This window comes from Streptomyces inhibens, assembly GCF_003389455.1.
In the GTDB taxonomy this organism is placed as follows: Bacteria; Actinomycetota; Actinomycetes; order Streptomycetales; family Streptomycetaceae; genus Streptomyces; species Streptomyces inhibens.
The window spans coordinates 57,672-109,376 of sequence record NZ_QUAC01000137.1 but is presented as its reverse complement, the minus strand read 5'-3'; the positions used below and the strand labels follow the sequence as shown (position 1 = coordinate 109,376).

General features: G+C 68.9%; 47 protein-coding genes and 1 pseudogene (1 of these 48 cut by a window edge). 24 read left to right on the top strand and 24 right to left on the bottom strand.

Going from position 1 to position 51,705, the window contains the following annotated elements; all coding sequences use genetic code 11:
• Nucleotides 1-68: 68 nt before the first annotated feature.
• The 3 genes from DY245_RS17875 to DY245_RS17865 all read right to left on the bottom strand — a co-directional run bounded on the left by DY245_RS17875 (nt 69) and on the right by DY245_RS17865 (nt 6,437).
• Nucleotides 69-1,790, bottom strand: a complete 1,722-nt coding sequence (locus tag DY245_RS17875) for a protein kinase family protein (protein WP_128508253.1) — start codon at nt 1,788-1,790, stop codon at nt 69-71.
• 107 nt (nt 1,791-1,897) lie between these two features.
• On the bottom strand, nt 1,898-4,135 hold the full coding sequence (gene murJ / locus DY245_RS17870) for a murein biosynthesis integral membrane protein MurJ (RefSeq protein ID WP_128508252.1): 2,238 nt from the start codon (nt 4,133-4,135) through the stop codon (nt 1,898-1,900).
• A gap of 46 nt (nt 4,136-4,181) precedes the next feature.
• Complete coding sequence (locus tag DY245_RS17865) at nt 4,182-6,437, bottom strand: DUF6049 family protein (protein ID WP_128508251.1); 2,256 nt, start codon at nt 6,435-6,437, stop codon at nt 4,182-4,184.
• A 249-nt stretch (nt 6,438-6,686) separates the two neighbouring features.
• Between DY245_RS17865 and DY245_RS17860 the strand changes: the two genes are divergently transcribed.
• Nucleotides 6,687-8,162, top strand: a complete 1,476-nt coding sequence (locus DY245_RS17860) for a CCA tRNA nucleotidyltransferase (RefSeq protein WP_128508250.1) — start codon at nt 6,687-6,689, stop codon at nt 8,160-8,162.
• Nucleotides 8,163-8,273: 111 nt separating this feature from the next.
• Here DY245_RS17860 and DY245_RS44460 read toward each other — a convergent pair whose 3' ends face one another.
• The 4 genes from DY245_RS44460 to DY245_RS17840 all read right to left on the bottom strand — a co-directional run bounded on the left by DY245_RS44460 (nt 8,274) and on the right by DY245_RS17840 (nt 12,107).
• Nucleotides 8,274-8,849 carry an LppU/SCO3897 family protein gene (locus tag DY245_RS44460; RefSeq protein ID WP_181923732.1) on the bottom strand — a complete coding sequence of 192 codons (576 nt, stop codon included), beginning with the start codon at nt 8,847-8,849 and terminating at the stop codon, nt 8,274-8,276.
• A gap of 110 nt (nt 8,850-8,959) precedes the next feature.
• Nucleotides 8,960-10,219, bottom strand: a complete 1,260-nt coding sequence (locus DY245_RS17850) for an MFS transporter (protein WP_128508249.1) — start codon at nt 10,217-10,219, stop codon at nt 8,960-8,962.
• A 78-nt stretch (nt 10,220-10,297) separates the two neighbouring features.
• Nucleotides 10,298-11,380 (bottom strand): inositol-3-phosphate synthase, encoded by a 1,083-nt coding sequence (locus tag DY245_RS17845; protein ID WP_128508248.1) that lies wholly within the window; start codon nt 11,378-11,380, stop codon nt 10,298-10,300.
• 46 nt (nt 11,381-11,426) lie between these two features.
• Nucleotides 11,427-12,107: a PadR family transcriptional regulator gene (locus tag DY245_RS17840; protein ID WP_128508247.1), complete on the bottom strand. Its 681-nt coding sequence runs from the start codon at nt 12,105-12,107 to the stop codon at nt 11,427-11,429.
• 361 nt (nt 12,108-12,468) lie between these two features.
• Between DY245_RS17840 and DY245_RS17835 the strand changes: the two genes are divergently transcribed.
• Both DY245_RS17835 and DY245_RS17830 read left to right on the top strand, forming a co-directional pair.
• The gene (locus DY245_RS17835) at nt 12,469-15,141 is read left to right on the top strand and encodes a transglycosylase domain-containing protein (protein ID WP_425329402.1); all 2,673 of its coding nucleotides are present in this window, start codon (nt 12,469-12,471) and stop codon (nt 15,139-15,141) included.
• A 128-nt stretch (nt 15,142-15,269) separates the two neighbouring features.
• On the top strand, nt 15,270-16,751 hold the full coding sequence (locus DY245_RS17830) for a glycosyltransferase family 87 protein (protein WP_128508246.1): 1,482 nt from the start codon (nt 15,270-15,272) through the stop codon (nt 16,749-16,751).
• Nucleotides 16,752-16,845: 94 nt separating this feature from the next.
• Here the strand turns inward: DY245_RS17830 and DY245_RS17825 are convergent, their stop codons facing one another.
• The 3 genes from DY245_RS17825 to DY245_RS17815 form a co-directional block, all read right to left on the bottom strand.
• Nucleotides 16,846-17,877, bottom strand: a complete 1,032-nt coding sequence (locus DY245_RS17825; protein ID WP_128508245.1) for an alanine racemase — start codon at nt 17,875-17,877, stop codon at nt 16,846-16,848.
• A 65-nt stretch (nt 17,878-17,942) separates the two neighbouring features.
• Nucleotides 17,943-19,061, bottom strand: a complete 1,119-nt coding sequence (locus DY245_RS17820; RefSeq protein WP_128508244.1) for a lipid II:glycine glycyltransferase FemX — start codon at nt 19,059-19,061, stop codon at nt 17,943-17,945.
• A gap of 122 nt (nt 19,062-19,183) precedes the next feature.
• A complete protein-coding gene (locus DY245_RS17815; RefSeq protein ID WP_128508243.1) occupies nt 19,184-19,501 on the bottom strand; it encodes a hypothetical protein in 318 nt (105 codons plus the stop codon).
• A gap of 228 nt (nt 19,502-19,729) precedes the next feature.
• Between DY245_RS17815 and rpsF the strand changes: the two genes are divergently transcribed.
• The 4 genes from rpsF to rplI all read left to right on the top strand — a co-directional run bounded on the left by rpsF (nt 19,730) and on the right by rplI (nt 21,511).
• Nucleotides 19,730-20,020 (top strand): 30S ribosomal protein S6, encoded by a 291-nt coding sequence (gene rpsF, locus DY245_RS17810; RefSeq protein WP_006604399.1) that lies wholly within the window; start codon nt 19,730-19,732, stop codon nt 20,018-20,020.
• Between the two features lie 82 nt (nt 20,021-20,102).
• A complete protein-coding gene (locus DY245_RS17805; RefSeq protein WP_128508242.1) occupies nt 20,103-20,699 on the top strand; it encodes a single-stranded DNA-binding protein in 597 nt (198 codons plus the stop codon).
• A gap of 110 nt (nt 20,700-20,809) precedes the next feature.
• Nucleotides 20,810-21,046, top strand: coding sequence for a 30S ribosomal protein S18 (gene rpsR, locus DY245_RS17800; protein ID WP_003978893.1), 237 nt, complete (start codon nt 20,810-20,812; stop codon nt 21,044-21,046).
• Between the two features lie 18 nt (nt 21,047-21,064).
• Nucleotides 21,065-21,511 carry a 50S ribosomal protein L9 gene (gene rplI, locus DY245_RS17795; protein WP_128508241.1) on the top strand — a complete coding sequence of 149 codons (447 nt, stop codon included), beginning with the start codon at nt 21,065-21,067 and terminating at the stop codon, nt 21,509-21,511.
• 80 nt (nt 21,512-21,591) lie between these two features.
• On the opposite strand, the gene DY245_RS17790 is transcribed toward rplI, so the two are convergent.
• Nucleotides 21,592-22,461 carry a trypsin-like serine peptidase gene (locus tag DY245_RS17790; protein WP_128508240.1) on the bottom strand — a complete coding sequence of 290 codons (870 nt, stop codon included), beginning with the start codon at nt 22,459-22,461 and terminating at the stop codon, nt 21,592-21,594.
• Nucleotides 22,462-22,502: 41 nt separating this feature from the next.
• Complete coding sequence (locus tag DY245_RS17785; RefSeq protein ID WP_128508239.1) at nt 22,503-23,840, bottom strand: MATE family efflux transporter; 1,338 nt, start codon at nt 23,838-23,840, stop codon at nt 22,503-22,505.
• A 476-nt stretch (nt 23,841-24,316) separates the two neighbouring features.
• Between DY245_RS17785 and dnaB the strand changes: the two genes are divergently transcribed.
• Nucleotides 24,317-25,774, top strand: coding sequence for a replicative DNA helicase (gene dnaB / locus DY245_RS17780; RefSeq protein WP_181923737.1), 1,458 nt, complete (start codon nt 24,317-24,319; stop codon nt 25,772-25,774).
• Between the two features lie 316 nt (nt 25,775-26,090).
• Here the strand turns inward: dnaB and DY245_RS17775 are convergent, their stop codons facing one another.
• Nucleotides 26,091-27,056, bottom strand: coding sequence for an NADP-dependent oxidoreductase (locus tag DY245_RS17775; protein WP_128508237.1), 966 nt, complete (start codon nt 27,054-27,056; stop codon nt 26,091-26,093).
• Nucleotides 27,057-27,211: 155 nt separating this feature from the next.
• Here DY245_RS17775 and DY245_RS17770 point away from each other — a divergent pair, with 155 nt between their 5' ends.
• The 5 genes from DY245_RS17770 to DY245_RS17750 all read left to right on the top strand — a co-directional run bounded on the left by DY245_RS17770 (nt 27,212) and on the right by DY245_RS17750 (nt 33,308).
• The gene (locus DY245_RS17770) at nt 27,212-28,186 is read left to right on the top strand and encodes a GlxA family transcriptional regulator (RefSeq protein WP_128508236.1); all 975 of its coding nucleotides are present in this window, start codon (nt 27,212-27,214) and stop codon (nt 28,184-28,186) included.
• A gap of 85 nt (nt 28,187-28,271) precedes the next feature.
• Nucleotides 28,272-29,579, top strand: a complete 1,308-nt coding sequence (locus tag DY245_RS17765) for a DNA polymerase III subunit beta family protein (RefSeq protein WP_128508235.1) — start codon at nt 28,272-28,274, stop codon at nt 29,577-29,579.
• A 16-nt stretch (nt 29,580-29,595) separates the two neighbouring features.
• Nucleotides 29,596-30,324, top strand: coding sequence for a hypothetical protein (locus DY245_RS17760; protein WP_181923736.1), 729 nt, complete (start codon nt 29,596-29,598; stop codon nt 30,322-30,324).
• 215 nt (nt 30,325-30,539) lie between these two features.
• Complete coding sequence (locus tag DY245_RS17755; protein ID WP_128508233.1) at nt 30,540-32,048, top strand: serine hydrolase domain-containing protein; 1,509 nt, start codon at nt 30,540-30,542, stop codon at nt 32,046-32,048.
• A gap of 123 nt (nt 32,049-32,171) precedes the next feature.
• Nucleotides 32,172-33,308 carry a pyridoxal-phosphate-dependent aminotransferase family protein gene (locus DY245_RS17750; RefSeq protein ID WP_244943103.1) on the top strand — a complete coding sequence of 379 codons (1,137 nt, stop codon included), beginning with the start codon at nt 32,172-32,174 and terminating at the stop codon, nt 33,306-33,308.
• A gap of 44 nt (nt 33,309-33,352) precedes the next feature.
• Here DY245_RS17750 and DY245_RS48655 read toward each other — a convergent pair whose 3' ends face one another.
• Nucleotides 33,353-33,796 carry an NmrA family NAD(P)-binding protein gene (locus DY245_RS48655; protein ID WP_483409815.1) on the bottom strand — a complete coding sequence of 148 codons (444 nt, stop codon included), beginning with the start codon at nt 33,794-33,796 and terminating at the stop codon, nt 33,353-33,355.
• Nucleotides 33,731-34,025 (bottom strand): annotated as a pseudogene (locus DY245_RS48650) (NmrA family NAD(P)-binding protein); the annotation flags it as partial. The gene DY245_RS48655 and the pseudogene DY245_RS48650, both read right to left, overlap by 66 nt.
• Before the next feature lie 168 nt (nt 34,026-34,193).
• Between DY245_RS48650 and DY245_RS17740 the strand changes: the two are divergent.
• Entirely contained in the window at nt 34,194-34,940 is a 747-nt protein-coding gene (locus tag DY245_RS17740; RefSeq protein WP_128508231.1) for a TetR/AcrR family transcriptional regulator, read from the top strand.
• Nucleotides 34,941-34,973: 33 nt separating this feature from the next.
• Here DY245_RS17740 and DY245_RS17735 read toward each other — a convergent pair whose 3' ends face one another.
• Together DY245_RS17735 and DY245_RS17730 are read right to left on the bottom strand one after the other, a co-directional pair.
• Nucleotides 34,974-35,426, bottom strand: a complete 453-nt coding sequence (locus DY245_RS17735) for a GNAT family N-acetyltransferase (protein WP_128508230.1) — start codon at nt 35,424-35,426, stop codon at nt 34,974-34,976.
• Nucleotides 35,427-35,535: 109 nt separating this feature from the next.
• Nucleotides 35,536-36,069, bottom strand: a complete 534-nt coding sequence (locus DY245_RS17730; protein WP_128508229.1) for a MarR family winged helix-turn-helix transcriptional regulator — start codon at nt 36,067-36,069, stop codon at nt 35,536-35,538.
• Nucleotides 36,070-36,201: 132 nt separating this feature from the next.
• Between DY245_RS17730 and DY245_RS17725 the strand changes: the two genes are divergently transcribed.
• Nucleotides 36,202-37,422: an MFS transporter gene (locus DY245_RS17725; protein WP_128508228.1), complete on the top strand. Its 1,221-nt coding sequence runs from the start codon at nt 36,202-36,204 to the stop codon at nt 37,420-37,422.
• A 115-nt stretch (nt 37,423-37,537) separates the two neighbouring features.
• Nucleotides 37,538-37,981 carry a GlcG/HbpS family heme-binding protein gene (locus DY245_RS17720; RefSeq protein ID WP_128508227.1) on the top strand — a complete coding sequence of 148 codons (444 nt, stop codon included), beginning with the start codon at nt 37,538-37,540 and terminating at the stop codon, nt 37,979-37,981.
• Between the two features lie 18 nt (nt 37,982-37,999).
• Here DY245_RS17720 and DY245_RS17715 read toward each other — a convergent pair whose 3' ends face one another.
• Complete coding sequence (locus DY245_RS17715) at nt 38,000-38,554, bottom strand: DUF2269 domain-containing protein (RefSeq protein WP_128508226.1); 555 nt, start codon at nt 38,552-38,554, stop codon at nt 38,000-38,002.
• A gap of 258 nt (nt 38,555-38,812) precedes the next feature.
• Here DY245_RS17715 and DY245_RS17710 point away from each other — a divergent pair, with 258 nt between their 5' ends.
• The 3 genes from DY245_RS17710 (at nt 38,813) to DY245_RS17700 (ending at nt 42,748) form a co-directional block, all read left to right on the top strand.
• Nucleotides 38,813-39,448 (top strand): HAD family hydrolase, encoded by a 636-nt coding sequence (locus tag DY245_RS17710; protein WP_128508225.1) that lies wholly within the window; start codon nt 38,813-38,815, stop codon nt 39,446-39,448.
• Between the two features lie 449 nt (nt 39,449-39,897).
• The gene (locus DY245_RS17705; RefSeq protein ID WP_128508224.1) at nt 39,898-41,766 is read left to right on the top strand and encodes a globin domain-containing protein; all 1,869 of its coding nucleotides are present in this window, start codon (nt 39,898-39,900) and stop codon (nt 41,764-41,766) included.
• A 49-nt stretch (nt 41,767-41,815) separates the two neighbouring features.
• A complete protein-coding gene (locus DY245_RS17700; protein WP_181923735.1) occupies nt 41,816-42,748 on the top strand; it encodes a pyridoxamine 5'-phosphate oxidase family protein in 933 nt (310 codons plus the stop codon).
• Nucleotides 42,749-42,792: 44 nt separating this feature from the next.
• Here DY245_RS17700 and DY245_RS17695 read toward each other — a convergent pair whose 3' ends face one another.
• The 5 genes from DY245_RS17695 to DY245_RS17675 all read right to left on the bottom strand — a co-directional run bounded on the left by DY245_RS17695 (nt 42,793) and on the right by DY245_RS17675 (nt 46,569).
• On the bottom strand, nt 42,793-43,272 hold the full coding sequence (locus DY245_RS17695; RefSeq protein ID WP_128508260.1) for an NUDIX domain-containing protein: 480 nt from the start codon (nt 43,270-43,272) through the stop codon (nt 42,793-42,795).
• A gap of 50 nt (nt 43,273-43,322) precedes the next feature.
• Complete coding sequence (locus DY245_RS17690) at nt 43,323-44,219, bottom strand: LysR family transcriptional regulator (protein ID WP_128508223.1); 897 nt, start codon at nt 44,217-44,219, stop codon at nt 43,323-43,325.
• A 224-nt stretch (nt 44,220-44,443) separates the two neighbouring features.
• Nucleotides 44,444-45,568 carry a cystathionine gamma-lyase gene (locus DY245_RS17685; RefSeq protein WP_128508222.1) on the bottom strand — a complete coding sequence of 375 codons (1,125 nt, stop codon included), beginning with the start codon at nt 45,566-45,568 and terminating at the stop codon, nt 44,444-44,446.
• Complete coding sequence (locus tag DY245_RS17680; RefSeq protein WP_425329404.1) at nt 45,565-46,131, bottom strand: low molecular weight protein-tyrosine-phosphatase; 567 nt, start codon at nt 46,129-46,131, stop codon at nt 45,565-45,567. The genes DY245_RS17685 and DY245_RS17680 overlap by 4 nt, the downstream gene beginning before the upstream one ends.
• Nucleotides 46,132-46,191: 60 nt before the next feature.
• Complete coding sequence (locus DY245_RS17675; RefSeq protein WP_128508220.1) at nt 46,192-46,569, bottom strand: phage holin family protein; 378 nt, start codon at nt 46,567-46,569, stop codon at nt 46,192-46,194.
• Nucleotides 46,570-46,617: 48 nt separating this feature from the next.
• On the opposite strand from DY245_RS17675, the gene DY245_RS17670 reads away from it, so the two are divergent.
• The 4 genes from DY245_RS17670 to DY245_RS17655 all read left to right on the top strand — a co-directional run bounded on the left by DY245_RS17670 (nt 46,618) and on the right by DY245_RS17655 (nt 49,087).
• Nucleotides 46,618-46,935, top strand: a complete 318-nt coding sequence (locus DY245_RS17670) for a cupin domain-containing protein (RefSeq protein ID WP_128508219.1) — start codon at nt 46,618-46,620, stop codon at nt 46,933-46,935.
• Between the two features lie 254 nt (nt 46,936-47,189).
• Nucleotides 47,190-47,414: a DUF5326 family protein gene (locus DY245_RS17665; RefSeq protein WP_128508218.1), complete on the top strand. Its 225-nt coding sequence runs from the start codon at nt 47,190-47,192 to the stop codon at nt 47,412-47,414.
• A gap of 370 nt (nt 47,415-47,784) precedes the next feature.
• Nucleotides 47,785-48,561 (top strand): IclR family transcriptional regulator, encoded by a 777-nt coding sequence (locus tag DY245_RS17660; protein WP_128508217.1) that lies wholly within the window; start codon nt 47,785-47,787, stop codon nt 48,559-48,561.
• 103 nt (nt 48,562-48,664) lie between these two features.
• Nucleotides 48,665-49,087 (top strand): SsgA family sporulation/cell division regulator, encoded by a 423-nt coding sequence (locus DY245_RS17655; protein ID WP_128508216.1) that lies wholly within the window; start codon nt 48,665-48,667, stop codon nt 49,085-49,087.
• A 222-nt stretch (nt 49,088-49,309) separates the two neighbouring features.
• Here the strand turns inward: DY245_RS17655 and DY245_RS17650 are convergent, their stop codons facing one another.
• Entirely contained in the window at nt 49,310-50,791 is a 1,482-nt protein-coding gene (locus tag DY245_RS17650; RefSeq protein ID WP_128508215.1) for a YibE/F family protein, read from the bottom strand.
• Nucleotides 50,792-50,989: 198 nt separating this feature from the next.
• On the opposite strand from DY245_RS17650, the gene thiC reads away from it, so the two are divergent.
• Nucleotides 50,990-51,705, top strand: the start of a protein-coding gene (gene thiC, locus DY245_RS17645; protein WP_128508214.1) for a phosphomethylpyrimidine synthase ThiC. Its footprint extends 1,063 nt past the window's final position; only the first 716 of its 1,779 coding nucleotides appear in the window; its start codon is at nt 50,990-50,992; the stop codon falls past the right edge of the window.

Genomic DNA, 51,705 nt, shown 5'->3' with positions numbered 1-51,705 from the left:
CTCCGGCCGGATATCCGGCCGGAGCCCCCTGTGCGGTCCTCGACGGTTGCCCGTCCTTCACCGCCTGCTCAGCTGGTGAAGGACACCTCTGTCACGCCCTGCTTGTAGCCGGGATTGCTGAACTCGTCACGCGGCGCATAGGGCATCGCGGTGATCCATGCGACGACGTAGCGCGCCTTTGTTGGCTGCTTCAGCTTGATCTTTGCGGTCGTTCCTGCGGTCTGGCCCGAGCCGAGCTTGCGCATGGAGCTCAGCGGCTCGGACGGCGAGAGCGAATTGGCCGCATAGAGCGTCACGGTGGTGTGTTTACCGACGTAGTGCAGCCCGATCGTCGCGCTGCTTATCTGCCGAGCCGAGCCGAGGTCGTAGACGAGGCCGACGCCCTTCTTGAAGGCGGGGTTCAGGTCGGGGCCTTCGTGATAGCTCTTGCTGCGCCAGTAGGTGCTGAGGTCCCCGTCGTGGGTGTCCCGCGCCTGGTCGGGGTGTTGTGGCTGGCCGTCCGGGTAGTACTCCGCGGCATCCACGATCTTGATCGGCTTACCGCCCGGCTTTCTGGCCGCGCCACCGCTCGTCTGTGAGTTCCCCGGGTCGTCCTGGTCCTTCTCGCGCTTCAGCAGCGTGTCCGCGAGCTGCCAGCTGCCCAGTCCCAGCGCCGCGATGAGCAGCGCGGAGACAGACCACTTCAGCGCCTTGCCGGTGCGGCTCTGCAGCGGGGGCGGAGGCGTGGCGACGGGCTGCGTCTGCCGGACGGACGGACCGTTGTGGGCCGACGACTGCCGGTAGCTGCCCTGCTGGTACCCCGTGCGCTGGTACGGCGGCGGGGTGGCAAAGGCCGTCTCCGGAGGCCGGATACGCGGCATGGCCGCGACGGCCTTGGCCAGCTCCTCAGGGGTGGTGCAGGGCTGCTCCTGGCGGGAAGCCGTGGCGCCGTCGTTGATCAGCGCGCGCATAGCGAGCTCGGACAGCCCGCGGTGGACACCGGCGCGCACCTGGTCGGGCGCGATCAGCCCGACGCCCTTCGGCAGGCCGGTGAGGCCATGGGCGTCGTTCTCGTACGGCCAGCGCTGGGTCAGCGCGGCGTACAGCAGCGCGCCGATCGCCTCCGTGTCCGTGCGCTGCGGGTGCTCGCAGCTGATGCCGCGCAGCGCCGCCATGACGGCCAGGCCCCGGATGCGGTACTGCCCGGACTCCGTGCGCAGCACCGAGCCAGGGGTGATCCGCAGATGGGCCAGACCCTCGCGGTGCGCGGCGGCCATGGCCTGGGAGACCTGGCTGACGAGCTGGTAGGCGTCATGCGGCTCGAGCGGGCCGTTGGCGAGCACGGTGGTGAGCTCGGTGGCGTCCGGCAGCCATTCATGAACGACGTAGACGAGGTCGTTCTCCTCGACGGCGTCCAGGACCTGGACGAAACGGGGGTCACCCAGCAACGCCGAGGAACGGGCCGCGGACAGTACCGGCCGGGCCCGCGGATGGTCGGCGGGCAGGATATGCACGCCGACGGCCCGGCGCAGCTTTTCGTCGACCGCGCGCCAGCTGCTGAATCCGTCCAGACGGGTGACGCACTCTTCGAGGCGGTAGCGTCTGGCGAGCTTGTGGCCGCTGTGCAGTTCCGGTGGCTGGGCCTCGGCCGCGTCGGCACGCATCTCGTCGGTGCGTGCAGCGTCCTTTTCCCCGCCGGATACCTTTTCGGCCTTAGCACCGTCGTCCGTGGCCTTACCCGCCTTGGCGGTCAGCGGTTCTTCACCGCTCGTGTCGGCCACGTCGACGGCAGCCGTGCTCCGTTCCGCCACCGTCGTTCCTGCCTCCCCATCCGTTGCAGGCTCAATGAGCCAAGACAATTGTGCCCACAGTCCGCCACTATGCACGACACACGGTGGCAGCCGATGGTTGTGCTCTCTCAGCGCCCAAGCTTTGACCGGACCATGCCGACCAGGGCGTTCAGTTCCTCGATGCGCATTTTGCGTGCAGCGATGTAGAAGACGGCCAGAAGTGCGGCAACGCCTGCGACAAGCGCGGCCAGCGAACCGAGGAACCCACTGCCGAGCGTCTGCATGATGCCGTACACCACGGCCCCGGAGACAAGCGTCGCCGGGATGCTGGCGCCGGCCAGCCGTGCGTAGGTCCGCACGACATGGGCGGTGTCGAGGTCGCCGTCCATGCGCTTGCCCAGGCGGCGCCAGGCCACGCCGACGCCGATGATGTACGCCAGGCCGTAGGAGGCGGCCATGCCGACCACGGCCCAGCGGGCGGGCAGGACCAGGAAGCAGAGGCCGGAGGCCACGGCGTTGACGGCGGCGACGATCACCGTGTTGTAGAAGGGCGTGCGGGTGTCTTCGTACGCGTAGAAGGCGCGCAGGACGACGTACTGCACCGAGAACGGGATCAGACCCACGCCGAAGCCCATCAGCATGTAGCCCATCGGGATGCCGGCGCCGGACGAGCCGTAGACCAGCGTGCACAGCGGGATGCCGAGGGAGAGAAAGCCGAACGAGACCGGGACGATGGCGACGGCGGAGGTGCGCAGGCCCTGCGAGATGTCGTCGCGGACGGCTCCGGTGTCACCGTCGTGCGCGGAGCGGGCCAGCCGCGGCAGCAGCGCCGCCATCACGGAGACGGTGATGATCGCCTGCGGCATGTTCCAGATCAGCTGGGCGCTGGCGTACGAGATGAAGCCGGTGCCCGGGTGGCCCTGCTGGTCGGCGGTGTTGCCGGCCCAGGTGGAGAGCTGGGTGACGACGAGGACGCCCGCCTGGTTGGCGAGCACGAACAGCACCGTCCACTTGGCGAGCTTGGCGGCCTTGCCCAGGCCGTGGCCACGCCAGTCGAAGCGCAGCCGGAGCTTGAAGTCGGCGTCGCGCAGGTAGGGGATCATCGCCAGCGCTTGGACGACGAGCCCGAGGAGGGTGCCGATCCCCAGGAGGCGGATGCCCTCGTCGGGGATGGTGGTGACGCCGATGTGCGAGGTCTTCGCCGTGCCGTAGACCCAGATGAACAGGCCGAAGGTGGCGATCATGACGATGTTGTTGAGGACCGGGGTCCACATCATCGCGCCGAAGCGGCCGCGGGCGTTGAGGATCTGTCCCATCACCACATGCAGACCCATGAAGAAGATCGTGGGGACGCAGTAGCGGGTGAACGCGACGGCGACTTCGTTGGCCGCCGGGTCGCGTGAGATGTCGAACGAGACCAGTTTCACCAGCAGCGGCGCCGCGAACACCGACAGCACCGTCAGTACGCCGAGGACCACGACGACCAGCGTCAGCAGCCGGTTGGCATAGGCCTCGCCGCCGTCGTCGTCCTCCTTCATCGCGCGCACCAACTGCGGGACGAAGACGGAGTTCAGACCGCCGCCGATGGTCAGGATGAAGATCATCGTCGGGAGCTGGTAGGCGACCTGCCAGGAGTCACCCAAGACCGCGCCGCCGAGCGCCGCGACGATCAGCGCCGAGCGGATGAAGCCCGTGAGGCGGGACACCATCGTGCCGGCGGCCATCACCGCGCTGGACTTGAGCAGGCCGGAGGCGCGGCCGCCGGAGGGCTTGCCGGCCGCCGCCACGGGGGCGGGGGCGGGCTCCGGCGCCGGTGCGGACTGCTGGGGCACGGCCTCCGGGCCGGGTGCCGCACCGGTCATGGGCGGGCCGACCGGTGCCTGCTGCGCGGGGTGCTGGGGCTCGTAGGGCTGCTGGTCCCGGAAGAGATGTGCAAAGGCATCGGGCTCCGGGCGCTCGTCGGCGGCCTGTGTGATCAGGTCGTCGACGCCTACGAACTGTGTCGTCGCGGCGGCGTCGCCGTACGGGAGATTGCGGGTGGGGCCCTGCGGCTCGGGCGGCGGAGGCGAGGCCCAGAGCTGCGGGTCAGGGGTGTGCCGGCCCGCGGCAGGCTGCTGGTAGAGCGGTTGAGTGGGCTGCCCCGGAGGCGGCGGCGGGTGCGCGGCGCGGTCGTAGAGCGCCTCGGTCACCGGGTCCTGGGCCGTCGGGTCCTGCGCGTGGTGCGGATCGTTGCGGTAGGCGTCCTGGACGTAGGGGTCCTGGACGTAGGGGTCCTGGTCCGCGGGCAACTGGGGCGTCGGAGGGACCGGCCCCATGGGGTCGCCATTGGCGCCCCGGCCCCGGTCACCGTCGTACGGCGCATTCATCGCTGCCCCACCTCATCCGTCGCCGGCCATCCGGCCCCGCCATATATCAACGGTCCACTTTCTCACCTGAGCCGGACGGGCCGGAGCTTTCCGATCCGGTGTCCGGCGTGGGGTCACTCGGCTGCTCGGGCTCGTCGCCGTCCGTGCCGCCGTTGTCGCCGTCGGTGCCCGGCTCGCCGTCGGATCCGTCGTCGTCGGACCCGTCCTCGGCGCGCTGGGCGGCCGCCCGCTTGCGCTGGAGATAGATCCGCACGCCGGCGAGGACGAGCAGGAGCACGCCCCCCGCGATGACGAGCATCACCGTCGCGGTGATCTCCGTGACGTTCACCTGGAACGTCATGGGCTCACCGTAGGGCTTTCCGTCCGCGGTGTAGAGCTGTGCGGTCACCCAGGCGCGACCGTTGGCGTTCGCCGTGGTGTTGAACTTGAACGACTGGCTGTGCCCGCCGTCCACCGTGATCTGCTGCGACTTCCCCGGGTCCAGTCGGTTGGGCTGGGAAGAGGTCAGCTTCAGCGTCACGTCCTTGACGCCCTGGAAGAGGTTGTTCTGGACCGTCACCGGAATCGTGGCGCTGCGCCCGGAGAGCGTGGCGTCCGACTTCTGGATCAGGCGCACCTTCTTCGTCAGACCGTCGAGGTAGCTGCGCACGGAGTGGCGGAACGCGGCGGCGCCGGTGCCGTCACCGCGCCACTGCGTCGACATCTCCCGCATTATCGCGTTGCCGAACGGGGTCACCACCCGCTCCGGCTGGGCCAGGATCACCCGGAAGTCGTCCAGTGCGGACTGGGTGCCCTGGATCTGCCGGAAGGCGTCGGTGGAGAGCTCCTGCCTGCGCAGCGAGGACGGGTAGGCGGCGCCACTCGGCACCTGGCGGGTGGCCGCGGGGTCGGGCTTGGCCTTGGCCGCGCCGCCGAGGTTCAGCGACTGGCTCCAGCGCCCGGACTCCTTCAGATCCCGCAGCGCGGTGGCCATCGCCTGGGCCTGGCTGACCGACGGAATGCGCTGCGGCGCGACGACGACGCTGCGCTGCCGGTCCGGGTCCTGGAGATTGATCATCTGGGTCTGGGCGAGGAACTCCTGGACCGCGCGGGTGGCGTTTCCGGCCTTCGACATATCGCCCTCGAAGGCCTGCGAGAGCTGCGCGTCCGCGACGATCGCGGTGTTGCCGCCGCCGATGGGGCGGGCCGCCGTCGGGGTGTAGGACAGTCCGCCGGTCTCCCGCAGGCTGTCGCCGCGGGTGATCACGTTGTGCGCTCCGGCCGAGGTGGCGACATCGACGATGGAGGAGTCGATCGCGCCGTCGACGGGCCAGGCGAAGTCCGTACGCGGTTTGACGCCGAGGATCGTGTCCACGGTCTTGTCGGCGAGGTCGGTGGCCGGACCGAGGTGGCTGAGCGCGCTGGGCACGCGCTTGCCGTGGTGCGCGAGCGAGGCCAGGTCGGGGTCGGCGAACGGCAGCGCGACAACCTCGTGCGTCTTGACCGCTTCTTCGAGCTCGTGCAGCCACTGCTTGGCGACCGCCTGGTTCTTGCCCATGGGGCCGTCGGGGCCGTCCACCCGGTACGACTTGGTCATCGCATCGACCGTCGCGAGCAGGTCGGGGTCGATGACGAAGGTCACCGGCAGGTTCTTGCCGAGCGCGACCATCTGCTGCAGCCGGCCTCCGGGCGCGAGCTCGGCGGCCAGGTCGTCGTTGAGGAACACCGGCGTCTGCTGGGCGTCGGCGTCGGTCTCGGCGGTGAGGTGGGTGGAGGAGATCAGCGGCCACAGGTAAGTGAGCTGCGTCTTCTTGTCGACGTTGGCCGCCTGCCAGGGCAGGAACGTCCGGTCGATGCCGAGGACCTGCTCGGACGGTGCGGCCTGGGAACGTCCGGACAGAGAGACGCCGATCTGATACACACCGTCATCGCCGAGATCGAGGTCCTTGACCGGCACGCTGAGGGTGAAGGGGCGGCTGATGCCCGGCTCCAGCTTGTCGATCTTCTCCTTGTGCCCCTCGACCTCCTGGCCGTCCGCGCCCGGCTGATATCCGGTGCGATGGGTCACAGCCTCGATGGCGCTGCGGCTGCCGAGCGCATCGCCGCGGTGCATTCCGACGTGCGCGCCGGTGATCGTATTGCGGCCGTTGTTGGTCAGCGTGCCGGAGACGGTGATCGTGTCGCTCTTGGTGGGAGCGGACGGGGACATCGAGTCGATGGTGACGTCGACGGTGCGGGAGCCTGTCGGAGCCGCCTGGGCCGAGGGGGCGTGCGGGAGCTGGAGCAGCCCCACGAGCAGGAGTACTCCGGTGAGCAGTGTCACGGTCCTTCGCAGCCATCGACCACGCGGCCGTTCAGTCCCCTGGAACCCTGCCGCCTCGGCCACGCGCTCGCCCGTCCCTCGTCGTCGTCAGTGGTCGTCGGAATGTGCGTCCACGAATGGTAACGAGGCCTGGCGCGCCCGAGTGCCGGGGACTGCTCCACATGATCGCCTGGCCGGCGGCCGTGCGCCCGGCCTGTCCCCTTTATTACGTGACGCCTCGCGCCGCGCGGCCACGTACCCTGTTTTGTTGTGCCGAACGCCAACAATGACCTCCCTGCCCCGCACGCCGAGCAGAGCCCGCAGTCGACGAACGAGCTGAACCATGTGCAGCGCCGCGCCGTGAGCGAGCTGCTGAGGGTTTCCCCCGTTGCGGACGACCTGGCCCGCCGATTCCAGGAGGCCGGGTTCACACTTGCCCTGGTCGGCGGCTCGGTCCGGGATGCGCTGCTCGGCCGGCTCGGCAACGATCTGGACTTCACCACCGATGCCCGCCCCGAGGACGTCCTGAAGATCGTCCGGCCGTGGGCGGACGCGCTCTGGGAGGTCGGCATCGCCTTCGGCACGGTCGGCTGCAAGAAGGACTCGTTCGACATCGAGATCACGACCTACCGCTCCGAGGCCTACGACCGCACCTCCCGCAAGCCCGAGGTGTCCTACGGCGACTCCATCGAGCAAGACCTGGTCCGCCGGGACTTCACGGTGAACGCCATGGCGGTCCTGCTGCCGCAGAAGGAGTTCGTCGACCCGCACGGCGGCCTGGAGGACCTGGCCGCCCGGGTGCTGCGGACACCGGGGACGCCGGAGGAGTCGTTCTCGGACGATCCGCTGCGGATGATGCGCGCGGCCCGCTTTGCCGCGCAGCTGGACTTCGAGGTCGCCCCCGAGGTCGTTGCCGCGATGGAGGCGATGTCGGACCGTATCGAGATCGTCTCCGCGGAGCGCGTACGGGACGAGCTGAACAAGCTGATCCTGGCGCCGTACCCGCGCAAGGGCCTGCGGCTGTTCGTGGATTCGGGCCTGGCCGACATGGTTCTGCCCGAGCTGCCCGCGCTGCGACTGGAACGTGACGAGCATCACCGTCACAAAGATGTCTACGAGCACTCGCTGACGGTCCTGGAGCAGGCGATCGACCTCGAAGAGGACGGGCCGGATCTGGTGCTGCGGCTGGCGGCCCTCCTGCATGACATCGGCAAGCCCAGGACGCGCCGCTTCGAGAAGGACGGCCGGGTCTCCTTCCACCATCACGAGGTGGTGGGCGCGAAGATGACCAAGAAGCGGTTGACCGCTCTGAAGTACTCCAACGACATGGTCAAGGACGTCTCACGTCTGGTGGAGCTGCATCTGCGCTTCCACGGCTATGGAACCGGTGAGTGGACGGACTCCGCGGTCCGCCGATATGTGCGCGACGCCGGCCCGCAGCTGGAGCGGCTGCACAAGCTGACGCGCTCGGACTGCACCACCCGGAACAAGCGCAAGGCCACTGCCCTGTCGCGCGCCTACGACGGGCTCGAGGAGCGCATCGCGCGGCTGCAGGAGCAGGAAGAACTGGATTCCATCCGCCCGGATCTGGACGGGAACGACATCATGCAGATCCTGGGCATTGGCCCCGGGCCTGAGGTCGGCAAGGCGTACAAGCAGATGCTGGAGCTCCGACTGGAGCACGGGCCCATGGACCGGGAGGCGGCCATCGCCGCTCTGAAGGAGTGGTGGGCCACTCAGGGCTGATGTTTCACGTGAAACAGGCGGTCGATGGACCGTCGTGTTTCACGTGAAACAACGGGGCGGTGTTTCACGTGAAACACCGCCCCGCGTGCTGTGCGAAGTGTCTGCCCGGCTCTACTTCACGTCCGTCAGACAGAGCACGAACTTGGTGTCGGAGCCCCTACGGCGGTGCTGGCTCTCCGCGTAGGCCGTGGTGTTCGCGGGGCAGACGGACATGTCGGTGGTGTCGGAGTGCACCTCCTTCACCTTGAACTTGGCCTCTGCGGTGCCACAATCCACCACCTGAAGGTCGGGGTTGATCGTGTTGCCGTTGTTCTTCATGCAGTCGCCGACCTTGGCGGTGTCGGCGTCGTCCCAACTGCTCACCCAGGCCACGGCCACGACGATCAGGGCGACAACGACGCCGATCGCCTTCAGGACCGCCATGGGAGACCGGCGAGGACGGGAAGGCTGCGGCGGGACGGGAGCTCCGCCCTGCATGTAGGGCTGCTGCGGCGCCATGGGGTAACCCGGCTGCGGCTGCTGTCCGTACGGAGCCTGCGGCTGCTGGGGGTAGGCGTAGCCGCCCTGGGGCTGGCCGTAGGGAGCCTGGGGCGCTTGCGGTGCCTGCGGATACGGGGTCTGTCCGTATGGCTGCTGCCCGTACGGCGCCTGGCCGTATGGATTCTGGCCCTGAGGCGGCGTGGTCATGGGATTCCCCCGATATTGATGTGTACAGGCTCGTGTAGGACGCCCGTAAGGTATCTGGTCCGGGGGCCTGGTCGCAGGGGCTGGGTCACCAGAGGTGAGAGAGACGGCGCCTAACCGCGGCCATAGCGAGCCATAGCCGCGGCGACCATCGCGTAGAGCACGGTCACCACCCCGAGCAGAGCGGCTGACTTTCCGTCCGGCGGCAGCATGAGAGAGGCGACCGCGGCCGCGCCGACGAACGCCACATTGAACAGCACGTCGTAGATGGCGAAGATCCGGCCGCGGAAGGCATCGTCGACCGACGACTGGACGATCGTGTCCGTGGAGATCTTGGTCCCTTGGGTGCAGAGGCCGAGCACAAACGCGGCAGCCAGCATCGGACCCGGCGTGAAGAACAGGCCGAGAGCCGGCGCCAATACCGCGCCCAACGCGGCACAGCAGGCGATCCAGCCGAACGTGCTGAGCCGCGCGACCGCCCAGGGCGTGACGACAGCGGCAGTGAAGAAGCCCGCTCCTGACACTCCGACGGTGATCCCGAGCAGCGCCAGGCCCTCCGATTCGGTCTCGGCCCAGGAGTACCGGCACAGCATCAGCACCATGACCGTCAGAGCTCCGTAGCAGAAACGGATCAAGGTCATCGCGGTCAGCGCACGGGCCGGGGTGCGCCGCTCGGCGAGGTGGCGCAGACCGTCCGCAAGTCCTCGCACGGTGCTCAACAGGGCTTCTCGCAGGTGCGGTTGGAGGCGGGCGGGGTCAGGGCCGAGCAGCTCCGGTGCCATGCGCAGGGAGGTGAGGGACGAACAGAAATAGAGGGCCGCGGCGAGCAGCACGACGTAGGCGTCCATATGCGAGCCGGTCAGCCGGACGGCGAAGGCGAGCCCACCCCCGGCCGTTGCGGCGAGCGTTCCGGCCGTGGGGGCAAGGGAGTTGGCCATGACCAGCTGCTGTTCACCGTCGACCACACGCGGGAGCGCGGCCGAGAGCCCGGCCAGGACGAAGCGGTTCACGGCGGTCACGGACAGGGCCGAGGCATAGAAGAGCCAGTCGGGGACCTTCGACACGATCAGTGCCGCTGTCGCCATGGCCAGCAGGGCGCGCAGCAGATTTCCGTACAGCAGGACCTGCCGGCGCCGCCAGCGGTCGAGCAGCACACCGGTGAACGGCCCGAGGAGGGAGTACGGGAGCAGCAGGATCGCCATGGCGGAGGCGATTGCTTCGGGCGAGGTCTGCTTCTCGGGCGAGAAGACGACGACGGTGGCGAGCGCGACCTGGAACACGCCGTCGGCGGCTTGGGACAGCAGCCGTACGGCAAGGAGCGAACGGAAGTCGCGTAGCCGGAGTAATACGCGGAGATCGCGCACTGCATGCATGAGGCACAGCCTCACACAGCCCGCAGGCCCCCGGGTGGAATACCCGGAGGCCTGCGAAGAGTGGGTGCGTCGGGCGCCTCAGCGCTCGATCTCGCCGTTGATGAACTGCTCGACGCTCACCCGTGCCTCGTCGTCGAAGTACTGCACCGGCGGCGACTTCATGAAGTACGAGGACGCGGAGAGGATCGGGCCACCGATGCCCCGGTCCTTGGCGATCTTCGCGGCGCGCAGGGCGTCGATGATGACACCCGCGGAGTTCGGCGAGTCCCAGACCTCGAGCTTGTACTCAAGGTTCAGCGGGACGTCACCGAAGGCGCGGCCTTCGAGGCGGACGTAGGCCCACTTGCGGTCGTCCAGCCAGGCCACGTAGTCCGAGGGGCCGATGTGGACGTTGTCCTCGCCCAGTTCACGGTCCCGGATCTGGGAGGTGACGGCCTGCGTCTTGGAGATCTTCTTGGACTCCAGGCGCTCCCGCTCGAGCATGTTCTTGAAGTCCATGTTGCCGCCGACGTTCAGCTGCATCGTGCGGTCCAGGATGACGCCCCGGTCCTCGAAGAGCTTGGCCATCACGCGGTGCGTGATGGTCGCGCCGACCTGCGACTTGATGTCGTCACCGACGATCGGCACACCGGCCTCGGTGAACTTGTCGGCCCACTCCTTGGTGCCGGCGATGAAGACCGGGAGGGCGTTGACGAACGCGACCTTGGCGTCGATGGCGCACTGGGCGTAGTACTTCGCGGCGTCCTCGGAGCCGACAGGGAGGTAGCAGACCAGAACGTCGACCTGCTTGTCCTTGAGGACCTTGACGATGTCGACCGGGGCCTCGGGGGACTCCTCGATGGTCTGGCGGTAGTACTTGCCCAGGCCGTCGAGGGTGTGGCCGCGCTGGACCTGCACGCCGGCGTTCGGCACATCGCAGATCTTGATGGTGTTGTTCTCGCTGGCGCCGATGGCGTCCGAGAGGTCGAGGCCGACCTTCTTGGCGTCGACGTCGAAGGCAGCCACGAACTCGATGTCACGCACGTGGTAGTCGCCGAACTGCACGTGCATGAGGCCGGGCACGCGGCTCTTCGGGTCGGCGTCCTTGTAGTACTCGACGCCTTGTACCAGCGAGGCGGCGCAGTTGCCCACGCCGACGATGGCTACGCGAACCGAACCCATTCCGGTTGCTCCCTGTGTTCTCGATGAGGACCTGCACAGCAGAGCCTCATGTGGTGGTGTCATCGGACGGATCCGGCCGGGAACCACCCCGGTGCCGGGGCAGGCCGCCCGTATCTCCTGACTCGTTCTTCTTGTCCTGCGCTGCGGGACCCGGTGCGCGCTGATCGCGCCCGGCACGCTCACTCTCGATGAGGTCGTTCAACCAACGGACTTCGCGCTCCACGGATTCCATGCCGTGCCGCTGTAGTTCGAGGGTGTAGTCGTCCAGCCGCTCGTGGGACCTGGCCAAGGAGGTACGCATCTTTTCGAGGCGCTCCTCCAGCCGGCTTCGGCGGCCTTCCAGCACACGCATCCGCACGTCCCGCGACGTCTGGCCGAAGAATGCGAAGCGGACGCCGAAGTGCTCGTCCTCCCATGCATCCGGTCCGGAGTGGGCGAGCAGCTCCTCGAAGTGCTCTTTGCCCGCTGCGGTCAATCGGTAGACGATCTTGGCTCGGCGCCCTGTCAGAGCCGCAGCGGGAACGCCCTCCGGGGCGCCGTCCGTCTCCTCGATGAGCCAGCCGCTTGCGACCAGCGCCTTGAGGCAGGGGTAAAGGGTGCCATAGCTGAACGCACGGAAGACACCGAGTGAGGTGTTGAGCCGTTTTCGCAGCTCATAGCCGTGCATCGGGGACTCACGGAGCAGGCCGAGGACGGCGAACTCGAGGATGCCGGAACGTCTGCTCATCCTCCGCCTCCTTGGCCGCGTGCGTACTTTATGTCGTGCTGATGTATCGACTCGATACATCCAGACGATAGAACGGCCACCTGGGTGGAACAAGTGGGGGGACGGTGAACGGCGTCACATCACCAATTCGTGCTAATCGGCGTGACTGATTTGGAGTGAATTTCAACACTGGGCAGGTTTTGGCGGTGCGTAGTCTGTGCGGCATGCAGACTGCCGGGAACCGTGGGCCGATATCAGGCGTCCTCGTCCTCGGTGTAGTGCGGCTCGCGCCTCAGGAGCGGGTCGTGCATCGGGGGGACCTGAAGACAACTGCCGCCTTCAGGCGACGAGATAGCGCGCCTGCCCGAGGAGTATTCGTTCCATGAGCGAGCACCGTCGCAAACCGCCACAGCCGCAGAGTGGCGGACGTGCCGCGGCCCGACGCGCCGCACAGCAGCCACCAGGGCGTCGTTCCGCCCCTTCGCGTGGCTCCGCTGCCGGTCCTGTCCCGCACTCCGAACCGTCCGGCCAGGATTCGCAGCTGGGTGGGCGGGCCGAGGCTCGCAGAGCCGCCCAGCGTGGCGGCCGCCGGCGGGCATCCGATGCCTCAGCCATGGCCACCGGTGGTGGCGCCGGCGGTCGTGGTGGTGGGGGCCGTCGCGGCGGTGGCGGTGGTGGCCCGGAGGGAGGTCGTGGACGCGGTCGCGGCAGCGGGAAGCCTGCCAAGAAGCGCTTCATCGACTACCCGCGTGCCAACCGCATCGGGTGGAGACGCTTTGTGCCGTCCTGGAAACAGGTGGCCAGCCTCTGTGTCACCTTCCTCGGCGTGATCGTCGGCGCCTCCGGGATAGCGCTGGCCTTGGTGCATGTCCCGAGCGAGAGTGATGCCGCCAAGTCGCAGAACAACGTCTACCTCTGGGCCAATGGAAAGGTCATGGCCCGCGATGGTGAGACAAACCGGCAGAACGTCAATATCGCCGAAATTCCGACCTCCATGCAGAATGCGGCGATCGCCGCAGAGAATGCTTCATTCCGGACGGACTCGGGTGTGGACCCGATGGGTATCGCGCGTGCCGTGCTCAACATGGCCAAGGGCGGCGAGACCCAGGGTGGATCGACCATCACCCAGCAGTACGTCAAGAACGCGATGCTGAGCCAGCAGCAGACCCTCGACCGCAAGTTCAAGGAACTGTTCATCGCGATCAAGGTCGGCTGGCGGATGGACAAGAACGAGATCCTTCAGGGGTACCTGAACACCAGCTACTACGGGCGCGGCGCCTACGGGATTCAGGCAGCGGCTCAGGCCTACTACGGCAAGGACGCAAGCAAGCTGAAGCCGAGTGAGGGTGCTTTCCTGGCGACCGTGCTCAAGGGTGCCGACCTGTATGACCCGGCGGGCGGTACGGGCCCGGGTGCCTCCGTCGCGGAGAACACCAAGCGTGCCAAGGCGCGGTGGTCCTGGATCCTCGACCGCGAAGTCGAGAACAAGCTCATGACGAAGCAGGAGCGGGCGCAGTACACGAAGTTCCCCACGCCGAACAGGCCGAAGCCGGTGGCCAGCAAGAGCGGTCAGATCGGCTACATGATGGACACCGCGAAGAAGTACGTGCTGAAGCACGGGGGCATCAGCGAGGCGCAGTTCGACAAGGGCGGATACACGATCCGGACGACCTTCGACGAGAAGAAGACCAGTCAGCTCGAGGCTGCGGTCAAGAAGGTCAATAAGCGATACATCAACCCAAAGAAGCGCGCGAAGGACAAATACGTCCAGTTCGGTGGTGCCTCCGTGGTGCCGGGAGACGGCAAGATCGTCGCCCTGTACGGCGGTGAGGGCTACGACAAGGGGCACTTCAGCAACAACGCCGACACTTTCGGTGTGCCGGTCGGCTCGACCTGGAAGCCGTTCGTGCTCGCTGCGGCGATGAAGTACGGCACCATCGCGAGCCCTGGAACGGCGGTCTCGCCGGACAGTCGTTACAACGGTGATGACCATCTCAAGGTCAAGAACGCGGACGGCTCTTACGTCATGAAGAAGGACAACTCGCCCTTCTATCAAGAGAACGAGAGTAACCATCCCTGGGGCTATATCCCTCTGACCAAGGCGATGGAGCAGTCCGTCAACACGCCATTCGTTCAGCTCGGCATGGATGTCGGGATGGACAAGGTCCGGGACATGGCAGAGTCCGCGGGTATCGCACCGGCCAGCTTCGACAAGAACCTGAACCCGTCGTTCGCGCTGGGCACCTCCACACCGAGCGCGATTCGTATGGCCGATGCCTATGCGACCTTTGCGGCGTCGGGAACGAAGGTCGAGCCGTATTCGGTGACCAAGGTCAGCAAGGAGGGTGTTGACCTGACGGGCTTCGAGAAGCCCAAGCAGCAGACCGCGATGGATTCCAACATCGCCAACAATGTGACCAAGGTGCTGGAGAACGTCATCAAGAACGGCACGGCGAAGGAAGCCAATCGGCTGGGCATGCCGGCGGCAGGCAAGACCGGCACCACCGACGAGAACAAGTCGGCCTGGTTCGTCGGCTACACCAAGCAGCTTTCGACGGCCGTCACGATGTTCCGTGAGGACGCGCAGAATCCGCGTCAGCTGTCCATGAACGGTGTCGGTGGCTTCGACTCGATCCACGGTGGTGCGCTTCCCACCGAGGTGTGGACGGAGTACATGCTGCAGGCGATGAACGGGGTCGAAGGGGTGCCCTTCCCGCCCGCCACGTCCATCGGGCAGCGGATGGATGAGGCAGGCATGCCGTCTCCGACGCCGACTCCGACGCCGTCGGACACACCTTCGGAGACTCCGTCGGAGACCCCCAGCGAGTCCGCTTCCCCGACGAACTCGACGAGCCCGAGCCCGACCGCGACCTGCTCCAAGTGGGACCCCCGATGCCAGGACACCGGTGGGGCGACCAATGGGGGCACCGGGGGCGATCCCGGCGGTAGTACGGGAGGTACCAGTCCTACCCCGGACCCGGGCGGTAACGGCGGCAGCAATGGCAATGGCAACGGCGGCAATGGTGGCCTGTTCGGCGGCCCGACCGGTTCGTAAGGACCGCCGATGTTTCACGTGAAACGCTGACCGTTTCACGTGAAACATCGAGCGACGAAGCCCCTGTCCGGCAAGTCGGACAGGGGCTTCGCCATGTTCTGCCCAGGGGTGTACGGCAGGATGGGGCCATGACGAGCGTGCGACGGGACGAGCCGGTACGGCCGACGAAGCGGGATGAGGTGTCGGCGGCCGGCAGCGAGCTGATCGGAGGGCCGATCGGCCGACGCGCACTGCTCGGGACGAGCTGGCTGACGCCGGTGCGGGTCATCGCGCTCGTGGCCATCGGCATGTTCGCGCTCGGCATGGTGCAGAAGCTGCCCTGTTACAACGGCGGCTGGTTCTTCGGCGCCACGAGCCAGTACACCCACGCCTGCTACTCCGACATCCCCCATCTTTATGCGGGGCGGGGCTTCGCCGAGGGACTGATCCCGTATTTCGACCGGCTGCCCGGCGATATGGAGTATCTCGAATACCCCGTGCTGACCGGTGTCTTCATGGAGGTCGCCTCCTGGATGACCCCGCACGGCGGGGCGATCCAGCACCGTGAGCAGATCTACTGGCTGGTCAACGCCGGCATGCTGATGATCTGCGCCGCCGTCATCGCGGTGTGTGTCACCCGTACCCACCGCCGACGCCCCTGGGACGGCCTCCTCGTCGCCCTGGCCCCCGCGTTCGCCCTCACCGCCACCATCAACTGGGACCTGCTGGCGATCGCCCTGACCGCCGCCGGAATGCTGATGTGGTCACGCAGCCGTCCGCTGGCGGCCGGTGTTCTGATCGGGCTGGCGACCGCGGCGAAGCTGTACCCGGCGCTGTTGCTGGGCCCGCTGCTGGTGTTGTGCTGGCGCGCGGGAGCCTGGCGCGCGTACGGCAAGGCGGTGGCCGGTGCCGTGGTGTCCTGGCTGGTGGTGAACCTGCCGGTGATGATCACGCACAATGCGTCGGGGTTCCACATCCGGGAGGGCTGGGCGAAGTTCTACACCTTCAGCCAGGAGCGGCCCATCGACTTCGGCTCGATCTGGCTGCTGATCTCGCAGCGCACCGGGAACCCCCTGGAGAACGCGAACACCTACGCCACGCTGCTGATGATCCTGGGCTGTGGCGCCATCGGCCTGCTGACCCTCTACGCGCCGCGCCGGCCGCGCTTTGCGCAGCTCGCATTTCTCGTCGTCGCGCTGTTCATCCTCACCAACAAGGTCTACTCGCCGCAGTACGTCCTGTGGTTGACCCCGCTCGCCGCGCTGGCCCGGCCGCGCTGGCGGGACTTCCTGATCTGGCAGGGCTGCGAGGTCATGTACTTCCTGGGGATCTGGATGTACCTCGCCTACACAGGCAACGGCGACAAGCACCAGGGGCTGCCGACCGAGGGCTACCAGCTGGCGATCGCGCTGCACCTCTTGGGCACGCTCTATGTGTGTGCCGTGGTCGTACGGGACATCCTGATGCCGGAGCGCGATGTGGTCCGCAGGGACGGGGACGACGATCCGTCGGGCGGTGTTCTGGATCGCAGCCCCGATGCGTTCGTGCTGGGGCGGACGTACCACCGGCCTCAGCACGCGGTGCAGTTCGAGGGGGCGCCGCAGGTGCGCTGGGGCGCCGTAAGGGACTGAGCCGGCACCGGCGTACATGCACCGGGCCCGGTGCCGCAGCGGATGTCTGCGGTACCGGGCCCTTGGTGTGTGCTGAGCTGGAGCTCAGGCCGCCTCAGCGGTCCACGACGCGGTCGAACTGGGTGGTGGTGTGCCGCAGATGGGCCACCAGTTCCTCACCGACCTGTGGCTGCGGCGCGTCCGCCGGCACGAACAGGATCGACACCTGCATGTGCGGGGGTTCCGCGAACCAGCGCTGCTTCCCGGCCCAGACGTACGGGGCGAGATTGCGGTTGACGGTCGCCAGGCCGGCCCGGGCCACGCCCTTGGCGCGCGGCATCACACCGTGCAGCGCCTTGGGCGACTCCAGGCCGACGCCGTGCGAGGTGCCGCCGGCCACCACGACGAGATAGCCGTCGGAGGCCGCCTTCTGCTGGCGGTAGCCGAAGCGCTCGCCCTTGGCGACGCGGGTGACGTCGAGCACCGAGCCGCGGTACTCGGTGGCCTCGTGGTCGCCGAGCCACAGCCGCGTACCGATCCGCGCGCGGAAGCGGGTCTGCGGGAACTGCTGCTGGAGACGGGCGAGTTCATCGGCCTTGAGGTGGCTGACGAACATCGTGTGCAGCGGGAGACGGGCGTTGCGGAGCTGGTCCATCCAGCCGATGACCTCGTCGACCGCGTCGGACCCGTCGGCGCGGTCCAGCGGCAGGTGCATCGCGAAGCCTTCGAGCCGGACATCCTCGATGGCCGCGGCCAGCTTCGGCAGGTCCTCCGGCTTGACGCCGTGGCGCTTCATGCTGCTCATGACCTCGATGACGACCCGGGCGCCGACCAGGCCGCCCACGCCCTCGACAGAGGAGACCGAGCGGATCGCCCGGTCGGGCAGCGGCACCGGCTCCTCGCCGTGGCGGAACGGGGTCAGGACGAGCAGGTCGCCGCTGAAGAAGTCCTTGATACGGGCCGCTTCGTAGGTCGTCCCGACCGCGAGGATGTCGGCACCCAGGCGGGTTGCCTCTTCGGCGAGGCGCTCATGGCCGAAGCCGTAACCGTTGCCTTTGCAGACCGGGACCAGCCCGGGGAACTGCTGGAGAACGCTCTGCTGATGCGCCCGCCAGCGCGCGGTGTCGACGTAGAGGGTGAGCGCCATGGCCGGGCCCGGAACCTTTCTCGTGGCTGGGGTGTGTCAGGAGTACGAACGGTGCGGTGGAGCGGTCAGCGGCGCGCCATGTAGAGGTCGAACGCCTTGTGCAGCAGCTTGTTGAGCGGGAAGTCCCACTCGCCGAGGTACTCCGCTGCCTGCCCACCCGTGCCGACCTTGAACTGGATCAGGCCGAAGAGGTGGTCGTTCTCGTCGAGGGAGTCGCTGATGCCGCGGAGGTCGTAGACCGTGGCGCCGAGCGCGTAGGAGTCCTGCAGCATCTTCCACTGCATCGCGTTGGAGGGCCGGACCTCGCGGCCGATGTTGTCCGAGGCTCCGTAGGAGTACCAGACGTGCCCGCCGACGACGAGCATCGTTGCCGCCGACAGGTTCACGCCGTCGTGGCGGGCGAAGTACAGCCGCATGCGGTTGGGGTCCTCGGCGTTGAGCGCCGTCCACATGCGCTGGAAGTAGCCGAGCGGACGCGGCCGGAAGTGGTCGCGCTCCGCGGTGATCTCGTAGAGGCGCTGCCACTCGGCCAGGTCGTCGTAGCCGCCCTGGACGACCTCGACGCCGGCCTTTTCGGCCTTCTTGATGTTGCGGCGCCACAGCTGGTTGAAGCCCTTGTGGACCTCTTCCAGCGAGCGGTCGGCCAGCGGCACCTGGAAGACATAACGCGGCTGTACGTCGGCGAAGCCGGCGCCGCCGTCCTCGCCCTGCTGCCAGCCCATGCGGCGCAGTTTGTCGGCCACCTCGAAGGCACGCGGCTCGATGTGGGTCGCCTCGACGTCCCGCAGCCGCTTGACGTCGGGGTTCTGGATGCCGGCCTTGATCGCCGTGGAGTCCCAGCGGCGGATGATGACGGGCGGGCCCATCTTCACGGTGAAGGCACCCTGCTGCTTGAGATGCGCGAGCATCGGCTGCAGCCAGTCCTCCAGATTCGGCGCGTACCAGTTGATGACCGGGCCCTCGGGGAGGTACGCGAGATAGCGCTTGACCTTGGGCACCTGGCGGTAGAGCACCAGGCCGGCGCCGACCAGCTCGCCGCTCGCGTCGAACCAGCCCAGGCTCTCCGAACGCCATTCGGCCTTGACGTCAGCCCAGGCAGGGACCTGCATGTGGCTCGCCGCGGGCAGGCTCTGGATGTATGCCAGATGCTGCTCTCGGCTAATGGTCCTCAGGGTCAGGCTCATGCGGGGCGCTCCTCGGCAGGTGTGTCCCCTTGGTCGGGGCTCCGGCTCTCGCGCCGAAGCCTACTGTGACCGGGGAGCGCCCCGTCTGGGCCATACGGGCTGGACCCCGTATGCCGCATCGGCTAGCCGATGACACCGCCCCAGAGGCCGCCGTGTGCCAGGCCGAGGTAGAAGCCAAAGGCCGCTGCCCCGAGCCCGATGATCAACAGGAAGCGTTCGCCTGTCGTCGACGAGATGAACTGGCCCCACAGGCCGGTGCCGATTCCGATCAGGCCGACCCAGGAACTGACCAGGTGCAGACTGGGAGAGAGCGTGGTGAAGGCGGCGATCGCGCCGAGCACCACGGTCACAAGGGCAAAGGTGTTCTCGACGGGATGGTCCCTGCCGTCGCTGTTGAGAAGCGAGAGCAGATTGCGCTGGGTCCTAGCTGCCTGTGCCATGCGGAACCTCCGATGACAGGGCGGCGCACTGTAACGCCGCTCACACCCGTTGTGTTCCAGATTGGGGGGTACAGCGGCCGGATTTCAACCGGAAGGCCTCAGGCAGGTACTCTGTACGGTCTGCGCCTATGTCTGTCCGGATGGCCGGCCGGGCTCGGCGCGGAACGCATATGACCCTCCTGCCACGGAACGACCGTGGCCGCTGAGTCCAAAGGAGGTGGGTTCCACATGCGTCACTACGAGGTGATGGTCATCCTCGACCCCGATCTCGAGGAGCGCGCTGTCTCCCCGCTGATCGAGAACTTCCTCTCCGTCGTCCGTGAGGGCAACGGAAAGGTCGAGAAGGTCGACACCTGGGGCCGTCGTCGTCTCTCTTACGAGATCAAGAAGAAGCCCGAGGGCATCTACTCGGTCATCGACCTGCAGGCCGAGCCTGCGGTCGTCAAGGAGCTCGACCGTCAGATGAACCTGAATGAGTCGGTCCTCCGGACCAAGGTCCTCCGTCCCGAGACCCACTGAGCGCGCAAGCGCCCAGCGGTAACCGGGTTCGAGTAGCAGCAACACCAGCAGCCAGCAGCACACCCGCCGAGAGGTTCCCCTAATGGCAGGCGAGACCGTCATCACGGTTGTCGGCAATCTTGTCGACGACCCCGAGCTGCGCTTCACCCCGTCCGGTGCGGCGGTCGCGAAGTTCCGCGTCGCGTCCACTCCCCGCACTTTCGACCGTCAGACCAATGAGTGGAAGGACGGCGAGAGCCTGTTCCTGACCTGCTCGGTGTGGCGTCAGGCGGCGGAGAACGTCGCCGAGTCCCTTACGCGGGGTACCCGCGTGGTCGTCCAGGGCCGCCTCAAGCAGCGGTCGTACGAGGACCGCGAGGGCGTGAAGCGCACGGTCTACGAGCTCGACGTCGAGGAAGTGGGCGCGAGCCTGAAGAACGCCACGGCCAAGATCACCAAGACCAGTGGTCGCGGTGGCCAGGGCGGCGGCGGCTTCGGCGGCGGTCAGCAGGGCGGCGGCCAGGGTGGCGGCGGCTGGGGCGGCGGCTCCGGCGGCGGTCAGCAGGGCGGCGGCGCTGCTCCTGCCGATGACCCGTGGGCGACCGGCGGTCCTGCCGGCGGTGGCCAGCAGGGTGGTGGCGGCGGCGGTGGCTGGGGCGGTAGCTCCGGCGGTGGCTACTCGGACGAGCCGCCCTTCTAGGTCCTACAGCGGGCCCGATTCCGCGTTGTTTCACGTGAAACAGCGCCGTGAAACGGCCTGGGGCCTTGAGGGCGTCAGCACAAACTTCTTGAACTCATTGGAGAGAGACAATGGCGAAGCCGCCTGCTCGCAAGCCTAAGAAGAAGGTTTGCGTGTTCTGCAAGGAGAAGATCTCCTACGTTGACTACAAGGACACGAACCTGCTGCGGAAGTTCATCTCCGACCGCGGCAAGATCCGTGCCCGCCGAGTCACCGGCAACTGCACTCAGCACCAGCGTGACGTCGCCACGGCCGTGAAGAACAGCCGTGAGATGGCGCTGCTGCCCTACACGTCCACCGCGCGATAAGGGAAGGGTGACCGACTAATGAAGATCATCCTCACCCACGAGGTCTCCGGCCTCGGCACCGCCGGCGACGTCGTTGACGTCAAGGACGGATACGCCCGTAACTACCTGGTCCCGCGCGGTTTCGCGATCCGCTGGACCAAGGGTGGCGAGAAGGACGTCGAGCAGATCCGCCGCGGTCGCAAGATCCGCGAGATCGCCACGATCGAGCAGGCCAACGAGGTCAAGGGCAAGCTCGAAGGCGTCAACGTGAAGCTGGCCGTTCGCGCCGGCGACGCGGGCCGCCTGTTCGGCTCCGTCACCCCGGCCGACGTCGCTTCGGCGATCAAGGCTGCCGGTGGTCCGGACGTCGACAAGCGTCGTGTCGAGCTCGGCTCGCCGATCAAGACCCTGGGCTCGCACCAGGTCTCCGTGCGTCTGCACGCCGAGGTCGTTGCGAAGCTGGGCGTCGAGGTCGTCGCCGCGTAATCGCAGGACAACGCTGAAGGGCCGTACCCCGTCACCGGGGTGCGGCCCTTCGCCGTGTTGGGGGCGCCGATGGCCCGGTCTCAGTCCTCGTCCTGGGCGTGCTTGTAGAGCTTGGCGATGTCGTCGTCGAAGTACGCGGCATAGGAGACATCGTCTTCGTCGCCGCCGCCTTCATGGCCGCCCAGGACACCGATGACCGTGCCGGTGTGGCTCTTGGGGTCGTAGTCGGCCAGCCAAGGGCTGCCGCTCGTACCGCCCTCGAAGTCGGTGCACTGGACACGCAGCTGGGTGTCGCTGAACTTCGTGGTGCGGTTCTGGCAGGAGATCGGGGTATTGCGGCTGGTGGGATAGCCGGTGATCTTGACTTCGTTGTCGAAGCCACGGTCGATGCCGAGGGTGTTGCCGCCCAGGACGTCCTGGACCTGCTTGCCCTTCTTCTTGTCGAGTATGAGGAAGGCGACGTCGAGATCCTCGTCCTGCGACTTGGCCCAGCGGTCGTCGACGATCACCTTCTTGACCTTCCACAGGCCGGTGGGCTCCTCGCCGTTGCGGTAGTCGGGGGCGAAGACGAGGTCGTTGACCGTGCTCCTGGCGTCGCTGTCGTAAGCACAGTGCGCCGCGGTGATGAGCATGTTCCGGCCCGGACTCTGCACCACGCTCGCGGTGCAGAAGTGATCGCCGGAGTCGTCCTTCTCGAAGACCGCGCCGACCCGGGCGTTCTGCTCGGTTCTGCGCGGGGTGTACGCATTGCCGTCATCGGCCGGGGCCGTGGCGGAGGGGTCCTGGTCCTGGGGATCCTGGCCGCCGGCCTCGCCGGATTTGCCGAAGCTGCTGCGGCCGCCGCCGCCACTGCTCGTATCGGTTTGCTCCGAGGCGTAGCCGACCACGGCAGCGGCCATGACGACGGTGAACGTCAGGGGCAGCACGGACTTCCTGGCAAGCGAGCGCACACGGTCATTATCGACACGCGTTGCGTGTTGCGGGAGGTGCTTCAGCGGGAGGCTCCGGTCACAATCCACCGGCCCGAGCGGGTACGCAGCCACAGGGTCAGCATGCGTACGGTCATCATTAGGGTCATTGCCCACCAAAGGGCCACCAGTCCGCCGCCGAGCGCCGGCACGGCCAGCGCGGCCGGCGCGAACAGGGCCAGGGTCGCCACCATCGCCCAGGCGAGATACGGGCCGTCCCCCGCGCCCATCAGCACGCCGTCGAGGATGAAGACGATGCCGGAGACGGGCTGGGTCACGGCCACGACCAGGAGCGTGGTCAGCAGCGGACCGCGCACGGCGGGGTCGGAAGTGAACAGGGGGATGAACAGCGGGCGGGCGAGCACGACCAGCACACCGAGGACGACGCCGGAGGCGATGCCCCACTGGACCATGCGGCGGCAGGCGGCCTTGGCGCCGTCACGGTCCTCCGCTCCGAGGTAGCGGCCTATGATGGCCTGCCCGGCGATGGCTATGGAGTCCAGGGCGAAGGCCAGCAGGGACCACAGCGTGAGCACGATCTGGTGGGCGGCGATCTCGGCGTCGCCGAGCCGGGCGGCCACGGCGGTGGCGATCATGAGAACAGCGCGCAGCGAGAGCGTACGGACCAGCAGCGGGACGCCGGCCTGGGCCGAGGCGCGGATCCCCGCGGCGTCGGGGCGTAGTGAGGCGCCGTGCCGTCGTGCACCGCGGATCACCACGGCGAGGTAGACGGCGGCCATGCCGCACTGGGCGATGACCGTGCCCCAGGCGGAGCCCGCGATGCCGAGACCGGCGCCGTAGACCAGGCCGATGTTGAGTGCGGCGTTGGCGGAGAATCCGCCGATGGCGACGTACAGCGGGGTCTTGGTGTCCTGGAGGCCGCGGAGCACGCCGGTGGCGGCCAGCACGACGAGCATCGCGGGTATGCCGAGCGCGCTGATGCGCAGATAGCTCGTGGCGTACGGAGCGGCGGTGCTGGAGGCGCCGAAGGCTTCGACGAGCCAGGGGGCGCTGGGCAGCACGGCCACGATGACCGCGGCGCCGAGCAGCAGGGCGAGCCAGATGCCGTCCATGCCCTGGCGGATGGCGGCGGAGAGTTCGCCGGCGCCGACCCTGCGGGCGACCGCGGCGGTGGTGGCGTAGGCGAGGAAGACGAAGACGGAGACGGCGGTGGTCAGCAGCGCGGCGGCGACACCGAGGCCGGCGAGCTGAGGGGTGCCGAGGTGGCCGATGACGGCGCTGTCGACCATGACGAAGAGGGGTTCCGCGACCAGTGAGCCGAAGGCGGGGAGGGCAAGGGCGATGATCTCGCGGTCGTGGCGGCGGTCGATGCGCCGCGTGGTCGCGGGAGCCTGTGTCATGCACTCAATCTAATCTTCCACAGGTAAGAGATGCAAACCCTTTGCGGTCCTTACTTTGTGCTGTGTGGAGTCGCCTTCTCCGCGCCGTTTGTCGTGATCTTGGATCAGTGGCAGAAGTTTTTCTCCCCCACAGGCTATGGATGAGAAAGTCGCAGGTCAGAGACGTGAGGGCGGCGTAATTGTGTGCTTGTCCACAGAAGTTTCCCCCGTGCCGTGCACAGGATCTGGGGACTTCTCCACAGCTGTAGGGCAGTCATCCACATGGCCTGTGGATAACCAGATTGGCGGACGGTGCCCACGGGCCTACCGTGGTCCGGCACCCGCAGCCTGTTCCGACCTGAGAAGTCGTCCGAACTCGACGCGCCGTAACCGGAGTCGGGCGTCTCGATTGTCAGAGCTGTGCCGTAAGAAAGAACAGCACAGCAAGGTCCGCGCCGCGGACGGGAGGAGGTGCCGGGGTGAGCATTCCCGAGCCCATGGAGGACCCCTGGGCGGACTCCGGTCCCAGCGACCTGCTGCCGGCCGCCCGCTCCCGCCGGGGCGAGGGCAAGGGCCGCGGCCGCGGCGACAGACAGGACCGCGACGACGACGGTGGCTCCTGGGCCGGCGGCTTCGAGCGGGTCCCCCCGCAGGACCTGGACGCCGAGCAGTCCGTGCTCGGCGGCATGCTGCTGTCCAAGGACGCGATCGCGGACGTCGTCGAGGTCCTCAAGGGCGACGACTTCTACCGCCCCGCCCATGAGCTGGTCTTCCAGGCGATCCTCGACCTGTACGCCAAGGGCGAGCCGGCCGACCCCATCACCATCGCCGCGGAGCTGACCAAGCGCGGCGAGATCGGACGGGTCGGCGGCGCCTCGTATCTGCACACCCTCGTCCAGTCCGTACCGACGGCGGCGAACGCCGAGTACTACGCCGAGATCGTCCATGAGCGCGCCGTGCTGCGCCGGCTGGTCGAGGCAGGCACGCGTATCACGCAGATGGGATACGCCGCGGACGGCGATGTCGACGAGATCGTCAACAGCGCCCAGGCGGAGATCTACGCCGTCACCGAGCAGCGGACCAGCGAGGACTACCTACCGCTCGGCGACATCATGGAGGGCGCCCTCGACGAGATCGAGGCGATCGGCTCCCGCCAGGGCCAGATGACGGGCGTGCCCACCGGCTTCACGGACCTGGATTCCCTGACGAACGGCCTGCACCCGGGCCAGATGATCGTCATCGCGGCCCGTCCCGCCATGGGTAAGTCGACCCTCGCGCTGGACTTCGCGCGCGCCTGCTCGATCAAGAGCAATCTGCCCAGCGTGATCTTCTCCCTCGAAATGGGGCGCAACGAGATCGCGATGCGTCTGCTGTCCGCCGAGGCCCGGGTGGCGCTGCATCACATGCGCTCCGGCAGCATGACGGACGAGGACTGGACGCGGCTGGCGCGCCGGATGCCGGATGTCTCCGCCGCGCCGTTGTACATCGACGATTCGCCGAACCTGTCGATGATGGAGATCCGCGCGAAGTGCCGCCGGCTCAAGCAGCGCAATGACCTGAAGCTGGTGGTCATCGACTATCTGCAGCTGATGCAGTCCGGCGGCTCGAAGCGCGCCGAGAGCCGCCAGCAGGAGGTCTCGGACATGTCCCGAAACCTCAAGCTGCTGGCGAAGGAGCTGGAGCTCCCGGTCATCGCGCTCTCCCAGCTGAACCGTGGCCCGGAGCAGCGCACGGACAAGAAGCCGATGGTCTCCGACCTGCGTGAATCCGGTTCGATCGAGCAGGACGCCGACATGGTCATCCTGCTGCACCGCGAGGACGCCTACGAGAAGGAGTCCCCCCGCGCAGGCGAGGCCGACCTGATCGTGGCCAAGCACCGTAACGGCCCTACGGCGACGATCACGGTGGCGTTCCAGGGGCACTACTCACGGTTTGTGGATATGGCGCAGACCTGAGCGGAGCCGCCGGTCCCCGTCTCAGCCGGGGGATGCGAACCGCTGCCGGCGCCGGTGGCCTGTCAGGGCACCAGAGGTGGCCAGCCGAACGCAATGCACGCGCACCAGCTGAGGACCCACAGCACGGCGAGTGCTGTGATCACGCCGAGAGCACCGATCCCTATGACAACTGCCTTTGCCCCTGCGGTATTTGCCATGTAGCCATCTTCCTCCTCGGCTTGTTCGGCGTGCCCGCCGGGGTGCCGGCCTTGAGGGTTATATGCGTGCTCAACGGTCCGGCTGATTACGCGGCAGACGTGGCCAGGGAGTTGGCCCGTCAGGGAGCGACCGTCAGGACGATCTTGCCGGTGGTGCGGCCGGTCTCACCGAGCGCATGTGCCTTTGCCGCCTCCTCGAGCGGGACGACGGCATCAACGGTGACCTGCAGTTTTCCGCTGTCCAACAGGTCGGCGACGGCGCGCATACCGGCCTGGTCGGGCTCGACGAGCATGAACACCGCGCGTACCTGCGCCGCACGCGCCTGCGCGGCCGGGAAGGTGTCGTCCAGCGGCAGGATGGAGACCAGCGTGCTGCCGGGGCGCAGGGTATGCAGCGAACGGGCCCAGTAGTCGCCGCCGATGGAGTCGACAACGATGTCGACGTCGCGGACCGCCGCCGCAAAATCCTGCTGTGTGTAGTCGATGAGTTCATCGGCACCCAGGCCCCGCAGGAAGTCGTGCTTGGCCTGCCGGGCGGTGCCGATGACGTAGGCGCCACGGGACTTGGCGATCTGCACGGCCAGGTGACCGACCCCGCCGGCCGCGGCATGGATCAGCACCCGCGCACCGGGCTGGACGTCCGCGGTGTCGACCAGGGCCTGCCAGGCGGTCAGTGCCGCCAGCGGGACGGCGGCGCCCTGGACGTGGTCCAGGCCCGCCGGCAGCAGGGCGAAGTGGCGGGCCGGGGCGGTGACGTACTCGGCGTAGGCCCCGGCGGGGTGGGGGAAGCGGGGCATGCCGAAGACCCGGTCGCCCGGCGCGAAGAGGGTCACGCCGGGGCCGACCGCCTCGACCACACCGGAAACGTCAAAGCCCAGGGTGAACGGCGGCTTGATGCCGCTGGCGAACGCGCCGCGGGCGCGTGTCTTCCAGTCGGCCGGATTGACGCCTGCGGCGTGCACCCGGACCAGGATCTCCGTCGGTCCGGGCACCGGCCGGTCGGTCGTGATCACCTTGAGGACGTCGGGGCCTCCGGCGGTGTCCTGGCTGACGGCGCGCATCTGCGGGGCTCGGCTCTGGGACATGGCGTCTCCTTCATACGGTGCGGACGATGGTGCGTACGGCTGATATCGGGCTGATGCGCTGCTTGTCAGGCGCGTTTCCCGGGGTGCTGTCAGCTTTCCGCGGCGGCGAGGCGTCCGGCGGTGTCCTGATGGCCAACGTTTGAAAGAATCAGGTCATGCATCGCGTCGGTGTCCTCGCCCTGGACGGTGTCGTCCCCTTCGAGCTGGGGATCCCCGCGCGGATCTTCGGCGCCGCGCGCAGCGCCACCGGGGAGCCGCTCTACTCCGTCATCACCTGCAGCCTGGACGGGCGTACGGTGCGTGCCGAGGCCGACTACGACATCGCCGTCGCCGAGGACGCCTCCGTACTCGCGAGCGTGGACACCGTCGTCATCCCGCCGTCGCACGCGCTGGGCGCGATCCGCGAGCACGGTCAGCTGCCCGACGAACTGCGCAAGGCGCTGGAGCACATACGGCCCGGCACCCGGATGGTGGCCATCTGCACCGGCACTTTCGTCCTGGCCGCGGCCGGACTGCTCGATCACCGGCCGGCCACCACGCACTGGCGGGAGGCCGCACAGCTGCAACGGCTGTTCACGACCGTCCGTGTCGACCCCAATGTGCTGTTCGTCGACGACGGCGATGTGCTCACCTCCGCCGGAGTGGCCGCGGGGGTGGACGTCTGCGTGCACATCGTGCGCCGCGACCACGGCAGCGCCGTCGCCAATGACGTGGCGCGCTCGTGTGTGGTGCCGCCCTGGCGGGACGGCGGGCAGGCCCAGTTCATCCGGCAGCCCGTTCCCGAACCGTCGACGGGTGGCACCGCGGCCACCCGCGCCTGGGCCCTGGAGCGCCTCGACGAGCCGCTCACCTTGTCCGCCCTCGCCGCGCACGCCCGGGTCAGCGTGCGTACCCTCACCCGGCGATTCCGCGACGAGGTCGGTATGAGCCCCGGCCAGTGGCTCGCCGGACAGCGCATCGAACGCGCCCGCCATCTGCTGGAAACCACCGACTGGCCGATCGACCTTGTCGCCCATCACGCGGGCTTCGGCACCGGGACCTCGCTGCGCCAGCATCTGCACGGCGCGGTGGGTGTGTCACCGCAGGCGTACCGGCGGACGTTCCGGAGCGGTGCGGCGCTGACCGCCTGAGGCAGCGCCGGTTGAACAGTGGCCTTGCCGGTGGGTAGCCAGGGGCTTTGACCTTCAGGTTGCTTGAAGCTCCACAATCGCGTCCATGGACGACACCGAAGAGCTGTTGAGCATCGGCGCGTTTGCCCGGCGGGTGGGGCTGGCGCCGAGTGCCCTGCGGTTCTACGACGACTGCGGGGTGCTGCGGCCGGCCCGGGTGGATGCCGTGACGGGGTACCGGCACTACGCGGCGGGGCAGGCGGCACGGGCGGTGCGGCTGCGGGAGTTGCGTGCGGCGGGCCTGCCGCTGGTGGATGTCGGCGTGGTGCTGGACGGACCACGGGACGCGGCACATGACGTACTGCGGGCTCACCTGGAACGGACGCGGCGGACGGCGGACGAAGCGCGGGCGGTGGTGGAGGGGTTCCTGCGGGAGGCGGCCGGTGCCGCGGAGTGCCGCGGGGCCTGGGTGCGGGCGCGGGTGGGCGGTGCCGAACTCGCCAGTGCGATACGGCAGGTGGCGCCGGCGGTCGCGGCCGGGGCGGCCCGGGAGGAGTTTCCGGTGCTGGGCTGTGTGCTGCTCGAACTCATCGACGGCGAGCTGCGGCTGGTGGCCACGGACCGCTATCGGCTGGCGGTGCGGGTGCTGCGGCCGACGGTCTTCGAGGGCGGAACGCGGCATGTGCTGATCGCCGCGGAGACGGCGCGGAGCCTGGCGGAGTGGGCCGTACGGCAGGTGTTCGTGGACGTGGAGTGCGAGTGCGAGTGCGAGGGGGAGAGGGAGATGGAGGGGGAGAGGGAGGCGGAGATGGCGGGGGTTCGGCTGCGGAGCGGGGCGGATTGCCGGGAGGTGCCGGCGGGCGTCGGTGGTGGCGGGCGGAGCGGTGACGGGGCATCCGGGAGGTTTCCGGATTACGGGCTGGTGCTGGAGGGCCTGGAGGCCGGGCGGCATCGGGTCATCGTCGATCGGGTGGGGCTGCGGGATGCGGTGGCGGGGCGGGCGGGGGTGGTGTCGTTGGCGGTTGCTGTGAGGGGCGGGGACGAGGACGGGGACGGGGACGGGGACCGATACGTCGGTGGGGGCGAGACCGGGCGGGTGCTGGAGGTGGCGGGTGGCGGCCGGGAGGTCGTCCGGCTACGGGCGGTTCGTACGGGCCCGGGGCTGCGGATCGCCTTCGATCCGGCCGTGCTTGTGCCGGCGCTGGAGGCCGGAGTGGGGCCGGATGCGCTGCTGGAGATCGCTTCGGCGGACCAGCCCGTCGTGGTCCGCTCCGCCGACCAGGGAAGTTTCACGACGCTGGTGATGCCGGTGCGTGAGTGCGCCGCCGACGAGCGGTTCGACGCCCGGCGCGCCGTTGGCTGCGATGACGGCACGGCTGAGGCAGCTGCCCGAGGACTGAACACCGATGGCTGATGAGGGGAGCGGGACGGTGGATCCGGAACTGCCGGTGGTGCGGTTGTGCGTGGAAGGGATGCAGGCCGAGGCGGAGGGGCGGGCCGAGGTGGCGCGCGGACTCTTCCAGCAGGCCTGGGACATTGCTGCCGACGACTACGAGGCGTGCATCGCCGCGCACTATCTCGCGCGGCACCAGAACTCGCCCGAAGAGACGCTGCGTTGGAACCAGGAGTGTCTGGACCGCGCCGACCGGGTGGGGGACGAGCGGGTACGGGCGTTCTATCCGTCGCTGTACGTGAACATGGGGCAGGCCTACCGCAAGCTTGGTCAACCTGCGCTGGCGCATGCGTACTTCGTGCGGGCCGCGGAGCGGGTGACCGACGCACCCGACGGTCGGTACGGCGACTGGAACCGGTTCGCGATCGCGGAGGGCTTGCGGGGTACGGAGGGCTTGCGCGGTACGGCTTCCGCGGTGGCCGGCGACGTATCCGTGGATGGGGGCGCAGCCGGCGTGGACGCGGCGCGGCGGGACCTCGATGAGGCCGTCGATGGGCGGGTCCGGGAGCTGCTGTCGCGATGGTGCGCGCGGGCGGATCTCAAGGCGCTGGGGCTGACGCTCCCGGCCTATCTCGGATACCTCGGCACGGACGAGGACCGTATGCGGCTGCGGACCGCGCTGCACTCGGTGCATGCGGCGCGCTGGCTGCCGGAGGACGAGCAGACCGAGCTGGGGGCGGTGATCGGGGCGGCGGCGCTGCGGTGACGCGGCGGGGCAGGGGCGCGCTAGTCGCCACGGCCGAGCAGGCGCGATGGAGCTTGATCCTTGGCGCTGGGGCAATTCCGCTGGATCGATCGGACGGGAGCGGCGAAGCTGATCGCCTGAACTGGATCACCTGAACCGGATCCGGTTGAACTGGATCGCCTGACTGGACCGGCTGAACTGGACCGGCTCAGTCGGATCTGCCGTCGAGGAGCGCAATGACCATCACACAGTCCGCGGAGTCCCACGAGCCCGAGGCGGCCAAGCCCTGGGCGAGTGAGCCCGATCCGGCCGGCCCCGATCCGGTCCGCCTCGATCCGGACGGACCCGAGCCGCGGGTGGCTGACACGCCTGAAGCGTGCCCGGAGCTGCTGCCGCAGACGCGGCGGGCGTTGCTGCGGAGGCTGGCGGTCGGACAGGCCGAGGGGCGGGCGCCTTCGATGATGGGCGTCGTGGTGCGCGACGGCCGAGCGGTGTGGACGGGCGCCCGGAGCTCGGTGGACGGGGAGGTACCGCACGGTGATGTGCAGTACCGGATCGGTTCGATCACCAAGACCTTTGTCGCCGTGCAGGTGCTGAGGCTGCGGGACGAAGGTCTGCTGGGACTCGACGACCCGGTCGGCAGGCATCTGGAGGGCACTGCGGTGCCCGACGCGACGATCGCTCAACTGCTCTCGCACAGTTCAGGGCTGGCGGCCGAGCCCCGGGGGCCGTGGTGGGAACGGACCGCGGGCGAGCTGCGGCCCGAGCCGGCCGATCTGTACGGTGAGCGGCCGCAGCGGCTCCCCGTCGGGCGGCAGCACCACTACTCCAACACCGGTTATGCGCTGCTCGGCGCGCTGGTCGAACGGCTGCGTGGCGGTACGCCGTGGGGCGAGGTGCTGCGGCGCGAGGTGCTGGAACCACTGGGCATGCGACGTACGGCGCTGCGGCCGGAGATGCCGCACGCGGGCGGCTGGGCGGTACATCCGTGGGCCGATGCCATGCTGCCCGAACCGTCCGAGGACACCGGACTGATGGGCCCGGCAGGGCAGTTGTGGTCGACGGCTGAGGACCTGGGCCGGTGGGCGGCGTTCCTGCTGCGGGGCGATGAGCGGGTCCTGAGCGCGGCGACGCTGGCCGAGATGCGGACGCCGGCGGTGCCGCCGGGCGGGCGGGCATGGGACGCGGGGTACGGGCTGGGGCTCCAGCTCGTACGGTGGGAAGGGCGGACGCTGGTCGGGCACACCGGCTCGATGCCCGGGTTCCTGGCGACGCTGTGGGCCGATGTCGAGGAGGACGTCGCCGGGATCGTGCTCGCCAACTGCACTTCGGGCCCGGCGGTCCCGGCCATCGCCGCCGATCTCACCGGGATCGTGATCGAGCACGAGCCGCGGATTCCCGAGCCCTGGCGTCCGATGCCCGGACCGCTGGATCAGGAGCTGCTGGCGCTCACCGGCCCCTGGTACTGGGGCGCGAACCCGCACACGTTGCGGCTGCGGGCCGAGCGCGGGCTGGAGCTCGCACCGCTGTCCGCGGCGGGGCGAGCCTCCCGCTTCCGGGCCGAGGAGGACGGCACCTGGACAGGGCTGGACGGCTATTACGCGGGCGAGACGCTGAGGGTGGTGCGGGACCGGGACGGTTCGGTCAGCCATCTGGATCTGGGCACCTTCGTGTTCACCCGCGGGCCGTACGAGCCGTCGGATCCGGTGCCCGGCGGGGTGGATCCGGAGGGTTGGCGGGTGTGAGGCCGGTACGGCGGAGGCGCGAGGCCCGTACGACGAGGGCGCGGGCCTCGGACGTACAGTCGAGCCAGACGTCAGGAGCCGCGCCGAGGCGGCTCGCTACCGCTGGAAGGCCCTGTGACTGCCGTGTCTGACCCGACCGCGAACTCCGCCGCTCCGGAACTGCTCGACCTGCCGCCGCTCACCGCGGCTCACTTCGCGCGGATCGAGGACAAGGTCGCCGCGCTGATGCGCACCCGCTGCGATGTCGTGGCGATGCAGGGCGAGGCGCTGCTGCCCCTGGAGGCCTGCATCCGTTCGGCAGTACGGCCCGGCAGCACCGCGCTCAACATCATCACCGGCCCGTACGGTGAGACCTTCGGCGGCTGGCTGCGCTCCTGCGGCGCCGAGGTGGTCACCCTCACCGCGCCGTTCACGGGCGCGGTCGACCCGCAGCAGGTCGCGGACGCGCTGCAGGAGCACCCCGAGATCGACTTTGTGAGCCTGGTGCATGCCGAGGCGGCCACCGGCAACACCAACCCCGTCGCGGAAATCGGCGCGGTGGTGCGCGAGCACGGCGCGCTGCTGATGCTGGACGCGGTCGCATCGGTGGGCGCAGAGCCGCTGCTGACCGATGAGTGGGGCGTGGACCTGTGTGTCATCGGCGGCCAGAAGGCGATGGCCGGGCCCGCCGGGGTGTCCGTGGCGTCGGTCAGCGCCCGTGCGTGGGAGCGGATCGCCGCCAACGAGCAGGCTCCGCGGCGCTCGTATCTCTCGTTGCTGGACTGGAAGGAGCGCTGGATCGACGGTGGACGCACCGCGCTGCCGCACGCTCCGGCGCAGCTGGAGATGCTCGCCCTGGAGCAGGCAGCGGACCGTATCGACGCCGAGGGGCTGGATGCGGTCATCACCCGGCACCGGGCGGCGGCCGTGGCGACCCGGGCCGGTGTGCAGGCGCTGGGTGGGCTCGCTCCGTACGTCGTGCGTGACGAGGACGCGGCGCCGGTGGCGACCACCCTCCGTGCCCCTGAGGGAGTGGACGCCCGGGAGGTCGTGACCGCTGCGCTCGCGGTGGACGCGACGGTGCCGGTGCAGGCTGTGGCGGGCGCGCTGGCCAAGGAGATGATCCGGGTGAACCACTATGGCCGCGCGGCCGACCGGGCGGTGGTCACGGCCTCGTTGGTGGCGCTGGCGGGCGCGCTGCGTGCGCTGGGGGTGTCGGTGGATGCCGAGGGCGCGGCTCTGGCGGCGGGCGCGGCGTGGGACGAGGTGGTCGCGCGCTAAGGCGTGCCATTGCCTCGATGAAGTTGTGGCTGTGGGGTCGTGTTTCACGTGAAACACGACCCCACGTGTGTGTGAAGCAGCGTTGTTTCACGTGAAACGCCAACCCGCGCTGGGCTGTTGTCCGTGACGCGATGATGGTGTTTCACGTGAAACACCATCGAGCAGCTGCTCCAGCTGCCGCGCGCCCTCGCGCTCCAGCCCGCGCTCAGCTCCCGCAGCGTCTCCATCGGCATCCGGACGTAGGGGACCGTACGCCCGGTGGCGCGGCTCGTGGCGTCGGCGATCTGCGGGGGAGTGAGGGCGTCGCCCGCCAGCTCCAAGGCCTGGGCTGCGAAGCGGTCCGGCTGGGCGAGGGCCGAGCCCGCGGATGTGCTCCTCGATGACCCACTTGTTATCCAAGATCCGTATGCCGGACCGGAGTTGGGCGTTGTCGACGGAGGCGTAGACGAGGTGCCGTACGCCAGCGTCGGCGGCCGCGTCGGCGACATTGCGGCCGGCGGCGATCTCGTCCTGCCAGGAGTAGTCCGGTGGCGAGTCGGGGGCCCCGGAGGCAGGCTGGACGCTGAAGACGCCGTATACGCCGTCGATCGCGGGCTTCAGCGTGGCGGGGTCGGCCATGTCGACGGTCCGTACGTCTGCGCCGGCGGCGGCCAAGGCGCGGGCCATGGGGCTCGCGGGATCGCGGGTGAGCGCCCGTACGGTCCAGCCGTCCGCCAGTAATCAGTGGGCCACCGCACCGCCTTGCTGACCCGTTGCGCCGGTCACCGCGACTGTCAGGCCCTTAACGATCACGCTGGAACCCTCCCGTAGAATCGGAATGAGCGACCCGTTTGAAATTGCGGAGCGCCCGACCCGGATGTCAACCGTTTCTCAGGAGGCCCGGCGATGACGAATCGTGGAGTCACGCCTTCCCGTGCGGATGCCCGGCGCAACAGGGCGCTGGTGCTCCAAGCGGCTCGATCCGCCTTTGAGGAACAGGGGTTGGGGGTTCCGCTCGGGGAGATCGCGCGCCGTGCGGGGGTCGGGGCAGGGACGGTCTACCGCCACTTCCCTTCCAAAGAAGCCCTGTTCAGGGCGACCATCGTGGACCGGATCGAGCTTTTCACCGACACCGCAAGGGACTTGGTCGATGTCGAGGACCCCGGCGGGGTCTTCTTCCGCTTCCTGTCGTCGGTGGTACGGCTCGCGTCACGGAACAAGGCGTTGTGTGACGCGCTGGAGGCGGCCGGCACGGGACGTTTCGAGCCGTCACCGGGGGTCGGGCAGGACTTCGACGACTCCCTGGAGGTATTGCTCACCAGGGCCCAAAAGGCGGGCGCCGTACGGAAGGACGTCGGGATAACGGACCTCAGGGCGCTGCTGGTGGGCTGTCTTTCCATGGAGCAGGCCAGAGCGGGGGCCGGTTCTCAGGACGGTGTGCAGGGGCGGATGACCGCGCTGATGTGCGATGCGCTGCGTGCGGCTCCATCCGTAACGAAACTCCCGTCCGAGGCGCGGAATCATAACGAAACTCGGTGTGAAGTGTGCGGTACGGCGATCGCGACGGCGCGCACGGGTCGTCCCGCGCGCTACTGCGGTGGTGCCTGCCGCCAGAAGGCGCACCGGTCACGGGGGCGTGCGCGACAGGCCTGAGCGGGTCGCGCCGTGCCCCGACCGGCGCAGCCATCAGAGCGTGAGCTTGAACCCCAGATGGGAGGCCTCGAACCCGAGGCGCTCGTAGAAGCGGTGCGCGTCGATCCGCGTCGCGTCCGAGGTGAGCTGCACCATCTGACAGCCGAGCGTGCGGGATTCCGCGACCGCCCACTCGATGAGCTGGGTGCCGAGGCCACTGCCGCGCTCGTCGCGGTGGATCCGTACGGCCTCGATGATCGAGCGGGTGGCGCCGCGCCGGGACAGGCCCGGGATGACCGTGAGCTGGAGGGTGCCGATCGTCCGCCCCTCGCGCACCGCGACGACCAGATGCTGCTGCGGATCGGCGGCCAGCACCTCGAACGCGGCGTGGTACGGAGCCAGGTCGTCCGGCGACTCGCGGGCGGCGCCCAAGGGGTCGTCGGCGAGCATCGCGACGATGGCGGGCAGGTCGGCTTCGGTCGCGCGGCGTATCTCGATATCGCTCATGGGCGCGACCTTATGCCGTGTGATCGCGGGTGCGGCAGGCAGGCAGGTGGTCGAGCCGGGCCGCCGCCGGCCCGCTCCTCCCCCGGCCTCCAGCGCTACTCCGGCGGCGCTACTCCGACGGCGCCAGCGTCTCGACGGCGGTGACCAGCGGCGCCAGCTCGGGGCGCTGCGCGGCGTCCTGGAGGGCTTCGTGCAGCGCGCCGTCGTGGGTGGGCCGGGCCTCCACCAGGAGCGCGAGGCCGTCGGGCGTCACGTTGGTGTAGATGCCGCGCCGGTCGTCGGGGCACAGATAGCGCGAGAGCAGCCCGCGCTCCTCGAGCCGGGTGACCAGGCGGGTGGTGGCGCTCTGGCTGAGGACGACGGAGTCCGCGACCTGGTGCATCCGCAGATGGCCGCCCGGCCCGTCGTGCTGCTCGCTGAGCACATTGAGGACCGAGAATTCGCGGACGCTGAGGTCGTGCCCGGCCTGCAGCGCGCGCTCTATGTGCGACTCGATACGGCTGTGCAGGGCGGAGAGCGCGCACCAGCCCTGTGCGAGTCCGGGGGCGGGCGCCGGCGGGCAGCCAGGGTCGGCGGCTGCGGTCGCCTGTGCGGCCTCTGCCTGCTCCGGCGTTTCCTGCTTCTGCCGCGTCTGCTGCGTCATCGAAGACCTCCTCATGGGGCGCACGAACCAGGATAGGCCACGTTCGAAATATCCCGCGCTTGCATTTAACCCGCGTCTGCAATTATTGTGAACGCTCGTAAAGGACGGACGCAATCATTGAAGGGATCCGTCATGCCTCTCGCACTCCTGGCGCTTGCCATCGGTGCCTTTGGGATCGGAACGACCGAGTTCGCGGTCATGGGCCTGCTGCCCGACATGGCGGCAGGCTTCGGTGTCTCCATCCCGCTCGCCGGATACGCGACCACCGTCTATGCCCTGGGTGTGGTCGTCGGCGCGCCGCTGATGACCGCGCTCGGTACGCGCTTCACGCGTAAGCAGATGCTGATGCTGCTGATGGGCCTGTTCATCGCGGGCAATCTGCTCACGGCCACCGCGCCCAACTTCGGGATCATGCTGGCCGGGCGGATCGTCTCCGCCTTCACGCACGGCGCGTTCTTCGGCATCGGCGCTCTCGTGGCCGCCGACCTGGTCGCGCCGCAGAAGCGCGCCACCGCCATCTCGCTGATGTTCAGCGGTCTGACCATCGCCAACGTCGTGGGCGTACCGGCCGGCACCATGCTCAGCCAGCAGTTCGACTGGCGCACCACCTTCTACGCCATCACCGCGCTCGGCGTGATCGGCCTGCTGGGCATCGTCAAGCTGATCCCGGCGCAGCGGGAGAAGGCGGCCTCCCCTATAGGCAGCGAAATCGCGGTCTTCCGCAATCCGCAGGTCGGCCTCGCGATGCTGATGACGATCCTGGGATTCGGCGGTGTCTTCGCGGCCGTCACCTACCTCGCCTCGATGATGACCGAGGTCACCGGCTTTGCACCGTCGTCCGTCGTCTGGCTGACGGCCGTCTTCGGCCTCGGCATGGTCGGCGGAAACTTGGTCTCCGGTCGCTTCACCGACCGCGCCATGATGCCGATGCTGTACATCTCGATGACCGGTCTGGCACTCTCGCTGGCCGCGTTCAACTTCACCGCGCACAACAAGATCGCCGCGATCATCACCATCGCGCTGATCGGCATCTTCGGCTTCGCGACCGTGCCGCCGCTGCAGAAGCGGGTGATGGACCAGGCTGCCTCGGCGCCCACCCTCGCCTCGGCAGGCAATATCGCGGCCTTCAACTTCGGCAATGCGCTGGCTGCTTGGCTCGGCGGGATCGTCATCTCGGCCGGCCTCGGCTTCACCGCGCCCAACTGGGTCGGTGCGCTGATGACCGTCGCGGCGCTCGGGGTGGCGATATTCGCCTCTGCCCTGGAGCGGCGTCAGACGGGCGGTGGCCAGGTCGTGGCCGCGGGTGGACCCACCGCGGTTGCCGATGAGCCCATACCGGTGGCGCAGGGCTGACGGTTCCCGTCGTCGCCCCGTACGAAGACCGGGAGCGACTGCCGCACTCCCGCGCCCCTCACATCACCAGCAGTACAAGCACCACCAGTGCCACTACACGCCAAGGAACCCCCTCATGAGCACCACTACCCCCGTCCCCACCCCCACCGTCCGCCCCCTCACCACCCGTGATGCCGAGAGCCTCATCGAGGCCGCCGCCCGGGCCGCCGAAGGTCTCGGAGTGCGGGGCAGCGTCACGGTTCTGGATGCGGGCGGTCATCTGCTGGGCTTCCGGCGGGACGACGCGGCCGTGCTGATCTCCGGTGAGACCAGCACCCGCAAGGCGTACACCGCGCTGCAGTTGGACGCGCCGACCGCCGACCTCGTCGACCTCGTCCGGCCCGATGGGCTCTTCCACTCGCTGCCCACCGCGCTGGACCGGCCGCTGCTCTTCATCGCGGGCGGTGTGCCGCTCCACCGGGACGGCCGGCTGATCGGCGCGATCGGCTTCGGTGGCGGCGCCCCCGAGCAGGACCACCGGATCGCCACCGCGGCGATAGCGGAGGCCGACCTCGTCTGACGACGGCCCCGCCATCCGCTAGCGGACGCCCGCGCCCTCCTTGCCGCTCCGGCGTGCTCGTTTCGCGCGGGCCTCGGCCGACTGCGCCTCGCGCAGTCGGCTGCCGCGCTTGGTCAGCCCCCAGGGCTTGAGGACGGAGATCGCGGTGAGGAAGAGATAGGTGGCCGTGGCGACCGCGGGGGCGACGACGAGGCTGATGTCGGGGGTCGGGGTGCCCGCGGCGGCCTCGGCAGCGAGGTGGTTGATGCCCGGGCGGAGTGAGAAGACGGACAGCAGCACGGTCAGGAGCGTCAGCCAGAACTTGAGGTAGACCCAGCGGTGTCTGGCCAGCCCCCACGCGGTGCCGAGCGACAGGACCAGGCCGCTGACCAGTGTGAGCAGCGCGATGGGGATGACCAGCCAGTCGCCGAAGACCTTCATCGCCCGGTAGGCGACGGCCGCCATCTCGGGGGATCCGGTGTAGCCGGTGACGCTGAGCGTGAGCAGCCCAAGGGTGAGGCCGAGCCAGCTGACGGATACGGCGACATGGAGGACGAGGAGGGCCCGGCGGGCGGGGCGGCTGAGCTGCTGCATACGGTCCACGGTGGCGCCCGGCGCCCCGCGGTACATCTGCCGGCGGGAGTATCCGCACATACGCGGGCTTGAGTACGTCCGTGGAGCACGTGCCTGGATCACGCCCCTGGAACCTGTCGCCGGAACCCGTCCCCTGAATACGGCGCCGGGGTACGGCGCAACGTGCCAACCGACCCCGCCGGACCGTACGGACCCGCTCGCCCTCTCCTCCCGATTCCGCCCGCGCTTCCCGGCGGGCACGCCCTAAGCTCCGGGGCCATGAGCAAGCTGCATCTGTTCGACATGGACGGGACCCTGCTCTACGGGTCCGCGGCCGCCATCGAGATCTCCCGGCAACTCGGGCTGGACCGGGAGATCGCCGAGCTGGAGCGCGGGTTTGCGGCGGGCGAGCTGACGCCGTTGCGGTTCGCGCAGCTGGCGTGCGATCTGTGGGCCGCCGAGCTGACCGAACTTCAGCTGGCGGCGGCCTTCGACGGTGCGCCATGGCTGGCCGGGATCCAGGAGGTCTGGGCGGATATCCGTGCGCGTGGCGAACGGTGCGCGGTCATTTCGCTCTCGCCCAGCTTCTTCGTCGAACGGCTGCTGGCCTGGGGCGCCGACGCGGCGCACGGTTCGCGCTGGCCCGCGGTGCCGATCCGGCAGCAGGTGGAACCGGCCGGCATCCTCTCGCCGGCGGCGAAGGTACAGATCGCCGACGAACTCTGTATGACGTACGGGCTGACCCGGGCCGACTGCGTGGCATACGGCGACTCGATGTCGGACACCGAACTCTTCGCAGTGCTTCCGCAGTCCGTTGCCATGAATGCGGATCACCATGTCAGTGACCTGGCCTCATATGCCTACGTGGGACGTGATCTGCGCGAGGCATACGAACTGGTGCGTACTGGCCAGTAATTCCGAGCTTTCTGCTAGGGAATCGTCCGCTGTATGCCCTGAAAATGCGGTCTGTGGGGAGGATCACTGTTATCGGAGGGGCCGCGCGGAGTGTTCCAAGATCAGGGCTTGTGGTTTCAACTACTGCCGGTATGGTCGAGTCCGGCTTGGCGGTGGTGAGGGCGCCCGCGGGTCGCGAAGGACGGGCAAAGCTCGTCAGCCTAGCGGCGAAGCGGCCCGTGACACCCGGACTTCCGACTATTTGTCCGTTGTGATGAGCGGGGTGGCATGCTGCTGACGCGGCATCTGTTCCGCATTGTCGCAGGGAAGTGAGATTTGTCCGCTTTGGAGGATGTTGCCGGGATCGCTTGAGTCGATTAAGAATTCCGGGGCAGGGCGGGGGAATTCCGGGCAGTTCCGATCCACGGAAGTGCGAAGACAACCGAAAGACGTTCGAGGCGAGGCAGACCATGGACGCTCCGACCACCACGTCGGCCGATAACGGCTCTTCTGGCGGCAGCAGTGGCGATTGGGGTTGGTTCACTCCGCCGGCGAAGAAGTCCTCCACAGAACAGCAGGGGCGACAAAACGTCCAGGACCGTCCGGACCAGAACGGCCGGACCGAGCCGAACGACCGGGGTGAACGCAACGACCGCGGTGAACGCGACGACCGGAACGAGTGGAACGAACGGGATGAACGGAACGACCGGGAACAGATACCCAGCCGGCCGGTCAATCCGATCCGGCCGGTAGGTACCGCCGCCGAGCGCGAGCGCGAGACGGAGCCGCCGCAGGTTCCCCAGCCGCGCGGCGAGACGAACCGTCAGCCCGTCGCGCCCGCCTACGCCGAGCAGCCCGTCGCGCCCGCCTACGCCGAGCAGTCCGCCGCGGCCTACGGGTACGCCACCGCCTCTTCCCCGTACGCACAGCCTCCGCGCCGCGAGGCCGAGCCCGCCCGGGAACGTGAGCCGGCCCGCCGGCCCGCCTGGGAGCATGAGTCCTCCCGAGGCCGCGAGCCCGAGCCCGTACACGAGTCCGCACGTGCCACGCCAGCCCCCGCCGCCGCACCCGCCACGGAGCCGGCCGCCCAGAACGCGGCCCCCGCCCCCTCCGCCTTCGCCCCCAGGCAACAGCCGGCCGCGCCCGCCCCGGAGCCCTCCCTCGACGATCTGGTAGCGGCCTCCTCCGCAACACCCGCCTCCCCCGACGCGATTCTCATCCGTCGCACCATGGCCGAAATCGAACCCGTCGCCGACAAGGTCACCTCGTACTTCTACGCGCTGCTCTTCGTCCAGCACCCCGATCTGCGGGCGCTGTTCCCTGCCTCGATGGACACCCAGCGTGACCGGCTCTTCAAGGCCCTGCTCACCGCCGCCCAGCACGTCGACGACGCCGAGGTGCTCACCGCCTACCTCGCGAACCTCGGCCGCGGCCACCGCAAATACGGCACCCTCCCCGACCACTACCCCGCGGTCGGCGAATGCCTGCTCAACGCGCTCGCGCGCTACGCCACGTCCAGTTGGGGCCCGGAGACCGAGGCCGCCTGGGTGCGCGCGTACACCGCGATCTCGCAGATCATGATCGACGCGGCCGCCGAGAACGAGGCGGTCGCCCCCGCCTGGTGGCAGGCCGAGGTCGTCTCGCACGAGCTGCGTACGCCCGATATCGCGGTGGTGACGGTCCGTCCCGACCAGCCCTACCCGTTCCTTGCCGGGCAGTACACCAGCGTGGAAACGCCCTGGTGGCCGCGGGTTTGGCGGCACTACTCCTTCGCCTCGGCGCCGCGCTCCGACGGCCTGCTCTCGTTCCACGTCAAGGCGGTTCCGGCGGGCTGGGTCTCCAACGCCATGGTCCACCGCGCCCGCCCCGGTGACGTCATCCGGCTCGGTGCGCCGGGCGGCTCGATGACCGTCGACCACTCCACCCGCAACGGCCTGCTGTGCGTCGGCGGCGGCACCGGCATCGCACCCATCAAGGCCCTGGTCGAGGACGTCGCGGAGCACGGCATCCGGCGCCCCGTCGAGGTCTTCTACGGCGCCCGCAGCGACTATGACCTCTACGACCTCGACACCATGCTGCGCCTGGAACAGGCCCATCCCTGGCTCTCCGTCCGCCCGGTCGTCGCCAACGGACCCGCGGTCCGCGGTGGGACCAGCAGCGAAACCGGCCAACTCCCGGATGCCGTCCGCCAGTACGGCCCCTTCCGGGAGTACGACGCCTATCTTTCCGGCCCGCCCGGGTTGATCCGCAGCGGCGTGGACGCGTTGGTCGGGGTCGGCATCCCGACCGACCGCATACGGCACGACTCCATCGAAGAGCTGGTCTCGGCAGGAGATTGAGGTCTTGGCAGCACAGGGCGAATACGGGCTGACAGGGGAGGGGTGGGGCATGCGGCGGCAGGAGCGCCCCGGGAGCGACGGCGAGCACTTGGTGCAGCAGAGACTCGGCACGACCGAGCGCGCCGACCGTTTCTACGGGGACCAGGTGCTGGACCATCTCAACGCCCGTATGCAGGAGTTCGTGGCACGTCAGGAGATGTTCTTCCTTGCCACGGCCGACCGGCACGGCGAATGCGATTCGACGTTCCGGGCCGGTCCGCCCGGGTTCGTCCGGGTGCTCGACGCCCGGACGCTGGCGTACCCGGAATACCGTGGCAACGGTGTCATGGCGTCCGTCGGCAATATCTCGGAGAACCCGCGCCTGGGCATCCTGATGATCGACTTCACCCGTGACCGCATCGGGCTGCACGTCAACGGCCGGGCGCGGGTCGTCATGGACGAGGAGATGCGGGCGAACCACGCCGGTCTGCCGGTCGACCCGATTCCCGGCCGACGTGCCCAGCTGTGGGTCACTGTCGAGGTCGAAGAGGCGTACATCCACTGCGCCAAGCACATTCCGCATCTCCAGAAGGTCCCGGCGCAGCAGCGCGGGGCGCGGGCCTGGGGCACGGACGACTTCAAGCGCAAGGGCGGCGACTTCTTCGGTGCGGCCGCCGAGGCGGGCGAGCGCCTGCCGTTCCAGCGTACGGAGCGCAAGAACGAGCACCTTCGCGGTGGACTGCACGAGGACGCGGACGAGGTGGCGTACCGAGGCGTGACCGCGACCTACGGGAGCGAACCGGTGGGCTCGACGCCCCTGGATCCGAGGGTCGCTCCGGCGTACGGCGCCGAGCCCCGTGTCTCCGGCCGGGAAGACTTCGTGGAGGAGCTGAACGCGGAGTTCCTCGACCGGGTCGAGCGGGTGCTGGCGCGCGCCCAGCCGCGCCGGCCCGCGGAGGACGAGCCGGAATTCCGCGGCTGGTTCGACCGGCGCGACGTCTGACGCGGTGCCCGCCGCGGTGGCGGGACCGCGGCCCGGCCACCGGCTCAGCCCAGGTCGGGGGCGTGCATCGCCCGCACGCCCTCGATGTTGCCGTCCAGGTAGTGCCGCAGCGACAGCGGTACGACCTCGACGGAGGCAATGCCGACGCGGGTGAAGGGCACCCGCACGATCTCGTAGTCCCCGCAGGGCTCCTCGACCTCGGGGCCGTGCCGGCGCGAGGGATCCATGGAATCGAGGCGGCACACGAAGAAGTGCTGCACCTTCACGCCGTCCACCCCACCGTCGCTGAAGTGCTCGACGGTGTCGACGAAGACGGGCACCACGTCCTTGACCTTGGCACCCAGCTCTTCGTCCAGCTCACGGTGGAGGGCCTCGATGACGGTGGCGTCCTCGGGCTCGACCCCGCCGCCGGGGGTGATCCAGTACGGGGCCCGGCCCGGCTTGGTGCGCTTGATCAGAACGAGATCCGCGCCGTCGAGCAGGATCGCGCGGGCGGTGCGTTTGACGACTGGCCGTACGGTCATAGTCGACAGATGCCGCAGTGACGGCCCGGTGAAACCCATGCGCCCCTTGGTCACCAGTCGACCGCGGACCGCAGCAGCCACTCATGCGCCCGTGCGATGTGCGGCAGACCGAGTGTCCCGGTCCGTACGGAGAGGAAATAGGTGCGCAGCGGGGGCACCTGCGGGTCGAGCAGGGCGACGACCTCGCCGCCGGCCAGCGCGCCGGCGCACAGATAGCGGGGCAGCACGGCGAGCCCCGCACCGGCGGTGACACAGGACAGCACCGCCCGCAGGTCGGCGGCGATGACGGCGGCGGAGGCCGCGGGCTTGGCGTCGAAGACCGCGGACCAGTAGCGGGTGATCAGCGGCAGGCTTTCATGGACCTCGATGAACGGGACGGGGTCCAGCACCCGGACGCCGCCGGCCTGGAGAACCGCTGGGCCGCCCAACTGGGCCGCCCAGCGCGGCGCGGCGATCAGTACATGTTCCTCGTCGCACAACGGGGTCGCGGTGAGCAGCCCGCCGCGCGGCCGGGTGGTGGTGACGGTCAGATCGTGATGACCGGCGGCCAGGCCGGTCAGCAGCTCCTCCGCGGGACCGAAGGCCGTGCGTATGGACAGGCCCTGGGCGATGAGCGGGGTCAGCGTGGGGAGCGCGCGCTCGGCGATGAACTCCGGTGGCCCGGCGAGATGGAGGGTGCGGGTGACGGATTCCCGGTCCAGGCCGGCTTCGGTGATCTCGGTGAGGGCGTCCAGGTGCGGTGCCACTTTGTGGGCGAGTTCGTCACCGATGGTGGTGGGGGTGACGCCACGGGCGTAGCGGAGGAAGAGCGGGCGGCCCAACTGCCGTTCCAGCGCCCGGATCTGGCTGGTCACCGCGGGCTGGGAGAGGCCGAGTAACGCTGCGGCGCGGGTGAAGGAGCCGGCTCGGTGCACCGTGACGAAGGTGCGCAGCAGAGCCAGATCCATCGCGTACCTCCTGCGTCCTTCGGAAGCCTGGTCGCGGGCCAACTATAAATTTGTCGATAGGGATGTGTCGCTAGCGTGATTGGACACTGACGCTCAGTCAACTAGCCTTGTTCGAGCGGTTCGTTTCACGTGAAACATTCGGTTTCACGTGGAACATGTGGACCCGGGCCACGAGGAACCGCGGCCGGCAGGGTGACGAGGGGGGATACCCTGCCGGCCAGTTCTCATTCCGCAGCGGTGTCGAGTGCCCGGATGACGTCCGCGACCAGATCCTCCGGCTCCTCGACGCCGACCGAGAAGCGGATGAAGCCCTCCGGCACCTCGTCGCCGCCCCAGCGGCCGCGCCGCTCGGCGCTGGACCGCACGCCGCCAAAGCTCGTCGCATCGTCCACCAAGGTCAGCGCGGCCAGGAAACGCTCCGCGTGTGCCTTGTCCGGGAGTACGAAGGACACCACGGAGCCGAAGCGGCCGGGCCGCATCTGCCGGGTGGCGAGCTCATGGGACGGGTCGGACGGCAGCCCGGGGTGGCGCAGACCGGTGACGTCGGGGCGTTCGGCCAGTGCCTCGGCCAGCGCCAGCGCGCCCGCTGACTGCTGGCGGACGCGTAGCGCGAGGGTGGCCAGTGAGCGATGCGCGAGCCAGCTCTCCATGGGGCCGGGGATCGCGCCCACGGTCTTGCGCCACAGCCGTACGGAATCGGCCAGCGCGGCATCGCGGGTGCTGGCATACCCCAGCAGAACGTCGCCGTGGCCGGTCAGCGCCTTGGTGCCGCTGGCGACCGAGAAGTCCGCACCGAGGTCGAGCGGACGCTGGCCGAGCGGGGTGGCGAGGGTGTTGTCGACGCCGACCAGGGCGCCGCGACGGTGTGCCGCATCAGCCAGCCGCCGGATGTCACAGACGTCGAGCCCGGGGTTGGAGGGGGTCTCGATCCACAGCAGCCGGGCGCCGTCCAGCACCGTGAGCTGTGCGTCCTGCGCGGTCGGCGCCGTACGCACCTCGATGCCATAGCTCTCCAGACGGGTGCGGACCGCCGGCAGCAGCTGGTAGCCGTCGCTAGGCAGCACCACCGCGTCGCCGGCGCGCAGTTGGGAGAAGAGGACGGCGGTGATCGCCGCCATCCCGGAGGCGAAGGTAATGGTATGCACCGGTTCGTCCGGCGATTCGAGCTCGCCGATGGCCTGTTCCAGACGGGTCCAGGTGGGGTTGGCGTCGCGGCCGTACGTGTACGGGCCGACGGCGTCGCCGGGGAGGTGGAAGTGGGCCGCGAACACCGGCCCGGGGAGGGGCGGCTCATAGGCCTCGGGCTCCGGGAGCCCGGCTCGTACGACGCGGGTGCCGTCGCCCGTCATGCCCTCTCCTCCTCCGGCGGGTGGTGCGGGGCCTTTTCAGGGTGTTGGTCGTCGTGCTCGGCCGCGCGAGCCGTGAGCGCGGCGTGGACCTCCGCCAGCAGGCCGTCGCTCGCCGTCTCGATCATCTCCAGGCACTCCTCGAAGCCCGCCAAACCGCCGAAGTACGGATCGGGTACGTCGAGGTCCGGGGCGGGATCGGGGGTGTGGCCGGGCGCCGCGCCCGAGCCGTTGTCCAGCGCTTCGCCCGCCGCGCCCGCAGTGCCCGCCGCGTACGAGCGCAGCAGGCGGACCTTGGCGGCGTTCTGTGCGGTGGGGGCCAGTCTGCGCAGCTCGTGCAGATGACCGGAGTCGAGTGCGATGACCAGGTCGAGGTGGCTGAACCAGGAAGCCTGGAACTGCCGGGCGGTGTGGGCATGTTCGTAGCCGCCCGCGCGCAGCACGGCGACCGTGCGCGGGTCGGCTCCGTCGCCCTCGTTCCAACCGCCGGTGCCCGCACTGTCGACCTCGACCAGGCCGTCGAGCCCGTCCTCCGCGAGGCGGGCGCGGAAGACGGACTCCGCCATCGGCGACCGGCAGATGTTGCCGGTGCAGACGAAGCAGATGCGGTAAGGGGCGGTCAACGGTCAGTCCTCGTCGGGAAGGATCATGTGCATCGCCCAGGCGACGACGGAGATGATCACGCCGCCGAGCAGTGCCGTCCAGAAGCTGCCCACATGGAAGGCGAGGTCGGCCTTGCCGGCGAGCCAGGATGTCAGGAGCAGCATCAGCGCGTTCACGACCAGTGTGATCAGGCCGAGCGTGAGGATGAACAAGGGGAAGGACAGCAGCTTCACCACGGGCTTGACGATGAAGTTGACCAACCCGAAGATCAGCGCGACGAGGATCAGCGTGAGTATCTTGCGACCTGTGTTCTCACCGGTCAGCGTGATGTCCTTGAGCAGCCAGATAGCCACGGCAAGCGCCGCGGCGTTGGCGATCGTCTTGACCAGAAAATGCTTCATGGTGAGATCGTCGCAGACAAGTCTGAATCATCGAGGGGTGCGAACAGCATGAAAGCTTTCAGACTGGATGAGCTGGAAGCGGAGCGAGCGGCGAACGACGGTGCTTATCTGCAGTTCCTCCGGGAACGCAATATGTCGGTCGGGCTCTACGCGCTGGACGCCGGCAGCATCGATCCGCAGCAGCCGCACGCCCAGGACGAGGTGTATCTCGTGGTCAGCGGCCGGGCGGCGATCACTGTCGGGGTGGAGACACAGTCGGTGGCGCGCGGCAGCGTGGTCTATGTGCCGGCCGGGGTGCCTCATAAGTTCCACCACATCAGCGAGGACCTCCGGGTGATGGTGGTCTTCTCTCCTCCTGAGAGCTAAGGGTTGGCCCCCGTGACCCGTAGGGGAAGGGTCAGGGGAGGGCCGGGGCTGCGAGGCCCCCACGGCCGTGCTCCGCGCCCTAGCATCGTTGGTGAGGGGACAGCCGGAGGCGGCGCGGCAGCAGCAGCGCGGCATGCGGACGGTGCCCTCGGCGCGAGACAGCGCACCAGACAGACAGCGCGGTAGATACAGACGGCGCGGCAGACAGATAGCGCGGTACAGACAGCGCGACAGACAGAAAGCAGGGCAGAGCAGTGGCTGGTAAGGGGATATTCGCAGGGCTTCCGTGGTGGGTCACCTGGGTCGTGGCGCCGGTCATCCTGATCGTGGTCTTCGGCGGACTGCTCGCCACCGCGCTCGGTTTCCTGATCAACGTGCTGTTCAAGGTCCTCATAGCGGCGGCTCTGATCGCCGGCGTCATCTACCTCGTCCGTAGGTTCAGCGGCTCGTCGTCGTCCTCGTCGAAGGGCGATTGGTAAGCCGGACATCCACCCGGCTATCTCGTCGGCCCGCCGGCACCGCCCCATCGGCGCCGCCCGAGCGCGTCCGGTGACGGCTCAGGCCCGTCCGATGGCGGCTCAGCCTCGTCCGATGTCGGCCCGGCCTCGCCCGCTCATGCCAACAGTCCACCAGGTGAGTTAACTCCCCCGGCTTTCGGCCTATTGCCCCGATCGGCCGAGTTAGAGTGCGGACCGCAGGCGTCTTCCGGACGGTGACGTTCCGGAAATACCGAGTAAGGCGAGGTCGAGCGGACGGCATCGCGGGGGCCTGGGAGACGCGCGCGGTCGCGGGAGTGGATCCCTCGACCGGGGCCCCGTGCCCCATGGCGAGCGGACCTGGGGGTCGGCGTTGGCAACTGTGAACGGTGAATCCGCGTCTCACCCCACCTTGATCGGATCGGTCCAGCGGGCGCTGCGGCTACTGGAAGCGGTGGGCGCGCATCCTGACGGCGCACCCGCCAAGCAGCTCGCCAGGGAGACCGGACTCCCACTGCCGACGACGTACCACTTGTTGCGGACCCTGACTCACGAGGGCTATCTGCACCGCGAGAACGGCGTCTTCGTCTTCGGCGAGGCGGCCGAGGTCATCGGCCGGGCCGGTTCCACGCGCCGGCAGCGGGCCCATATCTCCGAAGCTCTGGCCGTGGCGGGCCGGGAGCTGGGTGCCGCCGTCTACTTCGCCGTCTACCGCGAGGGTGAGGTGGAAGTGGTGGCGGTCACCGACGACCCGGAGCGGCCGCCGGTGGAGGAGTGGGTCGACTTCCGCACTACCGCACACGCCCATGCGATCGGGCAGTGTCTGCTCGCGCAGCTGGATGAGGCATCGAGAAAGGAGCATCTGGCGCGCTATCCCGTGCAGTCGATAACGCCCTTTTCTGTGCGATCTGAGGACGATTTGCTGCATCGTTTGGATACGGTGCGTCGCGATCACGTCGCTTATGAGCGCCAGGAATATGCCCTGGGCACGGTGTGTGCGGCCATTCCCATCCAAGTCGGGGCGGCTGCCGCGACGTTGGCGGTTTCCCTGCCCGCGGACGAACTGCATCGATTGCGGTCCGTTACGGATCGACTACGGAAAATGGCGGAGGCGGCACTAACGACACTCGCCTTCTCTATCAGTATCTGAAAACTCACTCCTTGTGATCTGCCTGCACGTGGCAGACGATGGCGTCGATAAGGCTACGGGGGATGTTCCCGGCCATCTCCGATCAAGTGCGGGGCAGTGGTTGATGACCGACACAGTTCAGGCAGAAGTGATCATGAGCTTCGTCGTCTCGGAGGAGCTCGCGTTCCGGATCCCGGTGGATCTGGACTTCGACAGCGCCGATCCGTACGCCGTCCGCCTCACCTTCGATCTCCCTGGCGATGCACCTGTGACCTGGGCGTTCGGCCGTGAGCTGCTGTTGGACGGGTTGAGCCGGCCGTCGGGTGAGGGCGATGTGCGTATCGAGCCGGGCTCATCCGCGAACCTCAGCGATGTCTTCATCAGCCTCCAAGTCGGCGCCGAGCGCGCCCTGTTCCGGGTGAGCGCCGCGCCGCTGGTCGCCTTCCTGGACCGGACGGACCGGCTCGTACCGCTCGGCAAGGAAGAGGTCTGCGAGACCCTGGAGGCCGTGTTGGACCAGATCCTCACAGAGGCGCCCGCGGGCTGATCCCGCCCTCGCTCCCCCTGCCCCTGCCCCTGCCCCTTCCCTGACCTTGCCCCGTCCCAACCCGACCTCGTCCGGCCCCTGAACAGGCCGTCCGTACCGGTGCCCTCCCGGGTGCGCCGGCCCTCCCGCGTACCCGCCTACCCGCGTGCCACTCACCGGCAGTCGGGGTCCCCGGCAGCCGGGCCCGCCCCGGAGCCCGCCCTGGAGCCCGCCCTGGACCCCTCACCGCTTACGCCGCCTCCCGTGCCCCCCGCGCCGACCGGACCGGCCCCCGGCCTGCCCCGTCGGCGTACCGGCTGCCGGACCTCCCCCGGAGCCCGCCCCGGCCCCTTCGCCTGCACCGGCGTACGGCGCAGCTCCCGCTCCCCCGGACGCCCCCGAGGTGCCCTGCCACTTCCGGTCCGCCGAGACGACCAAGGCTGCCAGCAAGGTCGTCAGCGGTACCGAGGCGACCAGGCCGATGCTGCCCACCAGGGTGCGGACGATCTCCTCCGCAACCACCTCGCTCGTGGCGACCGTACCGACGCTGCTCTGTGCGATCGAGAACAGCAAAAGCAACGGCAGCGCGGCGCCCGCGTAAGCCAGTACGAGGGTGTTGACGACGGACGCGATGTGATCCCGGCCGATCCGCATCGCCGCGCCGTACAGCTTGCGCCAGCCGGCCGACGGGTCCGCGTCCTTCAGCTCCCAGATGGCGGCGGTCTGCGTCACCGTCACATCGTCGAGCACACCCAGTGACCCGATGATGATGCCCGCCAGCAGCAGACCGCGGATCTCGATCTCCGGGTACAGACCGTGCACCAGCCCGGTCGTGTCGTCCGTATTGCCGGTCAGCAGCGCCCAGTTGATGAACACCGATCCGAGCAGCGCGATCAGCAGCAGCGACGCGAGGGTGCCGAGCACCGCCACCGATGTGCGGGCCGTCAGCCCATGGCACATGTACAGCGCGATCAGCATGATCGCGCTTCCTCCGACCACCGCCACCAGCAGCGGATTGGAGCCCTGCAAGATCGCCGGGAGGATGAACAGCGTCAGGACGAGGAAGCTGGCCGCCAGTGCCACCAGTGCGAGCACTCCGCGCAGTCGGCCCACGATCACGACCGCGAAGGCAAAGATCGCGGCCAGCACCCACATCGGGAGCGACCGGTCGACATCAGTGACCGAGTACTGCAGATCCTTCGGCGCCTTGGGGGAGTAGGCGACCACCACGCCCTGCCCGGTGGTGTAGCGGCGCAGGGCGTCCGGCGTCACCACCGTCTGGAAGGTGCGCCCGGCGTTCTCCCCCGTGGTGACCTTGATCGTCGCCTGTTGGCAGGGCTTGCCCTTGGCCGCTCCCCCGGCCGGTGGCTGCCCCGTCGGCGACGGTGGCTGGGGCTGCTGCTCGGCATTCACATCCGCGCAGTTCACCTCCACCACTTTGATCACTCGGGCCTGCTCCGTGGGCTGGTCGAAGCCGACGCCGGACGGTTTGTGGGACGGCGCGCCGCCTGGCCAGAGCACGATCAGACCGACCGTCACGGCGGCCGCGAACGGGATCAGCACCGCCGCGATGACCTTGCGCAGATGCCGCGAAACGGGCGCGGCGGGCGCGTGGCCATGCGCGTGCGAGTGCCCGGCGGGCGGTTGTCCGTGCCCGTGCGAGTGCGCGGCGGAATGGTGGTGGGACTCGTTGGGGCTCACCGCCCGATCATCGCAAGAACTCATGGGGCCCCCTGTTCACCGCGCCACGTCGGCCGCTACCGTGGTGGCACCTTTGCAATCGCGGGAGCTCGGAGCACCGGGCTGAGAGGACGCTGACCTCCGCGGGATGTCCGGCAGATGCCGGTACGCCACCCACGGAAGCCGCTGCGTCGACCGCCGAACCTGTTACCGGGTAATGCCGGCGTAGGGAGTTGGGTCTACATGACTCTGCAGGATGCACGCACGCCTGAAAACAGTGCCGGCCCCAGCGGTGAGCCGCAGATCGGCTGGCACAAGGGCTATGTCTCCGGATCGCGTCCGGACCTCAGGGTCCCGGTCCGGCGGGTGCACCTCACCAACGGCAAGGACGTGACGCTCTACGACACGTCAGGTCCGTACACCGACCCCAACATCGAAACCGATGTCCGCCGTGGCCTCGCGCCGCTGCGGGAGAACTGGATCGTCGGCCGGGGCGACACCGAGGAGTACGCGGGCCGCCCCATGCGCCCCGAGGACGACGGTCTCAAGCACACCTCGCCGCGCGGCGGCCTCAAGAACCTCGACGCGGTCTTCCCGGGCCGCCCCCGCCAGCCGCGCCGCGGCCGTGATGGCGCCGCGGTCACCCAGCTCGCGTACGCCCGGCGGGGCGAGATCACCGCGGAGATGGAGTACGTCGCCCTCCGCGAGAACGTCACGCCCGAGTTCGTACGCGACGAGATCGCAGCCGGCCGCGCGGTGCTGCCATCCAACATCAACCACCCGGAGATCGAGCCGATGATCATCGGCAAGAACTTCCTGGTGAAGGTGAACGCGAACATCGGTAACTCGGCGGTCACCTCCTCCATCGAGGAGGAGGTGGAGAAGATGACCTGGGCGACCCGTTGGGGCGCCGACACGGTCATGGACCTGTCCACCGGCCGCAATATCCACACCACCCG

Coding starts and splice junctions, on each gene's coding strand:
- rpsF (WP_006604399.1), top strand. CDS start 19,730: ATGCGTCACTACGAGGTGATGGTCATCCTCGACCCCGATCTCGAGGAG.
- DY245_RS17705 (WP_128508224.1), top strand. CDS start 39,898: ATGGACGCTCCGACCACCACGTCGGCCGATAACGGCTCTTCTGGCGGC.
- DY245_RS17830 (WP_128508246.1), top strand. CDS start 15,270: ATGACGAGCGTGCGACGGGACGAGCCGGTACGGCCGACGAAGCGGGAT.
- DY245_RS17805 (WP_128508242.1), top strand. CDS start 20,103: ATGGCAGGCGAGACCGTCATCACGGTTGTCGGCAATCTTGTCGACGAC.
- DY245_RS17675 (WP_128508220.1), bottom strand. CDS start 46,569: ATGAAGCATTTTCTGGTCAAGACGATCGCCAACGCCGCGGCGCTTGCC.
- rpsR (WP_003978893.1), top strand. CDS start 20,810: ATGGCGAAGCCGCCTGCTCGCAAGCCTAAGAAGAAGGTTTGCGTGTTC.
- DY245_RS17775 (WP_128508237.1), bottom strand. CDS start 27,056: ATGTCCCAGAGCCGAGCCCCGCAGATGCGCGCCGTCAGCCAGGACACC.
- DY245_RS17690 (WP_128508223.1), bottom strand. CDS start 44,219: ATGGATCTGGCTCTGCTGCGCACCTTCGTCACGGTGCACCGAGCCGGC.
- DY245_RS17650 (WP_128508215.1), bottom strand. CDS start 50,791: ATGAGTTCTTGCGATGATCGGGCGGTGAGCCCCAACGAGTCCCACCAC.
- DY245_RS17845 (WP_128508248.1), bottom strand. CDS start 11,380: ATGGGTTCGGTTCGCGTAGCCATCGTCGGCGTGGGCAACTGCGCCGCC.
- DY245_RS17715 (WP_128508226.1), bottom strand. CDS start 38,554: ATGCAGCAGCTCAGCCGCCCCGCCCGCCGGGCCCTCCTCGTCCTCCAT.
- DY245_RS17685 (WP_128508222.1), bottom strand. CDS start 45,568: ATGACGGGCGACGGCACCCGCGTCGTACGAGCCGGGCTCCCGGAGCCC.
- DY245_RS17755 (WP_128508233.1), top strand. CDS start 30,540: ATGACCATCACACAGTCCGCGGAGTCCCACGAGCCCGAGGCGGCCAAG.
- DY245_RS17735 (WP_128508230.1), bottom strand. CDS start 35,426: ATGAGCGATATCGAGATACGCCGCGCGACCGAAGCCGACCTGCCCGCC.
- murJ (WP_128508252.1), bottom strand. CDS start 4,135: ATGAATGCGCCGTACGACGGTGACCGGGGCCGGGGCGCCAATGGCGAC.
- DY245_RS17655 (WP_128508216.1), top strand. CDS start 48,665: ATGACCGACACAGTTCAGGCAGAAGTGATCATGAGCTTCGTCGTCTCG.
- DY245_RS17740 (WP_128508231.1), top strand. CDS start 34,194: ATGACGAATCGTGGAGTCACGCCTTCCCGTGCGGATGCCCGGCGCAAC.
- DY245_RS17840 (WP_128508247.1), bottom strand. CDS start 12,107: ATGAGCAGACGTTCCGGCATCCTCGAGTTCGCCGTCCTCGGCCTGCTC.
- DY245_RS17770 (WP_128508236.1), top strand. CDS start 27,212: ATGCATCGCGTCGGTGTCCTCGCCCTGGACGGTGTCGTCCCCTTCGAG.
- DY245_RS17850 (WP_128508249.1), bottom strand. CDS start 10,219: ATGCATGCAGTGCGCGATCTCCGCGTATTACTCCGGCTACGCGACTTC.
- DY245_RS17720 (WP_128508227.1), top strand. CDS start 37,538: ATGAGCACCACTACCCCCGTCCCCACCCCCACCGTCCGCCCCCTCACC.
- DY245_RS48655 (WP_483409815.1), bottom strand. CDS start 33,796: ATGTCGCCGACGCGGCCGCCGACGCTGGCGTACGGCACCTCGTCTACG.
- DY245_RS17765 (WP_128508235.1), top strand. CDS start 28,272: ATGGACGACACCGAAGAGCTGTTGAGCATCGGCGCGTTTGCCCGGCGG.
- DY245_RS17725 (WP_128508228.1), top strand. CDS start 36,202: ATGCCTCTCGCACTCCTGGCGCTTGCCATCGGTGCCTTTGGGATCGGA.
- DY245_RS17695 (WP_128508260.1), bottom strand. CDS start 43,272: ATGACCGTACGGCCAGTCGTCAAACGCACCGCCCGCGCGATCCTGCTC.
- DY245_RS17785 (WP_128508239.1), bottom strand. CDS start 23,840: ATGACACAGGCTCCCGCGACCACGCGGCGCATCGACCGCCGCCACGAC.
- DY245_RS17820 (WP_128508244.1), bottom strand. CDS start 19,061: ATGAGCCTGACCCTGAGGACCATTAGCCGAGAGCAGCATCTGGCATAC.
- rplI (WP_128508241.1), top strand. CDS start 21,065: ATGAAGATCATCCTCACCCACGAGGTCTCCGGCCTCGGCACCGCCGGC.
- DY245_RS17710 (WP_128508225.1), top strand. CDS start 38,813: ATGAGCAAGCTGCATCTGTTCGACATGGACGGGACCCTGCTCTACGGG.
- DY245_RS17835 (WP_425329402.1), top strand. CDS start 12,469: ATGAGCGAGCACCGTCGCAAACCGCCACAGCCGCAGAGTGGCGGACGT.
- dnaB (WP_181923737.1), top strand. CDS start 24,317: ATGGAGGACCCCTGGGCGGACTCCGGTCCCAGCGACCTGCTGCCGGCC.
- DY245_RS17700 (WP_181923735.1), top strand. CDS start 41,816: ATGCGGCGGCAGGAGCGCCCCGGGAGCGACGGCGAGCACTTGGTGCAG.
- DY245_RS17680 (WP_425329404.1), bottom strand. CDS start 46,131: ATGGCGGAGTCCGTCTTCCGCGCCCGCCTCGCGGAGGACGGGCTCGAC.
- DY245_RS17815 (WP_128508243.1), bottom strand. CDS start 19,501: ATGGCACAGGCAGCTAGGACCCAGCGCAATCTGCTCTCGCTTCTCAAC.
- DY245_RS17825 (WP_128508245.1), bottom strand. CDS start 17,877: ATGGCGCTCACCCTCTACGTCGACACCGCGCGCTGGCGGGCGCATCAG.
- DY245_RS17670 (WP_128508219.1), top strand. CDS start 46,618: ATGAAAGCTTTCAGACTGGATGAGCTGGAAGCGGAGCGAGCGGCGAAC.
- DY245_RS17730 (WP_128508229.1), bottom strand. CDS start 36,069: ATGACGCAGCAGACGCGGCAGAAGCAGGAAACGCCGGAGCAGGCAGAG.
- DY245_RS44460 (WP_181923732.1), bottom strand. CDS start 8,849: ATGACCACGCCGCCTCAGGGCCAGAATCCATACGGCCAGGCGCCGTAC.